At 70.9% G+C, this 57,271-nt stretch carries 45 protein-coding genes and 1 pseudogene (1 of these 46 running past the window's edge); 18 read left to right on the plus strand and 28 right to left on the minus strand.

All coding sequences use genetic code 11. The features are described from left to right. Positions 1–411: 411 nt before the first annotated feature. From ACIBAE_RS14110 to ACIBAE_RS14130, 5 genes are all read right to left on the minus strand, one after another. Positions 412–582 carry a hypothetical protein gene (locus ACIBAE_RS14110; protein ID WP_399284863.1) on the minus strand — a complete coding sequence of 57 codons (171 nt, stop codon included), beginning with the start codon at positions 580–582 and terminating at the stop codon, positions 412–414. Between the two features lie 220 nt (positions 583–802). Beyond that, positions 803–2,209 (minus strand): SDR family NAD(P)-dependent oxidoreductase, encoded by a 1,407-nt coding sequence (locus ACIBAE_RS14115; RefSeq protein ID WP_399285050.1) that lies wholly within the window; start codon positions 2,207–2,209, stop codon positions 803–805. A gap of 259 nt (positions 2,210–2,468) precedes the next feature. Continuing rightward, complete coding sequence (locus ACIBAE_RS14120) at positions 2,469–3,248, minus strand: GNAT family N-acetyltransferase (protein ID WP_399284865.1); 780 nt, start codon at positions 3,246–3,248, stop codon at positions 2,469–2,471. Beyond that, on the minus strand, positions 3,245–4,165 hold the full coding sequence (locus ACIBAE_RS14125) for an NADP-dependent oxidoreductase (RefSeq protein WP_399284866.1): 921 nt from the start codon (positions 4,163–4,165) through the stop codon (positions 3,245–3,247). Before ACIBAE_RS14125 ends, ACIBAE_RS14120 begins: the two co-directional genes overlap by 4 nt. A 229-nt stretch (positions 4,166–4,394) precedes the next feature. Further along, positions 4,395–6,980, minus strand: coding sequence for a PA14 domain-containing protein (locus ACIBAE_RS14130; RefSeq protein ID WP_399285052.1), 2,586 nt, complete (start codon positions 6,978–6,980; stop codon positions 4,395–4,397). A gap of 234 nt (positions 6,981–7,214) precedes the next feature. On the opposite strand from ACIBAE_RS14130, the gene ACIBAE_RS14135 reads away from it, so the two are divergent. From ACIBAE_RS14135 to ACIBAE_RS14155, 5 genes are all read left to right on the plus strand, one after another. After that, a complete protein-coding gene (locus ACIBAE_RS14135) occupies positions 7,215–8,240 on the plus strand; it encodes a LacI family DNA-binding transcriptional regulator (RefSeq protein ID WP_399284867.1) in 1,026 nt (341 codons plus the stop codon). A gap of 148 nt (positions 8,241–8,388) precedes the next feature. Beyond that, complete coding sequence (locus tag ACIBAE_RS14140) at positions 8,389–9,519, plus strand: ABC transporter substrate-binding protein (RefSeq protein WP_399284868.1); 1,131 nt, start codon at positions 8,389–8,391, stop codon at positions 9,517–9,519. 1 nt (position 9,520) lies between these two features. Continuing rightward, the gene (locus tag ACIBAE_RS14145; RefSeq protein WP_399284870.1) at positions 9,521–11,131 is read left to right on the plus strand and encodes a sugar ABC transporter ATP-binding protein; all 1,611 of its coding nucleotides are present in this window, start codon (positions 9,521–9,523) and stop codon (positions 11,129–11,131) included. Continuing rightward, positions 11,124–12,086, plus strand: coding sequence for an ABC transporter permease (locus tag ACIBAE_RS14150; protein ID WP_399284872.1), 963 nt, complete (start codon positions 11,124–11,126; stop codon positions 12,084–12,086). Before ACIBAE_RS14145 ends, ACIBAE_RS14150 begins: the two co-directional genes overlap by 8 nt. A gap of 44 nt (positions 12,087–12,130) precedes the next feature. After that, positions 12,131–13,111: an ABC transporter permease gene (locus ACIBAE_RS14155; protein ID WP_399285054.1), complete on the plus strand. Its 981-nt coding sequence runs from the start codon at positions 12,131–12,133 to the stop codon at positions 13,109–13,111. 120 nt (positions 13,112–13,231) lie between these two features. On the opposite strand, the gene glgC is transcribed toward ACIBAE_RS14155, so the two are convergent. The 3 genes and pseudogenes from glgC to ACIBAE_RS14170 form a co-directional block, all read right to left on the minus strand. Beyond that, on the minus strand, positions 13,232–14,449 hold the full coding sequence (gene glgC, locus ACIBAE_RS14160) for a glucose-1-phosphate adenylyltransferase (RefSeq protein WP_399284873.1): 1,218 nt from the start codon (positions 14,447–14,449) through the stop codon (positions 13,232–13,234). A gap of 9 nt (positions 14,450–14,458) precedes the next feature. Beyond that, positions 14,459–15,646, minus strand: coding sequence for a glycogen synthase (gene glgA, locus ACIBAE_RS14165; RefSeq protein WP_399284875.1), 1,188 nt, complete (start codon positions 15,644–15,646; stop codon positions 14,459–14,461). Between the two features lie 133 nt (positions 15,647–15,779). After that, positions 15,780–16,469 (minus strand): annotated as a pseudogene (locus tag ACIBAE_RS14170) ((2Fe-2S)-binding protein); the annotation flags it as partial. Positions 16,470–16,819: 350 nt separating this feature from the next. Here ACIBAE_RS14170 and ACIBAE_RS14175 point away from each other — a divergent pair. Then, positions 16,820–17,962, plus strand: coding sequence for a DMT family transporter (locus tag ACIBAE_RS14175; protein WP_399284876.1), 1,143 nt, complete (start codon positions 16,820–16,822; stop codon positions 17,960–17,962). Here the strand turns inward: ACIBAE_RS14175 and ACIBAE_RS14180 are convergent. Continuing rightward, a complete protein-coding gene (locus tag ACIBAE_RS14180) occupies positions 17,843–19,126 on the minus strand; it encodes a transglycosylase family protein (protein WP_399284877.1) in 1,284 nt (427 codons plus the stop codon). The two genes, ACIBAE_RS14175 and ACIBAE_RS14180, sit on opposite strands and share 120 nt — an antisense overlap. Positions 19,127–19,370: 244 nt before the next feature. Between ACIBAE_RS14180 and ACIBAE_RS14185 the strand changes: the two genes are divergently transcribed. Then, complete coding sequence (locus ACIBAE_RS14185) at positions 19,371–21,986, plus strand: glycoside hydrolase family 3 C-terminal domain-containing protein (protein ID WP_399284878.1); 2,616 nt, start codon at positions 19,371–19,373, stop codon at positions 21,984–21,986. 16 nt (positions 21,987–22,002) lie between these two features. Continuing rightward, on the plus strand, positions 22,003–23,124 hold the full coding sequence (locus ACIBAE_RS14190; protein WP_399284880.1) for a LacI family DNA-binding transcriptional regulator: 1,122 nt from the start codon (positions 22,003–22,005) through the stop codon (positions 23,122–23,124). Between the two features lie 154 nt (positions 23,125–23,278). Here ACIBAE_RS14190 and ACIBAE_RS14195 read toward each other — a convergent pair whose 3' ends face one another. Further along, positions 23,279–24,619: an ROK family protein gene (locus ACIBAE_RS14195; protein ID WP_399284882.1), complete on the minus strand. Its 1,341-nt coding sequence runs from the start codon at positions 24,617–24,619 to the stop codon at positions 23,279–23,281. Between the two features lie 142 nt (positions 24,620–24,761). Here ACIBAE_RS14195 and ACIBAE_RS14200 point away from each other — a divergent pair, with 142 nt between their 5' ends. From ACIBAE_RS14200 to ACIBAE_RS14215, 4 genes are read left to right on the plus strand one after another with little or no spacing between them, the layout of a single operon-like run. Beyond that, complete coding sequence (locus tag ACIBAE_RS14200) at positions 24,762–26,069, plus strand: ABC transporter substrate-binding protein (RefSeq protein ID WP_399284884.1); 1,308 nt, start codon at positions 24,762–24,764, stop codon at positions 26,067–26,069. Between the two features lie 10 nt (positions 26,070–26,079). Further along, complete coding sequence (locus ACIBAE_RS14205) at positions 26,080–27,087, plus strand: carbohydrate ABC transporter permease (RefSeq protein ID WP_399284886.1); 1,008 nt, start codon at positions 26,080–26,082, stop codon at positions 27,085–27,087. After that, entirely contained in the window at positions 27,080–27,949 is an 870-nt protein-coding gene (locus tag ACIBAE_RS14210; RefSeq protein ID WP_399284888.1) for a carbohydrate ABC transporter permease, read from the plus strand. The genes ACIBAE_RS14205 and ACIBAE_RS14210 overlap by 8 nt, the downstream gene beginning before the upstream one ends. 20 nt (positions 27,950–27,969) lie before the next feature. After that, complete coding sequence (locus ACIBAE_RS14215; protein ID WP_399285056.1) at positions 27,970–29,325, plus strand: GH1 family beta-glucosidase; 1,356 nt, start codon at positions 27,970–27,972, stop codon at positions 29,323–29,325. Positions 29,326–29,450: 125 nt separating this feature from the next. Here the strand turns inward: ACIBAE_RS14215 and ACIBAE_RS14220 are convergent, their stop codons facing one another. The 8 genes from ACIBAE_RS14220 to ACIBAE_RS14255 form a co-directional block, all read right to left on the minus strand. After that, on the minus strand, positions 29,451–30,347 hold the full coding sequence (locus ACIBAE_RS14220) for a PfkB family carbohydrate kinase (protein ID WP_399285058.1): 897 nt from the start codon (positions 30,345–30,347) through the stop codon (positions 29,451–29,453). A gap of 38 nt (positions 30,348–30,385) precedes the next feature. Further along, the gene (locus ACIBAE_RS14225) at positions 30,386–31,375 is read right to left on the minus strand and encodes a zinc-dependent alcohol dehydrogenase family protein (protein ID WP_399284890.1); all 990 of its coding nucleotides are present in this window, start codon (positions 31,373–31,375) and stop codon (positions 30,386–30,388) included. Then, entirely contained in the window at positions 31,375–32,265 is an 891-nt protein-coding gene (locus ACIBAE_RS14230; RefSeq protein WP_399284892.1) for a carbohydrate ABC transporter permease, read from the minus strand. The genes ACIBAE_RS14225 and ACIBAE_RS14230 overlap by 1 nt, the downstream gene beginning before the upstream one ends. Then, a complete protein-coding gene (locus tag ACIBAE_RS14235) occupies positions 32,262–33,248 on the minus strand; it encodes a carbohydrate ABC transporter permease (RefSeq protein WP_399284894.1) in 987 nt (328 codons plus the stop codon). The genes ACIBAE_RS14230 and ACIBAE_RS14235 overlap by 4 nt, the downstream gene beginning before the upstream one ends. After that, the gene (locus ACIBAE_RS14240; RefSeq protein ID WP_399284896.1) at positions 33,245–34,606 is read right to left on the minus strand and encodes an ABC transporter substrate-binding protein; all 1,362 of its coding nucleotides are present in this window, start codon (positions 34,604–34,606) and stop codon (positions 33,245–33,247) included. Before ACIBAE_RS14240 ends, ACIBAE_RS14235 begins: the two co-directional genes overlap by 4 nt. Positions 34,607–34,721: 115 nt before the next feature. Further along, complete coding sequence (locus ACIBAE_RS14245) at positions 34,722–35,483, minus strand: DeoR/GlpR family DNA-binding transcription regulator (protein WP_399284898.1); 762 nt, start codon at positions 35,481–35,483, stop codon at positions 34,722–34,724. A gap of 369 nt (positions 35,484–35,852) precedes the next feature. Further along, a complete protein-coding gene (locus ACIBAE_RS14250; RefSeq protein ID WP_399284900.1) occupies positions 35,853–37,604 on the minus strand; it encodes a discoidin domain-containing protein in 1,752 nt (583 codons plus the stop codon). Positions 37,605–37,735: 131 nt separating this feature from the next. Further along, positions 37,736–38,842, minus strand: a complete 1,107-nt coding sequence (locus ACIBAE_RS14255; RefSeq protein WP_399284902.1) for a DUF1996 domain-containing protein — start codon at positions 38,840–38,842, stop codon at positions 37,736–37,738. Positions 38,843–39,376: 534 nt separating this feature from the next. On the opposite strand from ACIBAE_RS14255, the gene gndA reads away from it, so the two are divergent. Next, positions 39,377–40,819 (plus strand): NADP-dependent phosphogluconate dehydrogenase, encoded by a 1,443-nt coding sequence (gndA, locus tag ACIBAE_RS14260; RefSeq protein ID WP_399284904.1) that lies wholly within the window; start codon positions 39,377–39,379, stop codon positions 40,817–40,819. A gap of 558 nt (positions 40,820–41,377) precedes the next feature. Here the strand turns inward: gndA and ACIBAE_RS14265 are convergent. The 3 genes from ACIBAE_RS14265 to panD form a co-directional block, all read right to left on the minus strand. Then, positions 41,378–42,004, minus strand: coding sequence for an aspartate/glutamate racemase family protein (locus tag ACIBAE_RS14265; protein WP_399284906.1), 627 nt, complete (start codon positions 42,002–42,004; stop codon positions 41,378–41,380). A gap of 108 nt (positions 42,005–42,112) precedes the next feature. Further along, positions 42,113–42,454, minus strand: a complete 342-nt coding sequence (locus ACIBAE_RS14270; RefSeq protein ID WP_399284907.1) for a GNAT family N-acetyltransferase — start codon at positions 42,452–42,454, stop codon at positions 42,113–42,115. Positions 42,455–42,492: 38 nt separating this feature from the next. Continuing rightward, complete coding sequence (panD, locus tag ACIBAE_RS14275) at positions 42,493–42,912, minus strand: aspartate 1-decarboxylase (protein WP_399285060.1); 420 nt, start codon at positions 42,910–42,912, stop codon at positions 42,493–42,495. A gap of 484 nt (positions 42,913–43,396) precedes the next feature. Between panD and ACIBAE_RS14280 the strand changes: the two genes are divergently transcribed. From ACIBAE_RS14280 to ACIBAE_RS14295, 4 genes are all read left to right on the plus strand, one after another. Continuing rightward, positions 43,397–44,380: an ABC transporter permease gene (locus ACIBAE_RS14280; RefSeq protein ID WP_399284908.1), complete on the plus strand. Its 984-nt coding sequence runs from the start codon at positions 43,397–43,399 to the stop codon at positions 44,378–44,380. Positions 44,381–44,441: 61 nt separating this feature from the next. Further along, on the plus strand, positions 44,442–45,335 hold the full coding sequence (locus tag ACIBAE_RS14285; protein ID WP_399285062.1) for an ABC transporter permease: 894 nt from the start codon (positions 44,442–44,444) through the stop codon (positions 45,333–45,335). Continuing rightward, positions 45,332–47,416 carry a dipeptide ABC transporter ATP-binding protein gene (locus ACIBAE_RS14290; RefSeq protein ID WP_399284909.1) on the plus strand — a complete coding sequence of 695 codons (2,085 nt, stop codon included), beginning with the start codon at positions 45,332–45,334 and terminating at the stop codon, positions 47,414–47,416. Before ACIBAE_RS14285 ends, ACIBAE_RS14290 begins: the two co-directional genes overlap by 4 nt. 199 nt (positions 47,417–47,615) lie before the next feature. Continuing rightward, the gene (locus ACIBAE_RS14295; protein WP_399284910.1) at positions 47,616–49,298 is read left to right on the plus strand and encodes an ABC transporter family substrate-binding protein; all 1,683 of its coding nucleotides are present in this window, start codon (positions 47,616–47,618) and stop codon (positions 49,296–49,298) included. 300 nt (positions 49,299–49,598) lie between these two features. Here the strand turns inward: ACIBAE_RS14295 and ACIBAE_RS14300 are convergent, their stop codons facing one another. The 7 genes from ACIBAE_RS14300 to ACIBAE_RS14330 are packed head-to-tail and all read right to left on the minus strand — an operon-like array spanning position 49,599 to position 55,604. Further along, positions 49,599–50,135, minus strand: a complete 537-nt coding sequence (locus tag ACIBAE_RS14300) for a LuxR C-terminal-related transcriptional regulator (RefSeq protein WP_399284912.1) — start codon at positions 50,133–50,135, stop codon at positions 49,599–49,601. Between the two features lie 10 nt (positions 50,136–50,145). Further along, complete coding sequence (locus ACIBAE_RS14305; RefSeq protein ID WP_399284913.1) at positions 50,146–51,129, minus strand: ABC transporter substrate-binding protein; 984 nt, start codon at positions 51,127–51,129, stop codon at positions 50,146–50,148. A gap of 36 nt (positions 51,130–51,165) precedes the next feature. After that, the gene (locus tag ACIBAE_RS14310; RefSeq protein ID WP_399284914.1) at positions 51,166–51,930 is read right to left on the minus strand and encodes an amino acid ABC transporter ATP-binding protein; all 765 of its coding nucleotides are present in this window, start codon (positions 51,928–51,930) and stop codon (positions 51,166–51,168) included. Then, on the minus strand, positions 51,930–52,973 hold the full coding sequence (locus tag ACIBAE_RS14315) for an amino acid ABC transporter permease (protein ID WP_399284915.1): 1,044 nt from the start codon (positions 52,971–52,973) through the stop codon (positions 51,930–51,932). The genes ACIBAE_RS14310 and ACIBAE_RS14315 overlap by 1 nt, the downstream gene beginning before the upstream one ends. Before the next feature lie 14 nt (positions 52,974–52,987). Next, entirely contained in the window at positions 52,988–53,947 is a 960-nt protein-coding gene (locus ACIBAE_RS14320) for an ABC transporter substrate-binding protein (protein WP_399284917.1), read from the minus strand. Beyond that, entirely contained in the window at positions 53,944–54,480 is a 537-nt protein-coding gene (locus ACIBAE_RS14325) for a GNAT family N-acetyltransferase (RefSeq protein WP_399284919.1), read from the minus strand. The genes ACIBAE_RS14320 and ACIBAE_RS14325 overlap by 4 nt, the downstream gene beginning before the upstream one ends. Then, positions 54,477–55,604 carry an LLM class flavin-dependent oxidoreductase gene (locus tag ACIBAE_RS14330; RefSeq protein ID WP_399284921.1) on the minus strand — a complete coding sequence of 376 codons (1,128 nt, stop codon included), beginning with the start codon at positions 55,602–55,604 and terminating at the stop codon, positions 54,477–54,479. The genes ACIBAE_RS14325 and ACIBAE_RS14330 overlap by 4 nt, the downstream gene beginning before the upstream one ends. A gap of 678 nt (positions 55,605–56,282) precedes the next feature. On the opposite strand from ACIBAE_RS14330, the gene ACIBAE_RS14335 reads away from it, so the two are divergent. Beyond that, positions 56,283–57,271, plus strand: partial view of an amino acid ABC transporter permease gene (locus ACIBAE_RS14335; protein WP_399285064.1) — the 5' portion only. 58 nt of this gene lie beyond the right edge of the window; the window shows 989 of its 1,047 coding nt (coding positions 1–989); its start codon is at positions 56,283–56,285; the stop codon falls past the right edge of the window.

The raw sequence follows: 57,271 nt of genomic DNA on the forward strand, positions 1-57,271 counted from the left end.
GGCCCCGCAAGCGGGACCGGGGACGGCGGACCGGGGACCCGGGCGCGGTCCGGCGACGGCAGGGGCTCGGCGGGCGCCGTGAACGCGGTCGAGCCGCGTGGAGGTGTGCGGTGTCCGCGCTGGTCAGCGGGAGCGCGCCGACCGGGGCGCGGCCGACCGGGGCGGCACGACCCGGCCGGCCCGGCCCCCGCCCGGCGCCGCGCCTCCCCGTCCGCGCGCACTACGCCGCCGGTGTCCCGCGCCCGGCCGGGGCGGCACGCCATGAAGCCGTGTCCGGCACGGAAGCGTCCGGCACGAAAACGTCCCGCACGAAAGCGTCCGGCACGAAAGCGTCCGGCACGAAAGCGTCCCGCACCCCCAGGACAGCAGGGGTACGGGACGTCCCGAACGGCACCGGTCGGTCGGTGCCGTTCAGTCGATACCGGGCAGGATGTGCGGCTCCGCCAGGTCGTCTTCGTAGCCGGCCAGCCTGATGGGGGCCGACCTGGCCCACACTTCGAGGTTGCCGAGCTTGTCGGGCCTGCGGGTCCGCTCGCCGTGGTCCGCAGGTCGTTGTTCGTGGGTCGTCAGATCTTGGGTCACCGCGCACTCCTCTGTGTCGCGCAACACTGGACAGGGCAGTTCCGTCGCGGTGGCGCCGTTACTCGGGCGGGACCGCGGCCGTGGTAGGGGCCCTGTCCCCGCACGGCCGTGGGGATGGTGTATCCCCTGCTTGGCCGTCCGTGCGCACCAGAGTAACCAGATGAGCGTCGACCCGCTCGATAGGGCCGACCTCCGGGTGATATTCCGGCCATCCGGCCGATTACCAGTTGGCGGGCTTGTAGTCCTTGAGGAAGCAGCCGTAGAGGTCCTCGCCGCTCTCACCGCGCACGATCGGATCGTATACGCGCGCCGCGCCGTCGATCAGGTCGAGCGGGGCGTGGAAGCCCTCGTCGGCCAGGCGCATCTTGTCCGGATGGGGGCGCTCGTCGGTGATCCAGCCGGTGTCGACGGCCGTCATCAGGATGCGGTCGGACTCGAACATCTCCTGGGCGCTGGTGCGCGTGAGCATGTTCAGCGCGGCCTTGGCCATGTTGGTGTGCGGATGCCCCGCGCCCTTGTAGCCCCGGCCGAAGACGCCCTCCATGGCGGAGACGTTCACCACGTAGGCGCGCTCGGCCCCGGCCCCGGCCGCGGCCATCGCCGCGCGGAGCCGGCTGATCAGGATGAACGGGGCGGTGGAGTTGCAGAGCTGTACTTCCAGCAGCTCGACCGGGTCGACCTCGGAGACCGTCTGCACCCAGCTGTTGGTGTCGTGCAGGTCGGGTACGAGACCGCCCGCGTCGATCGCCGTGCCCGCTTCGATCCTGGCGAGCGAGGCCGAACCGCCGAGCAGGGCGAGGCCGGTGACGTCCGAGGCGCTCAGCGCCTCGGCTCCGACGGCCGGAAGGACGGCCTGGGCGCCGCTGCCGAAGGCTCCGATGACCTGCGAGGAGGGCAGTTCACCGGCGGGCAGGGGCGCGCTCTCGGCCGCGAGGAGTTCGCTGTAAGCCCCCGGGGAGCGGCGTACCGTCTGCGCGGCGTTGTTGATCAGGATGTCCAGCGGCCCCTCGGCGGCGACGGAGTCGGCGAGCGCGACGACCTGCGCCGGGTCCCGCAGATCGATGCCGACGATCTTGAGGCGGTGGATCCACTCGTCGCTGTCCTCCATCGCCTTGAAGCGGCGGATGGCGTCACCGGGGAAGCGGGTGGTGATGGTGGTGTGCGCGCCGTCGCGCAGCAGCCGCAGCGCGATGTACATACCGATCTTGGCGCGGCCGCCGGTGAGCAGCGCGCGCCGGCCCGTGAGATCCGTACGAGCGTCCCTGCGGGCGCGGTTCTCGGCCGCGCACGCCTGGCAGAGCTGGTGGTAGAAGGCGTCGACCTCGACGTAGCGGCTCTTGCAGATGTAGCAGGAGCGGGGGCGCTGGAGTATGCCCGCGATCTCCCCGGCGGCCGAGGAGGACGGCAGCAGGCCCTGCGTCTCGTCGTCGATGCGCTCGGCGGAGCCGGTGGCGGTGGCCTCGGTGACGGCCTTGTCGTGGGCGGTCTTGGCGGCCCTGCGGTCCTGGCGGCGGCGCTGCTTCACGGTCCGGTAGACACCGGCGGTGGCCCGCCGGACCGTGATGGCGTCGGGGTGGTCGACGTCGAGCTTGTCGAGTTCGCCGAGCACGCCGAGGACGACGGCCATGCGCTCGGGGTCGATGCCGGGACCGTACGCCTGGCCGTCCTCGTTCACCTGGCCGTTCTCGTACGACGGGCTCTCGCCGTACGACGGGCTGTCGCCGTACGCCGGGCTGTCGTCTGTCACCGTCATCGTGTTGCCGTTCCTCGATCACTCGTACGCCGGGGTCCCCCGGCGGGCTTGACCCGCTGCTGCGGCCATCCCCACGGATCAGGGCAGCTCAGGAGCATACCGACACGCTCGGGGTCAACAAAATGCCAATATCTTATACGGTCCCGCCGGGCCGGTTCGCCGCCTCGGGAAGGCGGACGCCCAGGAAGGACGTCACACGGCGCTGCCGGAAGCCCAGCGACTCGTAGAGCCTGATGGCGCTGGTGTTGTCGGCGGCGGCGTGCAGGAACGGCGTATCGCCTCGGGCGCGGATACCGTCGGCGACGGCCAGGACGAGCCGCGCGGCCAGCCCCTGGCCCCGGAACTCGGGGGCGGTGCAGACGGCGCTGATCTCGGTGTGGCCCGGCGGGCGCATCCGTTCCCCGGCCATCGCGACCAGCGCACCGCCGCGGCGGATGCCGAGGTACGTGCCCATCTCGATCGTGCGCGGGAAGAACGGTCCGGGCCGGGTGCGTTCGACCAGGTCGAGCATCTCCGGCACATCGGCGGGGGTGAGGCGCACCGCCTCCTCGTCCGGTTTCGCGGCCAGCCCGGCGTCGACGAACTGGAGGCCCTCGGCGCGGAAGGTGATCTCCCAGTCGTCGGGCGGCGGAACGCGGTATCCGGCGAGCGCGAAGGATCCGCCGGGTCCGAGGAGGGCGGCGGCGTCGGCCCAGTCCGCGTCGGTCGGGTCGTCGGGCAGGGCCAGCCACGGTGACACGTCGGTCGGGTAGCGCAGCAGCCGGCCTCTCCGCTCGGCGAAGTGGGCGTGCGGCCCGGTCAGCGCGGAGCGGGCGGGGTTGTCGAGCGGGTGCGCCGCCGTGGGGGCGCCGAGCGGGGTCGCCGCCTGGGGGCGGGCCGCCGTGTCGAGCGGCAGCGGGTCTCGCAGGCTCATGCGCCGACCTCGATCACGGTCTTTCCGAGGGCGTGCCCTTCCTCCACCGCGCGCAGGGCCTCGGCCGCCCGCTCCAGCGGGAACGTCCGGGTCACGTACGGGTTCAGCGCGCCGCTCACGACGAGCCGTGCGACGTCGTCGAGGACGGCTGCCGTGCGCAGCCGTACGACCGCCGCACCGCCGAGTTTCACCACCCTGCCCCGGTCGCCCGCGCTGATCAGTTTCGTGCGGTCGGCCAGGAGCGTGGCGGCGGCTTCGAGGTCGGCGCCGCCGACGAGGTCGAGGACGGCGTCGACGCCGTCGGGCGCGGCGGCCCGTACCCGCTCCGCCAGACCGGGACCCGGGGGTACGTGGGTCACGCCGAGGGACTCGACGAACTCCCTCTTGCCCGTGCTCGCCGTGCCGATGACCCGCAGGCCCGTGGCGCGGGCGATCTGGGCGGCCGCGACGCCGACTCCGCCGCCCGCGCCGATGATCAGCAGGGTGGCGCCGGCCGGCAGAGCGGCCTGGCGTACGGCGTCGTACGCGGTCGCCGCCGCGACGGGCAGCGCGGCCGCGTCGGTGAAGGAGACCGCGTCCGGCTTGTGCGCGGTGACGGCGGCGGGCAGCAGGGTGTACTCCGCGTACCCGCCGGTGAGGGTCGAGCCGAAGACGGCGTCCCCGACGGCGAAGCCCTCGACCCCGGGGCCGGTCTTCTCGACCGTCCCGGCGGCCTCGTTGCCGAACACGGCCGGCAGCTCGGTGGGTGCGGCGCCCGGCCGGAGGTAGCCGTCGCGCAGCTTCCAGTCGACGGGGTTGACGCCGGCCGCGCGGACGGCGATGAGCAGTTGGCCGGGGCCGGGCTCCGGCGCGGGCTGTTCGACGAAGGACTCGGTGTCCGGACCGCCGTGCCGGGTGTAGACGTACGCCTTGGGCATGGGACTCCTCGATCTGGCCGGTGCATCGGTCGCCGCCCCGGGCGACAGCAGATGAAAGGCGGATCTTCGGGCTCCTATTCCCGGGGTCACACGGCGTTCATCGAGCGGCAACGATCCGTCGCCGGGGCCGGACCCGGGGAACGCGCGAGTCCCCGGTCCGCCCGGGGAGGGGCGGACCGGGGACATCGGCCGGATCAGGACTCCCGGCCGGGTGCGCGCCGGGTGCGCGTCAGAAGCTCGCGCACGCCATCGAGGCCGGATCCGAGGCATCGCGGATCAGCGCGTCGTGCGCCGCCTTCAGCCGCCGCACGTCGGGTTTGACGATCCTGCGGTCGTAGGTGACCAGACCGTTCAACTCGCCTTCCACATCGGTGATCTGGGTGTAGACGGCGCCGTTTCCACCCCGGCAGGCGAGCGCCCGGACGGTGTCGAGCAGCCCGAGGTAATCGTCGGTGTACGCGGCCTGGTCGACCGCCACGTAGGTCATCTGCACGCTCCAGGCGTGGCCGGGTATCGCGAGCCCGAGTCCGCCGTACTCGCCGCTGACCAGGGCCCGTTCACCGTCCGGCTCGGGCAGCAGCGGACTCGGATAGCCGTGTGCGTCGGCGATGTCGCCGTTGCCGCCGTCCACCGCGCCGCAGCAGTTCAGGCCGCTCATGTTGTTCACCAGCCGGGTCGGGTCCCAGGACTTGGCCTGATCGGCGATCCGGGCCTGGTCGTACTGGCCCCAGCCCTCGTTGAAGGTCACCCACATGACCACCGAGGGGCTGTTGCGGTGCTCGTCGATGATCTCCTTCATCTCGCGCTCGTACTCGGCGCGGGCGGCGGCGTCCGGTTCGACGGTGTTCATGGCCGGCATGTCCTGCCAGACGAGCAGGCCGAGCCGGTCCGCCCAGAAGAACCACCGGTCGGGTTCGACCTTGATGTGCTTGCGGACGGAGTTGTAGCCGAGCTTCTTGTGCTCCTTGAGGTCGTAGGCGAGCGCCTCGTCGGTCGGGGCGGTGTGCAGGCCGTCGGGCCAGAAGCCCTGGTCGAGGGTGGCCATCATGAAGACGGGCTTGCCGTTGAGCACCGTGCGCGGCTTTCCGTCGATGGTCTCGACGGCGATGGAGCGCATGCCGAAGTAGCTGCCGACCTTGTCCTTTCCGGCCGTCACCTCCAGCCGGTACAGGTGCGGATCGTCCGGCGACCACAGGTGCGGGTCGCGGACGGGCACGCTGAGCGGGGCGGAGCCGCTGCCGGTGGCCGTGCCGACCTTGCGCTTGCCGTCGTACGCGGTGGCCGTGACGGGCACCCCGTCCCGCAGCCCGGGTACCTCGACGGCGAGCTTCCCGCCCGGCACGTCGGGGGTGAGCGTGAGGGAGTCCGCGTGGTCGGGCGCGACCGGTTCCATCCAGACCGTCTGCCAGATGCCGGACGACGGGGTGTACCAGATGCCGCTGGGGTCCAGGCGCTGCTTGCCGACCGGCGGGTTCTCGCCGTCCTCGGCGTCGGTCGGGTCGTAGACGCCGACGATCAGTTCCTGGGTGCGGCCGGGCTTCAGGGCGTCGGTGACGTCGGCGCTGAACCGGTCGTAACCGCCCTCGTGTTCGGTGACCTTGGTGCCGTTGACGTACACCTCGGCCCGCCAGTCGACGGCGTCGAAGTTGAGCTTGAGCCGCTTGCCGTCGCCGCCGCGGTCGCCGACGTGCCAGTCGGCGGGCACGGTGAAGGCGCGGCGGTACCACATCCGGTCCTCGTGCCGTTCGAGACCGGAGAGCTGGGACTCCACCGGGTAGGGAACGAGGATCTTCTCGCCGAGTGTGGTGCCGACCGGCGGCTTGTCGCCCGCCTTCGCGGCGGCGAACTGCCAGGAGCCGTTGAGGTTCCGCCAGGCGTCGCGGGTCAGCTGCGGCCGGGGGTACTCGGGGTGCGCGTCGGTCGCGCTGACATCGTCGGCCCAGGGGGTGCGCAGTTCGTACGTGGAGTCGTTGGGGCCGCTGGACCAGAAGGGACCGACCGCCTTGCCGTCCTGGCCGGTCAGGCCGCCCGCGCCGTCGTAGCGGACATCGGCGAGACCGGCGGCTCCGCCGCCCTTCTTGCCGACGACGGGCTCCTTCAGTGCGACGGTGAGGCTGCGTGCGTCGGTCCGGTCGCGCTTGACCGCGCCCAGGGGCCACGCGGCGCCGCCGATGACGGCTTCGAGGTGGCCGGCGACATCGGCCGGCGGGGGCGCGAGCTTCTGGGCGAAGTCGAGCTTGAGGCTACGGCCGTCCTTCAGGACGGTGGCGGCGATGGCGCCGTCGTACGCGAAGCCGTCGGGCAGCCGGAAGGCGGACTGCGGGACCGGCTTCTCGGCGGCGCCCGGCTCGGTCCACCGGAGATGGAGGTTGGAGCCTCCCTCGTGCTCGAAGAACTCGATCTTCAGGTCGTAGGCCGTGCCCGCGGTCAGTTCGACCGGCTGGGAGGTCTGTTCCTTCTCCCAGTCGTCGACCCAGTGGTCGATGACCGGTTTGCCGTCGATCCAGAGCCGGAACCCGTTGTCGCCGATCATCGAGAAGGTGTGCGCACCGGTGGTCTCCGGCACGACCTTCCCGGTCCACCGCACGCTGACGTCGTCGGCCTGCCCGGTGGCGGCGGCGAGCCGCGCCTCCAGGGAGCCGAAGTCGATGGACGGGTCGAATCCGGTGGCCTTCAGCTGGTCGAAGTCGAAGGCGCCGGGGGCGGACTGGGTGTAGTACTCGCCTTTGAGGCCGTGGGCCCCGGCCGGTTCGTCCACGGCCGAGGCGGCCGGGGCGGCGGTGAGCCCGGCGACTCCCAGGACGGCGGCGAGCATGAGGGCCAGCTTTTTTCGGATACGCACAAATCCTCCGGGCTGCTGTGGGGTGGCGGCTCGTCGCGGCAATCTGTACAACGTTGGAAGGAACGGCAGTTGGCATGACAGCATGCCGTTCCGCTTGCTGTCCAGGGTCATGACAGAGCCCGGTCCGGCACCGATCCGGGACCGTGTATAACGTTGTACAAATGGGACAGGGGGCGGGCTCTCGGGCCGGCTCCGGAGGGGAGTGCGGTGACCGTCAGCCTCAAGGACGTCGCGGAACGCGCGGGCGTCTCGATCAAGACCGTTTCGAACGTGGTCAACAACTACCGGCATGTCACACCGGCGATGCGGACGCGGGTCCAGCAGGCGATCGACGAGCTGGGGTACCGGCCGAATCTGACGGCCCGCCATCTGCGCAAGGGCCGTACGGGCATCATCGCGCTGGCCGTGCCCGAGCTGGGCAACCCGTACTTCGCGGAGCTGGCGGGCGCGGTGATCGATGTGGCCGCCGAGCACGAGTACACCGTGCTGCTGGACCACACCGGGGGCCGTCGCGAGCGGGAGATCCTGGTCAGCCAGGGTTTCCGGGCGCGGGTCATCGACGGGCTGATCCTGAGCCCGATCGAGCTGGAGACGGAGGATCTGCGGGGCCGCGACCACGACGCGCCGCTGGTGCTGCTGGGCGAGCGGGAGTACGACCTGCCGTACGACCACATCGCGATCGACAACGTCGCGGCGGCCCGGGCGGCGGTGCGGCATCTGCTGGATCTGGGCCGGTCGCGGATCGCCTTCCTCGGCGCCCGTACCGATCGCGTCAACGAGCCCTCCCACCTGCGCCTGCGCGGCTGGCGGGCGGAGCTGACGGCGGCCGGGCTGGCGGCGCCGGACTCCCTGGTCGCACCGACGGGCGGCTGGGACCACGCGGACGGCGCGGCCGCGATGAGCCGCCTGCTGGACTCCGGCGCCGCCCCGGACGCGGTCTTCGCGTACAACGACCTGATCGCCATCGGCGCGATGCGGGTGCTCTCCGAGCGGGGGCTGCGGGTGCCCGAGGACGTCGCGGTGGTGGGCTTCGACGACATCACCGAGGGCCGCTACGGCAGCGTGACCCTGACCACGATCTCGCCCGACAAACAGACCATCGCGCGCCTCGCCGTGCAGTCGGTCGTGGAACGGCTGCTGGGCACGGCGGAGACGGCCGGGACCGGCGGTGCGCGTGAACTCCGCGCGGATTTCCGGCTGGTGGAGCGGGAGTCCACGATCGGCAGGTGCTGACCCCGACGGTGCGAGCCGTTCTGGCCAGAGCCCTTTACAGGATTCGTACAACGATGTAAAAACCGTTCCGAACGACCGCAGCAGACCGTACGAGCCGATCTCCCGTGAGCGCCCTGGGCGCCGGGGCCGCGCCAAGATGGGGTTCCGCATGAAGTCTTCAGCACGCCGCCGCACCATCGCCGTCCGCCGTACCACCGCCGCCCGCCGCACCACCACCACCACGACCGTGCTCGCCGCGAGCCTGGTCGCCGCGCTCGCCCTCGCCGGATGCGCGAAGTCCGAGGACGCCGCCTCCGGCGACAAGGGCGCCTCCGCCGGGGATGACGCGGGCCAGGTCGTCGCCTCCCCCAGCGCCGGGAACGACAAGACCTGCACCGTCGAGCAGTTCGGCGGCAAGAAGATCGACCTCTCCTCCGCGACCGTCGGTTTCTCGCAGTCCGAGAAGGAGGCCAACCCCTTCCGGATCGCCGAGACCGCGTCCCTCAAGGCGGAGGCGGAGAAGCGGGGCGTCAAGCTCCTCACCGCCAACGCGCAGTCGCAGTTCTCCAAGCAGATCAGCGACGTCCAGGACCTGATCGCCAAGGGCGCCGACCTGCTGGTGATCGCGCCGCTCAACTCCGACGGCTGGGGGCCGGTGCTGCGTACGGCGGCGAAGCGGAAGATCCCGATCGTCACCGTCGACCGGAAGATCAACGCGACCGCCTGCAAGGACTATGTGAGCTTCATCGGCTCGGACTTCATCGAGCAGGGCAAGCGCGCGGCGGACCAGATGATCGAGGCGACCGGCGGCAAGGGCGAGGTGGCCATCCTGCTCGGCTCGGCCGGCAACAACGTCACGACCGAGCGCACCAAGGGCTTCAAGGACCAGCTCCAGGCCAAGGCCCCCGGGCTGAAGGTGGTCTTCGAGCAGACCGGTGAGTTCGCCCGGGAGAAGGGCCAGAGCGTCACCGAACAGCTCATCCAGTCGAAGCCCGGCATCACCGGCGTCTACGCCGAGAACGACGAGATGGGGCTCGGCGCCGTCAACGCCCTGAAGGGCGCGGGCAAGAAGGCCGGCGCCGTCAAAATCGTGACGGTCGACGGCACCCGCAACGCCGTGCAGGGGATCGTGGACGGCTGGATCTCCGGGGTCATCGAGTCGAACCCGCGCTTCGGCCCGCTCGCCTTCCAGACCCTGGACAGCTTCACCCAGGGCAAGGAGGTCTCCCAGGACATCGTCATCCAGGACAGCGCCTACACCGGGTCGAACGCCGAGTCCGACCTGGGCAAGGCCTACTGACGTGCTGTCCGCCACCGGACTGACGAAGTCCTTCCCGGGCGCCCGGGCGCTGGACGGTGTGGACTTCGCGGTCGGCCCCGGTGAGGTGCACGCCCTCATCGGGGAGAACGGCGCCGGGAAGTCCACCCTCATCAAGCTGCTCACCGGGGTGTACCGGCCCGACGAGGGAGAGATCGTCCACGCCGGGCGGCCCGTCCGCTTCAGCACCCCGCTGGAGGCACAGCACGCCGGGATCTCCACCATCTACCAGGAGGTCAATCTCGTCCCGCTGATGAGCGTGGCCCGCAACCTCTTCCTGGGACGCGAACCCCGGGGCCGGCTCGGCCTGATCGACTTCCGCCGGATGCACCGCGAGGCGGCGGACGCGCTCCGCACGCTGGGGCTGCGGGTCGACGTGAAGCGTCCGCTGCGTTCGCTGGGCGTGGGCGCGCAGCAGATGGTGGCTCTCGCGCGGGCCGTGTCGGTGGACGCGCGCGTGGTCATCATGGACGAGCCGACGTCGTCGCTCGAACCGCGCGAGGTGCGCACCCTGTTCGGCGTGATCCGGATGCTCAAGGAGCGCGGGATCGCGGTGGTCTATGTCAGCCACCGGCTCGACGAGCTGTACGAGGTCTGCGACACGGTCACGGTGCTCCGTGACGGCAAGCGGGTCCACACGGGCCCGATCGCCGAGTTGGAACGGCTGCGGCTGGTGTCGCTGATGCTCGGCCGGGAGATGGGCGAGGTACGCGGCGAAGGGCTCACCAAGTTCACCGGCGAGCACGAGACCGGTGGCGAACCGATCCTGGAAGCAGAGCACTTGACGGTACGTCACGTCCTGCACGACGTGTCGGTGCGGGTGCGGCCCGGCGAGGTGGTGGGGCTCGGCGGGCTGCTCGGCTCGGGTCGCAGCGAGACCGCCAAAGCCATCGCCGGGGCGCTGCCGCCGGACTCGGGCCGGGTGCTGGTGGCCGGCGTTCCGGTACGTACCGGCTCCACGCCCGCCGCGATCAGGGCCGGGATCAGCCTGCTGCCCGAGGACCGCAAGGCCGAGGGCATCGTGCCCGGCCTGTCCGTACGCGAGAACATCGCGCTGGCCGCCCTGCCCGGGCTCTCCCGCTTCGGTCTGGTCGACGACGCCCGGATCGACCGGGTCGTGGACACCTTCATGACACGGCTGCGGATCAAGGCGTCGGGGCCGCACCAGAAGGTCGGCGAGCTGTCCGGGGGCAATCAGCAGAAGGTGCTGCTCGCCCGCTGGCTCGCGATGCGGCCCAAGGTGCTGCTCCTCGACGAGCCGACCCGGGGCATCGATGTCGGCGCCAAGGCCGAGGTGCAGGCCCTGATCGACGAACTGGCCGGTGAGGGGCTCGGGGTGCTGCTGATCTCGTCCGACATGGAGGAACTGATCGAGGGGGCCGACCGGGTCGTGGTCCTGAAGGACGGCGCGGTGGTGGCGGAGCTGACCGGGACCGACGTGACGGAGGACCGGCTGCTGCGCGCGATCGCCGCCGAAGCGGAAGGCCCGGTGGAAGGCCCGGTGAAGGGCACGGAAGGCCCGGTGAAGGGCACCGAAGGCGCTGCGCGAGGCACCGGGGACAGCACTGCGGTGAGCGGGAGCGATCATGACTGACCTGGCGATCGGGCGCGCACCGGCCGACCGGACGCGGCTGCTGAGGCTCCTCCAGGAGTACGGCGTCTACGCCGGCGTCGCCGTACTGCTGCTGGGCAATGCCGCCTTCACCCCGCACTTCCTGTCCGCCGAGAACTTCCGTACGCAGGCCGTACAGGTCGCGCCCGTCCTCATCGTGGCGCTCGGGATGGCGCTGGCCATCGGCAGCGAGGGCGTCGACCTGTCGGTCGGCTCGGTGATGGCGCTGTCGACATCGCTGCTGTCGCTGTATCTCGGCTACGGGCCATGGATCGCGCTCGTCGCGGCCGTCGTCGGCGGAGCCGTCGTCGGCCTCGCCAACGGCTCGCTGATCGCGTTCATCGGTGTCCAGCCCATCGTGGCCACGCTGGCCCTGATGGTCGCGGGGCGCGGCATCGCGCTGGTCCTGCTCCCCCAGCTGAAGGACGTACGGGACCCGGGCATGGCCTCGCTCGGTTCCGGCGATCTGCTCGGTGTCCCGTATCTGGTGCTGATCGCGGCCGCGCTGGCGCTCGCCGTCGGTTTCACCGTACGGCGCACCACCTTCGGCCGGCAGTTGCTCGCGATCGGCGACAGCCGCCCGGCGGCGCGACTGGCGGGCCTCCCGGTGCGCCGGGTGCTGATCCTCGTCTATGTCGGTTCGGGCGTGCTCGCCGCGATCGCGGGCGTGCTGGCCACGGCCCGGCTCCAGGCGAGCGACCCGACCTCGCTCGGCACGCTGATGGAACTGTCCGCGATCACCGCGGTGGTGGTCGGCGGTACACCGCTGAGCGGTGGCCGGATCCGGATCGGCGGGACGGTGGCGGGCGCGGTACTCATCCAACTGCTGACCGCCACGCTCATCAAGCACGATCTGCCGCCGTCCTGGACGCAGATCGCCCAGGCCGTGGTGATCGTGCTCGCGGTCTACGCGGCACGGGAACGGGGGAAGCGGTGACCACGGTGGAGACCGGAGAGACCAGGCGGGCGGAGGCGGCGCCGGTGAAGGACGAACCGCTCGGCGCGAGCCGGGCGGAGCTCTTCAGCGCGCTCGCCCAGCAGCACGGCGCGCTCGTCACGCTCGTCCTGGTGGCGATCGCCGCGTCGGCCGGCTTCGACACCTTCCTGACCGGCGACAACCTGGAGAACATGGCGCTCTCCTCGGCGTTCCTCGCGGTGGTCGCCCTCGGCATGACCTTCGTGATCATCACCGGCGGGATCGATCTCTCGGTGGGGTCGCTGTTCGCACTCGGCGGGGTGCTCGCCGCGTGGGGATCGCGGTACGGCACGGTCGTGGCCCTGCTCCTCCCGCTCGCCGTGTGCGGGCTGATCGGCCTGGTCAACGGGTTGCTGGTCGCGCGGGCGCGGCTCGCGCCGTTCATCGTCACGCTCGCCGCGATGCTGCTGGCACGCGGCGTCCTGCTGTCGGTGACCGACGAGGGCTCGACCACCTATCTGGTGGACGAGAAGTCCGTCTTCGCCGGACTCGGGCAGGACAAGCTGCTCGGTATCGGGCTGCCGGTGTGGATCACGGTGGCGCTCTTCGTGCTGGGCGCGGTCGTCCTGCGCCGCAGCCGGTTCGGCCAGTACGTGTACGCGGTCGGCGGCAACGAGGACGCGGCGGCGCTGATGGGCGCCCCGGTGGCCCGTACGAAGATCGCCGTGTACACGCTGTCCGGGCTCTGCGCGGGGCTCGCCGGTGCGCTCAACGCGGCCTGGCTGGTGTCCGGGGTGACCATCCTCGGCGGCGGGATGGAGCTGGAGGCGATCTCCGCCGTGGTCATCGGCGGGACGCTGCTGACGGGCGGTTTCGGCTTCATCAGCGGTTCCCTGGTGGGGGTGCTGCTGCTGAAGGTCATCCAGAACGTGATCAATCAGATCGGCTCGCTCGACTCGGCGTACCAGCAGGTCGTCAGCGGCGCGTTCCTCGCGGTGGTGGTCATCGCCCAGACCTGGCTGGGACGGCGGCGCCGGATGCTCTGACCGTGAACTCCGCATGCTCCGACCGTGAACTCCACGACGCCGCGACGCCGCTGGTCCACGACTCCGCGACTCCGCACGGGGCGCCCGGTACCGCCGGGCGCCCCGTGGCCGTACGCCTCCTCAGACCACCAGCCGGCCCTTGCCGAGCGCGATGATCCCGTTCGGGGACACGGTGTACAGCTCCTGGTCCCGGCCGGGGTTGACGCCGACGGTCGCGCCGGCCGGTACGTCCACGTTCTTGTCGAGGATCGAGCCGCGCACCACCGCCCCGCGCCCGATCGTCACGTTGTCGTGCAGGACGGATCCCTGCACCACCGCGCCCTCGGCGACCACCACCCCCGGGGAGAGGACGGACCGGGTCACCTGGCCCCGGATGACGCAGCCGGGGCTGACGATCGACTCGCTCGCGATGCCGCCGGACACGAAGCGCGCGGGCGGCAGCTGGCCGGGGTGGGTGTAGATGGGCCACTTCCGGTTGTCGAGACTGAACGCCGGGTGGCGCGAGATCAGATCCATGTGGGCGTCGTAGTACGAGTCGAGGGTGCCCACATCGCGCCAGTAGCCGTGCTCGCGCGGCGTCTCGCCGGGTACCCGGTTGTCGCTGAAGTCGTAGACCTGGGCCATGCCCTGCTCGGTGAGCATCGGCAGGATGGAGCCTCCCATGTCGTGCACCGAGTCCTCGTTCTCGGCGTCCCGGTGCAGCGCGTCGACCAGGACCTTGGTGGTGAACAGGTAGTTGCCCATCGAGGCGAAGACCTTCCCGGGGTCGTCCGGCAGCCCCGGCGGGGCGGCCGGCTTCTCCAGGAACCCTTCGACCTGCACGCCGTCCGACGCGGGGGTGATGACCCCGAACGACGACGCCTCCGCGCGCGGCACCCTGATCCCGGCGACGGTGACACCCGCGCCGTTCTCGATGTGCTGCTGGAGCATCTGGCGCGGGTCCATCCGGTACACATGGTCGGCGCCGAACACCGCGATGTAGTCGGGCTGTTCGTCGTGGACGAGGTTGAGGGACTGGAGGATGGCGTCCGCGCTGCCCAGGTACCAGCGCGGCCCGAGCCGCTGCTGGGCGGGGACGGGCGTGATGTAGTTCCCGAGAAGGCTGGACATGCGCCAGGTGGTGGTCACATGGCGGTCCAGCGAGTGCGACTTGTACTGCGTCAGCACGCAGTTGCGCAAAATGTCACCGTTCACCAGATTGGACAGGACGAAGTCGACGAGGCGGTACGTACCGCCGAACGTCACAGCAGGTTTGGCCCGGTCCGCGGTGAGCGGCATCAGGCGCTTGCCCTCTCCACCCGCCAGTACGATTCCGAGCACCGAAGGTCCACCGCGCATGGCCGCTCCTTATGAGGTCGTGAGAAGCTCCTGGTACACCTCGTACGTACGGCGGGCCACGTGGTCCCAGCCGAACTCCCGCACCGCACGTTCCCGGCCCGCCACCCCCATCCGGGCCGCCGACTCCGGGTCGTCGAGCACCCGGTTGAGCGCTTCGGTGAGGCCCGACTCGAAGGCGTCCGGGGCGTGTTCGTCGTACGGTACGAGCAGCCCCGTACTCCCGTCGTCGACGACCTCGGGGATACCACCGACCGCCGAGGCGACGACCGCGGTCCCGCAGGCCATCGCCTCCAGATTGACGATACCGAGCGGCTCGTACACCGACGGGCAGACGAACACCGCCGCGTGGGTGAGGAGTTGGACGACCTCGGGGCGCGGCAGCATCTCGGGGATCCAGTGCACGCCGTCCCGGGTCCGCCGCAGCTCGTCGACCAGCTCGCGGAACTCCCGGCCGATCTCGGGGGTGTCCGGGGCGCCCGCGCACAGCACCAGCTGTGCCTCGGGGTCGAGGGCGCGGGCGGCACGCAGCAGATGGGGCACGCCCTTCTGCCGGGTGATGCGGCCGACGAAGAGCACGAACGGGCGGTCGGGATCGAGACCGATCCGCTCCAGGACAGCGGTGGCGGGATCGGGCCGGTAGAGGCGGGTGTCGATGCCGTTGTGCACGACCCGCACCCGGTCCGGATCGAGGGAGGGGTAGCAGGCGAGGATGTCGGCGCGCATCCCCCGGGAGACGGCGATGACCGCGTCGGCGGACTCGATCGCCGTGCGCTCGGCCCAGCTGGAGAGCGCGTATCCGCCGCCGAGCTGCTCGGCCTTCCAGGGGCGCAGCGGTTCCAGGGAGTGCGCGGTCATCACATGCGGGACGCCGTACAGCAACTTGGCGACGTGCCCGGCGAGATTGGCGTACCAGGTGTGCGAGTGGACCAGCTCACGGCCGTCGAGCGCGGCGGCCATCGCCAGGTCGACCGAGAAGGTGCGCAGGGCGTCATTGGCGCCGTCGAGCCCGGCGGCGGCCAGATGGCGGAAGACTCCCCCGGCCGGGCCGGCGGCGCCGTCCGCACCGCCGCTCCCGCCCCAGCAGTGCACGTCCAGGTCGGTCAGGGACCGCAGCTCGCGGGCCAGGAACTCGACATGGACGCCCGCGCCGCCGTAGACGTCCGGTGGGTACTCCCGGGTCAGCAGCCCTACCTTCACGCCCTACCTCCGTCGTCGCCGGCGTCGTCCGGTGATCTCAGCCCTGTCATGGTCACCCGGAAACCGTCCGTGCGGAAGACCGCTGCGGCGACGGCGGTGAAGAAGGACGGTACGGCCGGTCGGCGGAGCGCAGCGGCGGCCGGTCGAAGACGCAGTCCCCGCAGAGACCGCCCGCCGGGCAGCGGTAGTAGAGACAGCAGCTGCGCCGCCGGTACGCCCCGGCCACCCGATCGCCCGTGCCGCGCAGATCGGGGTCGTCGAACAGCTCGGCGGCGAGCGCCCCGGCCCGCTCCGCCACCTCCGGCCTGCCGTTCCGCTCGCCCCAGGCGCTCAGCTCGCGTACGGCCCCGGCGAGCGCGGAGCCCGCGTTGCCCCACAGCAGCCGGGGCGAGATCCTGCCGTCGCGGCGCAGGGCCTCGGCGAGCGGGACGAGATGGCCGTACCGCACCACCTCGCGTACGGTCCGCGCGGTGCCGGGCAGCGCCCTCGGCCCGGCCAGCCAGAGGTCCTCGGGTGAGGTCAGGTCGGGGTCCCAGTGCAGCCGTTCCGGGTCCAGATCGGGGACGGCGCCGGTGAGGACGGCGCTGCCGAGCGCGATCGACCAGAGCCGGGCCGCGAGCCCCAGCTGCGCGACGGAGGCGGCGATCCTGCGGTCGGGGGCGCGCAGCCGGGCCGCGACCTTGTCGACCCGGGCCGTCAGCGGAGCGGTGTCGCCCGCGTACACCCGCGCGAGCGGGACATGCGCGCCGGGCGGCGCGGGGGGCCGCGGGGCGATCCGGAGTGCGAAGAAACCGCCCACGGCGCCGACCTCCGCCGGCCTCAGCCGGCCGTCCCCGCCGCTGGACCAGCCGTACCCGCCGTCCTGACCGTGCCCAACGCCCCGACCGCCCCGACCGTCCCCTCCGTCCCCGCCGTCCCGGCCGTCCCCGCCGTCGCCGTCCACCGTGTGCCCCTCCTCCGTCACCGCCCGTGCGTTCTCGTCGGCGTTGCGACGGATCCCGGCGGACTCGCCCGTACCAGGATCACCGTAGTCAACGCACGGGTTCTCCTCGCTGACCTGGGCGACCATCCGTGGGAGTAGTACGGCCCCGCTTCGTACCGCGACGGCAGTACGCCCGATCGACCACACCAGGACGACGACGAAATCCGCCCGAACGAGAGATCGTGGAAGACATGAGTCCACTCGCGCTGTCCGTGCTGCTGTCCCTGGTCTCGGCGGTCGCCTACGCGGCGGGAGCGATCCTGCAGGAGCGCGTCGCGGTGGCCACCCCCGCGCGCCCGTACGCGCCCCTGCACCACGGCGTGTGGTGGATCGCGGTGGCCCTGAACGGCCTCGGCGCCCTGCTGCACGTGGGTGCGCTCGCGTTCGGTCCGCTCAGCCTGGTGCAGCCGCTCGGCGCGCTCACCATCGTCTTCGCGCTGCCCATGGCGGCGCTGTTCGTGGGCCGCAGGGCCGGGCGCACCGCCTGGCGCGGTGCGGTCATGGCGACCGTGGGGCTGGCGGGGCTGCTCTCGCTCACCCAGGGCACCGATTCGCACGCGCTGGACGGCGGGGAGCGGCTGGTCCTCGCCCTGGCCACCTTCGGCGGGGTGGGGCTGCTCTACCTGGTCGCGCAGTTGGTGGGCCGCCCGGTCGTACGGAGCGTGCTGCTGGCCGGTTCGGCCGGTGTGGCGTTCGGGATCGCCTCGGTCTTCACCAAGACCGTCACCGTCGACCGGACCTCGGAGAGCGCCGCCGTACAGGTGCCGACGCTGCTGGTCATCGCGGTGCTCGCGGCCGGCGGTCTGCTGCTCTCCCAGGCGTCCTACCGGGGCGCGGGACTCGCCGCCCCACTGGCCACGGTCACGGTCGTCAACCCGGTGATCGCCGCGGCCGTGGGGCTCACGCTGTTCGGGGAGAGCTTCCGGTACGGCGCGCTGGGCACCGCGCTCGCGCTCGTCTCCGGGTTCGTCGCGGCGGGCGGGCTGATCCTGCTCACCACGGACCGGATGAGCACCGCACGGCAGGAGCGGTCCGGCTCCGGCGCCGGCGCCGAGCCGGGGGCCGGTTGGGGTACGGGGTCGTCGCGGGCACGGTCGGGGCGCTCGCGGTCAGGGACGTCGCGGTCGCGGTCATCGAGCGAGTCGTCCGAGGACGAGGGGCCGCCTTCCGGCGTGCGCGCGGGGTTCCCGGTGCCCGCCGTCGCCGCCGCGCCCTCAGATCTTGATGCCGCCCGCCCGGAGATAGGCGAGGGGGTCGATGTCGGAACCGTAGGCCGGCCCCGTACGCATCTCGAAGTGGAGGTGCGGCCCGGTGCTGTTGCCGGTGGATCCTGACCTGGCGATCCGCTGGCCGCCGCTGACCTGCTGGCCCTCGCGCACGTTGAGCGCGGAGAGGTGCGCGTACTGGCTGTACTTGCCGTCCGCGTGACGTATGACGATCTGGTAGCCGTACGCCCCCGCCCAGCCGGCCGAGACCACATGGCCCGCGGCGACGGCCTTCACCGAGGTGCCGGTGGGCACGGGGAAGTCGACCCCCGTGTGGTAGCCGCTGGCCCAGGATCCCGCCTGGTGGTACTGCGTGCCGGTGCCGGCGCTCGCGACCGGGAGGGTCAGTCCGTCCGCCTTCGGCTTGCCCGCGTGGGCGGTCGTGGCGGCCTGCTTCGGCTTCGCCGCCTGCTGGTGCTTCTCCGCCTGCTGCGGCTTCTCCGCCTGCTGCGGCTTCTCGGCCTGCTGCGGCTTCTCCGCCGGGGCGGGCTTCGCCGTCTCACCGGCCGGCGCGCTGCCCTTCGGGGGCGACGGGACGTGCAGGACGAGCTTCTGGCCCGGGAAGATCAGATCGGGGTCGCTGCCGATGAGCCGGCGGTTCTCCTCGTACAGCCGCTGCCAGCCGCCCTTGACGGACTCGTCGACGGCGATCGCGGAGAGGGAGTCGCCGCGGGCCACCGTGTAGCCCTGGCGCTGCGTCGGCACGGTCGTGGGCGACGCGGTCTTCTTCGCTTCGCTCTGCTTCGGTCCGGTCTTCGGCCGGGTCTGCTGGGCCTGCGCCCCGACGCCGCCCTGGGCCTGCGGCGCGCTGCCGCTCCCCGGGGCCTTGGCCGGGGCGATGTCGGGTGCGTCCCCGCCCCGGGCCAGTCCGGCGCGGTCCGAGCAGGTGGGCCAGGCGCCGGGGCCCTGTCCCTTGAGGACCTTCTCCGCCACGGCGACCTGCTGGTCCTTGGTGGCGCGGTCGGCGCGCGAGGCGTACTGTTCGCCGCCGTAGGCGTCCCAGGTGGACTGGGTGAACTGGAGCCCGCCGTAGTAGCCGTTACCGGTGTTGATCTGCCAGTTGCCGGTCGACTCGCAGGCCGCGACCTTCTCCCAGACGTCCACCGACGCGCCGTGCGCCGTTCCGGCGGCGATGAGCGGCAGCGCGATGCCGGCTCCGCCCACCGTCACGGTCAGCGAGGCGCGGTTGATGCGGCTCGGCTGGTATCTGCGGTGCCGACCGGATGCGGCCATGATGGGCTCCCCCACTGACAGGTAGGACACGTCGCAAGCGGCCAACGTACGGGCTGGGCACAGACCATGACAAGGCCTCGACTACCGGCTGACCGCTTCTCGGCACTCAGCGTGCCACCCCGGAGCCCCGCGCGTCCGCCCGAGTCCCGAAATCGCCGCCATTGACAGGGCCGACGCCCTCCGGGGAGGCTGTGCCGTGCAAGCGGGAGAGCGCTCTCCGAAAGGGCGGGCGAAGGGGGCAGGCATGACCGACGCAGGCATGACCCGGGCGGGCGCGGACGACGCCGGCACCGGCGGCGCGGGACCGGACGACGCGGATACCGGCGCGGGCGCGGGTGTGACCGAGGAAGAGATCGGCCATCTGCTGGAGAAACTGGACCTCGGGCAGAAGGTGCGCCTGCTGACCGGCGCGAGCAACTGGCGCACCCACGCGGAGCCCGCCATCGGGCTGCGTGCCGTCACCCTGTCCGACGGACCGGCCGGAGTACGCGGCGACGCCTGGGACGAACGGGACACCTCACTCGTCCTGCCCTCCCCGACCGCGCTGGCGGCGGCCTGGGACGAGGAGCTGGTCACCGAACTGGGCGGGCTGCTCGCCGCGGAGGCACGGCGCAAGGGCGTCGACGTCCTGCTCGCGCCCACCCTCAATCTGCACCGCTCCCCGCTGGGCGGCCGGCATTTCGAGTGCTTCTCGGAGGACCCGCTGCTGACCGGGCGTACGGGCGCCGCCCTCATCCGGGGCATCCAGGCGGGCGGGGTGGCCGCCACCGCGAAGCACTTCGTGGCCAATGACGCGGAGACCGACCGGCTCAGGGTCGATGTGCGGGTGGACGAGCGCACCCTGCGCGAGGTGTACCTCGCGCCGTTCGAGGCGGCCGTCGAGACCGGCGCCTGGGTGGTGATGTCCGCGTACAACCAGGTCAACGGCGTCACGATGAGCGCGGCTCCGCTGCTGGAGCGGCCACTCAAGAGCGAGTGGGGCTTCGACGGCCTCGTCGTCTCCGACTGGGGAGGGGTGCGCTCGCTGCTCGACACCGCCCGTGCCGGGCAGGACCTGGCGATGCCGGGGCCCGAGGGCCCCTGGTCCGCCGGACTGCTCGCCGCCGTGGAGGAGGGGCTGGTCCCCGTGGAGCTGATCGACGACAAGGTACGCAGACTGCTGCGGCTGGCCGGCCGGGTGGGGGCGCTGGGGGCCACCCGGCGCAGCGCCACGGGCGCACTCCCCGCGCCCCGGCGGCCCGCCGGGGCGCCGCTCGCAGGATCCGCGGACTCCCCGCCGGACCCGCGCGAGCTGCTGCGCAGGGCCGTCGCGGCCGGGACGGTGCTGCTCCGCAACGACGGGGATCTGCTGCCGCTGGCCCCCGCCCGGCTGCGGTCGGTCGCGGTCATCGGTCCGCACGCGCGAGCGGTCCGGACGCAGGGCGGCGGCAGCGCGGAGGTGTTTCCCGCCTCCGTGGTCTCCCCGCTGGACGGCATCACGGCGGCTCTGGAGGGGACCGCGCGGGTCGTCCACACCCCCGGCCTGCCGCCGAGCGCCCTGCCCCGGCCGCTGGATCCGGCGTGGTCGCGCGATCCGCGCGGCGGCGAACCGGGCGTTCTGGTGCGGGTGCTGGACGCGGAGGGGAACGAACTCCACGCGGAGCGGCGGCTGTCCGGCCGGATCGTGGAGCCCGCCCGGGTGGCGGGCGCGCGGACCGTGGAGATCCGTGCGCTCATCCGGCCCGAGGAGACGGGAAGTTGGACCCTCGCGGTCGGCGGCTGGGGGCCCATCTCGCTGTCCGTCGCCGGGGTGACGGTCCTGACCGGCACCTTCCCGCTGGACTCCGACGATCCGACCCGGGTCCATGTGGCCCCGCCCTACCGGTCCGCACGGGCGGACCTGGTCGCGGGGCGGGAGGTGGAGGTGGTCGCCCGGCGCGGCCTCGACCCCGACACCGGCATCGCCACGATCCTGGCCGCCGCCCCGCCCGCCGGTGACGCGGCGACCGCGCTGTCCCGGGCCGTCGCGGCGGCCCGCGAGGCCGACGTGGCCGTGGTGGTCGTGGGCACCACCGAGGAGAGCGAGTCGGAGGGCCGCGACCGTACGGCGCTGGCGCTGCCGGACGGACAGGACGATCTCGTACGGGCCGTCGTCCGGGCCAATCCGCGCACGGTGGTGATCGTGAACGCGGGCGGCCCGGTCACCCTCCCCTGGCAGGCCCGCGTACCGGCCCTGCTGCTCGCCTGGTTCCCCGGCCAGGAGGCCGGGCACGGGCTGGCCGACATCCTCTTCGGCCGCGCCGAGCCCGGCGGCCGGCTGCCCACCACCTGGGCCGTCGCCCAGCGGGACGTCCCCGTGCTCTCCACCCGGCCGGAGCAGGGTCGACTCCGTTACGCCGAGGGCCCGTACATCGGCTACCGCGCCTGGCTGCGGTCCGCCGCCGCCCCGGCCCACTGGTTCGGCCACGGCCTCGGCTACACGAGCTGGTCGTACGAGGCGATCGAGGGGCCCGCCACGGTGACCGGCGCCGAGCCCTTCGAGGTGCGGATACGGCTGCGGAACACCGGCGGCCGCCGGGGCCGCGAGGTCGTCCAGCTCTATCTGTCCGGCCCCGGGCCGGCCGTCGGGGCGGACCGCCGGCTGGTCGGCTACGCGGCGGTCCGCGCCGACCCGGGCGAGGAAGCCGTCGCGGTCGTGCGGGTGGACGGCCGGGCGTTCGCGCGGTGGTCGGCCGAGCGGCACGGCTGGGAGAGCGGACCGGGCGATTTCACTCTGCTCGGAGGCCGTTCGGCCGGGGACCTGCCGCTCGCCTCTTCTGTCACTCTGCTCACGGCATCACCGCCCTCACCAGCGGTTACCACGGAGAGCGCTCTCCGCTGATGCTATAAATGAGGGCATGACGGAAGACCTGCGACCGGCCGGCGCACCCACCCTGGAGGATGTGGCCCGGGCGGCCGGTGTCTCCCGTGCGACGGTCTCACGTGTGATCAACGGTGTCCGCAACGTCGACCCGGTGATACAGGAGTCCGTACGGAAGGCGGTGGCCGCCACCGGCTACACGCCGAACCGCGCGGCCCGTTCGCTGGTCACCCGCCGCGCCGACGCGATCGCCCTGGTGGTCTCGGGCGCCGGGGACGACCCGGCGCCGGAGGACCAGGCCGCCCCCGGCGGGGCGGCGGGCGCGGCCGGTCACCACCGTGAGGAGCCCGACGGCGGGAGCCGTTCCTTCACCGCGCAGGTGTTCTCCGACCCGTTCTTCGGCCGGGTGGTGACCGGAGTCGTCAACTACCTCCGGCCGCGCGGGATGTACCCGGTGCTGATGTTCGCCGAGACGGCCCGCGCCCGCGACGAGGTCGTCTCGTACCTGCGCCAGGGCAACATCGACGGCGCCCTGGTCGTCTCCACCCACGCCGAGGATCCACTGCCCTCCCTGATCACCGAGGCGGGACTGCCGGCCGTGCTGTACGCGCGCCCGGCCCGGCCGGCCCGGATCAGCTACGTGGACCTCGCCCACCAGGACGGCGCCCGGCTGGCCGCCGAACACCTGCTGGCGCGCGGCTGCCGCAGGATCGCCACGATCACCGGCCCGCTGGACGTACCGGCGGGCCAGGAACGGCTCGCGGGTTTCCGCGACACGATGGCGCGGCGCGGCCATCCGTACATCTCCATCGCGGAGGGCCGGTTCACCCAGGAGAGCGGTGAGGCCGCGATGGAGCGGCTGCTCGTCGAACACCCTGATCTGGACGGGGTGTTCGCCGCCAACGACCTGATGGCGGTGGGCGCCTGCCATGTCCTGCGCGAGCACGGCAGGCGGGTGCCCGAGGACGTCGCGGTGATCGGCTTCGACGACAGCAGCGCGGCCGCCGCCTGCCGTCCGCCGCTGACCACGGTGCGGCAGCCGGTGGAGGACATGGCGGCGGAGATGGGCCGCCTGCTGCTGGACCGCCTGGCCCGTCCCGACCGCGCGGTCACCTCAGTGATCTTCGAACCCTCCCTGGTCATCCGCGGCTCGGCCTGATCCGGCCACGCGCACGCCCGGACCGGCCACGGCGGCGACCACGGCGGTGACGCCCGGAGCGATCCGGGCCGGTCGGCGGGAACGTCCGGCGGGGGCTCCACGGGCAAGGGTTCCACGGCCGAGGGTTCCACAGGCGAGGGCCTCGGGCGGGCCCCTACCCCGGGGCGTCACCCGCCGTGGCCGGCGCGCGGCGCCAGCGGTTGGGGTCGGGGAGGCCGGTGAGGTCCGGTGAGGTGCCGGAGGCGGGCGGGCGGGGGCGGCTGCCGCCGCGCGCGAGGAAGGCCGCCAGCGGGAGGGTCGCGGCGCCCACGGTGACCGCGTCGGGGCCGAGTTCGCCCAGCTCGATGCTGGTGCGCGCCGCCGCGTGGTGGAGCGCGTACGCCTCCGCGTGGCGGCGGATCGCGGGCAGCAGATGCGGACCGATGAGCAGGCCGGCCCAGCCGCCGAGCAGGACCCGCTCGGGCAGGAAGAGGTTGATCAGATCGGCGACGGCCGCGCCGAGGCACTCGGCGGTGTCGTCCAGCAGGGAGACCGCGACCGGGTCGGGCAGGATTCCCTCGGAGCTCGGGAAGGCGGCTTCCAGCAGGGCGGCGAGCGCGGTCTCGTCGTCCGCGTCGTCCGGGAGCGGGCCGCCCGCCTCGTACCAGCGCTCGCGCATCGCCTCCGCTCCGGCGTACGCCTCCAGACAGCCGATGGAGCCGCACCGGCAGCGGCGCCCGCGCATCTGCACGGTGGTGTGGCCCCATTCGAGGGCGCTGCCACGGCCGCTCTCGTCGACCAGGGCGCCACCGTGGATGACGCTCGCCCCGACGCCGGAGCCGATCAGCGCGATGGCGGCGACGCCGGCGCCCCGGCCGCCGCCGAACCACATCTCGGCCTGCCCGAGGGTCTTGGCGCCGTTGTCGATGAACAGCGGCACGTCGGGCGGCACGTCGACGGCCGCGCGCAGGAGCTTCTCGAAGGGCACCGCGCTCCAGCCGATGGTCTGGCCGTGGACGACAGCGCCGTCCGGACCGTCGCGTTCGATGATGCCGGGGACCCCGATACCGATGCCGAGGAGCCGGCCCGGGTCGGCGTCGGCGTCGCGCAGTACGTCGGCGACGCCGGTGCGCACATGCGTGACGATGCGTTCGACATCGTAACCGTGCTGGGCCAGCAGCCGGTCCGTGCGGGCGAGTTCGGTGAGGGAGAGGTCGAAGAGCTCGACACGGACGCGGGTTTCCCCGATGTCGATGCCGATGAGCAGACCGCCGCCGGGGGCGACGCGCAGCAGGGTACGGGGCCGGCCGCCGTCGGAGTCGACCACGCCGGCCTCCTCCAGGATGCCTTCGGCGACGAGTTCGGCGACGACGTTGCTGATGGAACCTGAACTCAGGCCGGTGGCCGGTCCGAGCTCCTGGCGGCTCAGCGGACCGTCGAAATACAACCGTTGTAGAACCCGGGCTCGGTTGCCCCGCCGCAGGTCACGCACGGTACGTCTGTTGCGTTCTGCCATGATGCTCCTTCCGTCGACGCAACATACCCCGGCCCCAGACCTTGACGCGACCTTCTCTCACCTCTTAAATCACGTCATAAATTAAGTCATGGAGGCCGTTCGAGTCTCGAACGCTGCCACCCCCGGAAAGGGGCCATCTCACATGCGCAGAATCAGAGCCGCAGCAGCACTCACCATCGTCAGCTCCCTCGCGGCCGTCACCGGTTGCGGCGGCGGATCCTCCGACAGCGGGAGCAACGAGTCACCGAAGACCCTCACGTACTGGGCGTCCAACCAGGGGTCCAGCATCGAGGCGGACAAGGAGATCCTCACGCCCGAACTCGCCAAGTTCGAGAAGCAGACCGGCATCAAGGTCAAGCTCGAAGTCGTCCCGTGGTCGGATCTGCTCAACCGGATCCTGGCCGCCACCACGTCCGGTCAGGGCCCCGACGTGCTGAACATCGGCAACACCTGGTCGGCCTCGCTGCAGGCCACCGGCGCTCTGCTGCCGTGGGACAAGAAGAACTTCGACGCGATCGGCGGCCGGGACCGCTTCGTCGACTCGGCGATCGCCGCGGCCGGCGCGGAGGGTCAGGACCCCTCCGCCGTGCCGCTGTACTCGCTGGCGTACGCGCTGTACTACAACAAGCAGATGTTCGCCGACGCGGGGATCTCGAAGCCGCCGGCCACCTGGGACGAGCTGATCGCGGACGGCCAGAAGATCTCCAAGGACGGCAAGTGGGGACTGGGGGCCGAGGGCGGCAACCTGTCGAACAACATCCACCAGGTCTTCGTGCTCGGCAAGCAGCACGGCGCGGACTTCTTCGACGCGTCGGGCAAGCCGACCTTCACCTCCGACGGTGCGGTCGCCGCCGTGAAGCAGTACGTCGACTTCATGGCCAAGGACAAGATCATCGCTCCGGGCAACGCGGAGTACGCCCAGAACCAGTCCCTCCAGGACTTCTCCAAGGGCAAGACGGCCATGGTCCTGTGGCAGGCCGCCGCCTCGACCTTCGCGTCCCAGGGCATGAAGCCCGAGGACTGGGGCGTCGCGCCCGTTCCGGTCGCGTCCGGCACGCCGGGCACCGGTGAGAACACCAATTCCATGGTCGCCGGGATCAACATGGCGGTGTTCAAGAACACCAAGAACATCGACGGCGCCAAGAAGTTCGTGAAGTTCATGACGAGCGACGAGGAGCAGAAGCTCCTCAACAAGACCTTCGGCTCGATCCCGCCGGTCAAGGCCGCCCAGGAGGACGCGGCGTTCTCCGCGCCCGACCTGAAGGTCCTGCGCGACACGCTCGCCACCAGTGCCGCCCCGCTCCCCCAGGTCCCCACCGAGTCCCAGTTCGAGACGACCGTCGGTACGGCCGTCAAGGACCTGTGGGCCGATGCCGCCGCCGGGCGTCCGGTGACGACCGAATCCGTCAGGGCCCGCCTGAACAAGGCCCAGCAGCAGATGCAGCAGTGAGGCTCCCCCGATGACCGCCACCGTGACACCCGACAGTGGGCGCGAGGCGGGCAGTGGGGGGAAGCAGGGCAAGGGGGATGCGCGCAGGAAGCTGCCGCGCATCCCCGACCGCGTCCGCCAAGGCGGTCTGCCTTATCTTCTGCTCCTGCCGGCCGTCGTGCTGGAACTGCTCGTCCACCTGATCCCGATGATCATCGGGATCGTGATGAGCTTCCGTCAGCTCACCCAGTTCTACATCCGGAACTGGAGCCAGGCCCCCTGGACGGGACTGGACAATTTCAAGGTCGCCGTCGACTTCGACGCCCCGATCGGCCAGGCACTGCTCCACTCGTTCCTGGTGACCTGCGCGTTCACCGTGATCTCCGTCGGGCTGTCCTGGCTGTTCGGTGTCGCGGCGGCGATCCTGCTGCAGGAGAACTTCCGCGGCCGGAGCATCCTGCGGACGATCTTCCTCGTTCCGTACGCCCTGCCCGTGTACGCGGCCGTCATCACCTGGGCGTTCATGTTCCAGCACGACAACGGCATGATCAATCACGTGCTGCACGACCAGCTGGGCCTCACCGACGAGCCGTCGTTCTGGCTGATCGGCGACAACAGCTTCGTCGCCCTGGTCGTCGTCTCCCTCTGGAAGTCCTGGCCGTTCGCGTTCCTGATGCTCATGGCCGCCCTGCAGAACATCCCGCGTGAGCTGTACGAGGCCGCCTCGATCGACGGAGCGGGCATCTGGCAGCAGATCCGCAAGATCACGCTGCCGTCGCTGCGCCCGGTCAACCAGGTCCTGGTGCTCGTCCTGTTCCTCTGGACGTTCAACGACTTCAACACGCCGTACGTGCTCTTCGGCAAGTCGGCGCCGGAAGCGGCCGACCTGATCTCGATCCACATCTACCAGTCGTCCTTCGTGACCTGGAACTTCGGTTCGGGATCCGCGATGTCCGTCCTGCTGCTGCTCTTCCTGCTGCTGGTCACGGCGGTCTATCTGCTGGTCACCTCCCGGGGAAGGAAGGGTTCCGATGTCTAGCACCTCCGGCGCCAGGTCTCCCAGCGCTCCGCCGCAGTCCTTCCTCTGGACCCGCAGGGTCGTCCTGACCCTGCTGGCGGCCTTCGCGCTGCTGCCGCTGTACGTCATGGTCAGCAGCTCGCTGAAGCCGCTCCAGGACGTCTCGGCCAAGTTCCAGTGGATCCCGACGAACCTCACGGTGCGCCCGTACTTCGACATCTGGAAGACGGTCCCGCTCGCCAAGTACTTCGTGAACTCGCTGATCGTGGCGGGTTCCGCGACGCTGCTCTCCGTGCTGATCGCGGTGTTCGCCGCGTACACGGTGAGCCGCTACACCTTCCGCGGCAAGCGGGTCTTCACCGTCACGGTGCTGTCCACGCAGATGTTCCCCGGCATCCTCTTTCTGCTCCCGCTGTTCCTGATCTTCGTGAACATCGGCAACAGCACGGGCATCGAGCTGTACGGCTCGCGCATCGGCCTGATCCTCACCTATCTGACGTTCTCGCTCCCGTTCTCCATCTGGATGCTGATCGGGTACTTCGACTCCATCCCGAAGGACCTGGACGAAGCCGCCAAGGTGGACGGCTGCGGGCCGCTCGGCGCGCTCTTCCGGGTGGTCGTACCGGCCGCGGTGCCCGGCATCATCGCCGTCGCCGTCTACGCGTTCATGACCGCCTGGGGCGAGGTCCTCTTCGCCTCCGTCATGACGAACGACACCACCCGCACCCTGGCCGTCGGTCTGCAGGGCTACGCCACCCAGAACGACGTCTACTGGAACCAGATCATGGCCGCCTCCCTGGTCGTCAGCGTGCCCGTGGTCGTCGGGTTCCTTCTCCTCCAGCGCTACCTCGTCGCCGGCCTGACCGCGGGCGCCGTCAAGTGACCACTTCAGAAAGGCAGTCCGTGAACGACCTCAACGCCCTTCCGGCCGATTTCACCTGGGGCGTCGCCACCGCCGCGTACCAGATCGAAGGAGCCGTGGCAGAGGACGGCCGCACCCCCTCGATCTGGGACACGTTCTCCCACACGCCGGGCACCATCGACAACGGCGACAACGGCGACGTGGCCTGCGACCACTACCACCGCTACCCCGAGGACATCGGGCTGATGAAGCGGCTGGGCGTCGGCGCCTACCGCTTCTCGCTGGCCTGGCCCCGGATCGTGCCCGGCGGCGACGGCCCGGTGAACAAGGCGGGACTCGCCTTCTACGACCGGCTGGTGGACGGTCTGCTGGAGGCCGGGATCACCCCGTTCGCCACCCTCTACCACTGGGACCTGCCGCAGATCCTGCAGGACCGGGGCGGCTGGCCGGCCCGGGACACCGCCGAGCACTTCGCCGCGTACGCCTCCGTCGTCGCCGAGCGCCTCGGTGACCGCGTGAAGGACTGGGCGACGCTCAACGAGCCGCTGTGCTCGTCGTGGATCGGCCACCTCGAAGGCACGATGGCGCCGGGGCTGACCGACCTCACGGCCGCCGTCCGCACCTCGTACCACCTGCACCTCGGCCACGGCCTGGCCACGCAGGCGATCCGCGCGGCCTCCTCGGACGCCCGGGTCGGCATCGTCAACAACCTCAGCACGATCGAGGCGGCCAGCGACAGCGACGCGGACCGCGCGGCCGCCGTCCGCGCCGACGGCCACACCAACCGGTGGTGGCTGGACCCGGTCCTCGGCCGTGGTTACCCGCAGGACATGGTCGACCTGTACGGCGTGGAGCTGCCCGTACGTCCCGGCGACATGGAGACCATCGCGGCGCCGCTCGACTGGATGGGGCTGAACTACTACTTCCGCCAGATCGTCCAGGACGACCCGACCGGCACCGCCCCGTTCGCCCGGCAGGTCGGCGTACCGGACGCGCGCCACACCCACATGGGCTGGGAGGTGCACGCCGACGGTCTGGAGCAGCTGCTGCTCCGGCTGACCGAGGAGTACGGCGTCCGGCGCATCTTCGTCACGGAGAACGGCTCGGCCTACCCGGACGTCGTACGGCCGGACGGCAGCGTCGACGACCCCGAGCGGGTCCGCTACCTGGAGGAGCACCTGGCGGCCTGCGCGCGGGCCGTGGAGAAGGGCGCTCCGCTCGCCGGGTACTTCGCCTGGTCGCTGCTGGACAACTTCGAGTGGGCGTACGGCTACGACAAGCGCTTCGGCCTGGTCCACGTGGACTACGAGACGCAGCGCCGTACGGTCAAGACCAGTGGGCACCGTTACGCGGAGATCATCCGCGCGGCGGGCGCCAGGGGTACCGCGGGCGCCTGACGTCCGGGTCCGGGACCCACCGGAACTGCCGCGGCCACCGCCCTTTCGGGGAAGGGCGGTGGCCGCGGCCTGTGGGGGGTGCGCAAGGGGGTCGGCGGGATCCGTACGGACCGCCGGGCCGGTCCTCAGATACGGGCCGGCAGCGAGGGTTCCGTACCGGTCTGGGCGCACACCGAGGCGGCCACCCGCGCGGCGAAGCCCAGCATCTCCTCCAGCCGCTCGCGCCGCAGCCGGTCCACGCCGCCTTCGCGGCGCGCGCCGCTGGTGGAGAGCCAGTTGAGGACACCGGCCATGAAGGCGTCGCCCGCGCCGATCGTGTTGACCACGTCGACGGGCACCGCCGGCACGGACACCGGCTCGGCGGAGCGGGTGTAGGCCGTGGCTCCCCGGGAGCCGCGGGTGAGGACCACCAGTCGGCCCTCCTCGGCGAGCCGGCGGCAGGTCGCGTCGGGGTCGGTGTCCGGCCAGAGCCGGACCAGGTCCTCGTCGCTGGCCTTGATCACGTGTGCCAGGGAGCACAGCTCCCGCAGCCGGTGCGCGCTCCGCTCGGGGTCGAGCGTGCGGTCCTCACGCACATTGGGGTCCACCACCAGCAGCGAGGACTCGGCCGCCGCGCGGGCGGTCGCGGCCACCGCCGTGGCCGCCGGTTCGACGACCGCGGCGAGTCCTCCCACGTACACCGCGGCGAAGCGGTCCACGTCGGCGGCGCGTTCGGTCAGCCGGAAGGTGGCGGTGTCCTGGAGGTGGAAGTGGTAGCCGGTGGTGTCCGGGCCCGGGTCGGCCACCGCGAGCGCCGTGGGGAGCTGTGGGCGCGCGCAGAGCCCGAGTTCGGTACCGGCCAGGGTGAGGCGCGCTTCGATCGCACGGGCGAAGCCGTCGCAGCCGAGCGCGCCGGCGAACCAGCTGGGGGTACCCAGCCGGGCCAGCCCGGCGGCGACGTTGGCGGGGGCGCCGCCGGGCTGCGCGCGGTGGATCTCCGGATCGTCCGCCGAGGGGACGAGATCGATCAGCGCCTCCCCCATCACGAGGACGGGGTCGTGGCCGATGCCCGGAGCAGTGCTCACGGCTCCACCACGATCTTGCGGCCCTGGCCCGCCTTGAACTGGTCGAGGGCCTGCGGGTACTGCTCCAGCGGCAGCCGGTCGCTGATGAAGACCGCCGGGTCGAGGACTCCGGTGGCGAAGAGCGCGGCGGCCCGCTCGAAGCTGTGCAGCACCGCCATCGAGCCGGTGATGGTGATCTCCTGGTTGTAGATCTTGTACGGCTCGATGACGGCGGTCGTCGCGTAGTCGGCCACACCGAACTGGAGGAAGGTGCCGCCCTTGGCGACCCGGCCGAGGCCGTCCTGGATGGCCCGGGCGTTGCCGGTGGCGTCGATGACGACGTCCCAGCCGCCGGGCCGGTCGAGCTCGTCCGCCGTGGCGGCGGAGTTCGAGCAGCCCAGCTTGACGGCGGTGGCCAGCCGGTCCGCGTTGACGTCCAGGACGTCGACGCCGGCGGCGCCGGTGCGCTTGGCGAGCTCCAGCATCATCAGGCCCATCGTGCCGGAGCCGTAGATCAGCACCTCGGCGCCGAGGGTGGAGCTGAGGACGTCGTAGCCGCGGATCGCGCAGGACAGCGGCTCGATGAGTGCCGCGTCCTTCGCGTCGATGTGGCCGGGCAGCCTGACGCAGTTGGCGACGGGCGCCACGGCGAACTCGGCGGCCCCGCCCGGCTCGGTGACCCCGATGGCGGCCCAGCGCTCGCAGAGGTTCCCCCGCCCGATCCGGCAGTACTTGCATTCGTGGCAGTGCAGCGACGGGTCGACGGCGACCCGGTCACCCACGGACAGTTCGGTGACCTTCGCGCCGATGCCCACGACCTCGCCGGCGAACTCGTGACCGGGCACGATCGGCAGGGTGGGCGCGAACTCGCCCTGCAGGATGTGCAGATCGGTGCCGCAGAGTCCGACCGAGGCGACCTTGACGACCACGTCCCGGGGGCCGGGGGTGGGGTCGGGAACCGTCGTGACGGTGACCTTGCCGGGGGCTTCGACGATCGCTGCCCTCATTATTTAACAGCTCCAAGAGAAAGGCCCTGGACCAGCTTGTCCTGGGCGGCGAAACCGGCGGCGAGCACCGGCAGGGAGACGACGACGGACGCCGCGCACAGCTGGGCGAGGAAGAGGCCCTGGCTGGTGACGAAGCCCGTGAGGAAGACGGGGGCGGTCTGGGCCGTCACCCCGGTCAGCACCCGGGCGAAGAGCAGCTCGTTCCAGCTGAAGATGAAGCAGATCAGCGCGGTGGCGGCGATGCCCGGGGCGGCCACCGGCGCCACCACCCGGGCCAGGACGGTCGGCAGCCGGGCGCCGTCGACCTGGGCGGCCTCGATGATGGAGACCGGCACGTCGGCGAGGAAGGACTGCATCATCCAGACCGCGATCGGCAGATTCATCGAGGTGTAGAGGATGACGAGCAGCCAGATGTTGTCCAGCATGCCGGCGTTCTTCGCGAACAGGTACACGGGGAGCAGCCCGGCGACGACGGGCAGCATCTTCGTGGAGAGGAAGAAGAACATCACGTCCGTCCACTTCTCCACGCGCTTGATGGAGAGCGCGTACGCGGCGGGGAGCGCCAGGACGAGCACGAAGAGCGTGGAGAACAGCGACGCCGTCACGGAGTTGATCAGCGGCGGCCAGGGGCTGGCACCGCCGCCTTCGCCGAAGAACACCCGGTAGCTGTCGAGGGTGAGCGGCGCGGTGAGGGACGGCGGGTTGGTCGCCGCGTCCGTCTCCGAGTGGAAGGAGGTGAGCAGCATCCAGAGGGCCGGCACGCAGAAGGCGATGCCGGCGATCCAGGCCAGCAGGCCGAGTGCGGCGGAGCGGCGCCTGGCCTTGCGGGCGGCCGGTGCGTACCGGACGTGACCGGCGGGCGCGGCGGGGGCGGTGAGGGTGGTACTCATGCGCGGTTCGCCTCCTCACTGAAGAGGGACGAGACGACGCGCAGGGCGAAGGTCGCGATCACGATGGTGCCGATCACGACGACGACTCCGGCGGCGGAGGCCAGTCCGTACTCGTGAGCCTGGTAGAAGGTCTGGTAGATGGTGTACGGCAGGTTCGCGGTGCCGAGCCCACCCGAGGTGAGGGTGAACACGGCGTCGAAGTTCTGCACGATGTAGATCGAGCCGAGCAGGATGCCGAGCTCCAGATAGCGGCGCAGATGCGGCAGCGTGAGGAAGCGGAACTGCTGCCAGGCGCTCGCCCCGTCCAGATTCGCGGCCTCCAGGATCTCGGCGGGCCGGCTCTGGAGTCCGGCCAGCAGGATGAGCATCATGAAGGGTGTCCACTGCCAGACGAGGGACGCCTCGACCGCCAGCAGCGGCATGTCGGAGATCCAGTCGGGCTGCGCGGGGGCGGAGTCGCCGAAGAGTCCGGCGAACCACGCCCACGCGCCGTTGAACAGGCCGTACTCGGGGTTGTAGAGGAGGTGCTTCCACATCAGCGCGGCCGAGACGGGGACCAGCAGGAACGGCGTGATGAGCAGGGTGCGGACGAAGCCGCGGCCCATGAACTTGCGGTCCAGCAGCAGGGCCAGCAGCAGGCCGAGGATCACGCTGGCGATGACGACGGTCGCGGTCAGCAGGACCGTGGTGATCACCGAGTCGCGCAGGGACGCGTCGGTGAACACCGAGCCGTAGTTGGACAGTCCGGCGAAGGCGCGCTTGTCGGGGGCGAGCGAGTTCCAGTCGAAGAGCGAGATGAACAGCGTGGCCACGAAGGGCAGCTGGGTCACCGCGATCAGGAAGACCAGGGCGGGCAGCAGGGGGGCTCGGGTGGCCCAGGCGCGGGCCCGGCCCGAGGGCCCCCGGCCCGTGCGGCGCGGCGCCGGGGAGTGCGGCGCGCCGACGGCCGGGGAGTGGGGGGGGTTGGTGACGGAGGTACTCACTTCTGCTCCTTGCCAACCTTTTCGGCGAGCGCCTGCGAGGTCTTCAGGGCCTCGGCGACCGACTGCCGGCCGGCGATGGCGGCGCTGATCTCCTGCGAGACCTTGGTGCCCAGGTCCGTGAACTCCGGGATGTCGACGAACTGGATGCCGACGGTCGGGCGGGGCTGGGTGCCGGGGTTACGCGGGTTGGCGCTGGAGATGGCCTGCTGGGTGACGTCGGCGAAGGCGGACGCGTCCTTGAGGTAGTCGGGGTTGGCGTAGGTCGAGGCGCGCTTGCCCGCGGGCACGTTGGCCCAGCCGACCTTCTCGCCGACGAGCTTCTCGTACTTCTCGCTGGACGCCCAGGAGATGAACTTCCACGCGCTGTCGGTCTTGGTGGAGGCCTTCTGCATACCCCAGGCCCAGGTGTACAGCCAGCCGGAGCTGTCCGTCTTGTCGACCGGCGCCGGTACGTAGCCGATCTTGCCCGCGACCGGGGAACCCTTGGCCTCCAGCGAGCCGGCGCCGGCGGTGGCGTCGTACCACATGGCGGTCTTGGACTGCGTCATGTTGTTGAGGCACTCGGCGTAGCCGGACTGCGGGGCGCCCGACTCACCGTGCTTGCGGATGAGATCGACGTAGAACTGGGTGGCCTTGGTGAACTCGGGGGAGGTGAGCTGCGCCTTCCAGTCCTTGTCGAACCAGGTGCCGCCCATGGTGTTGACGACGGTGGTCAGCGGGGCGATGACCTCGCCCCAGCCGGGCAGTCCGCGCAGGCAGATGCCCTTCATGCCCTTCTGCGCGCCGTCCGCCTTGGCGGCGAGGTCGGCGACCTCCTGCCAGGTGGGCTTCTCCGGCATCGTCAGGTTCTTCGCCTCGAAGACGTCCTTGCGGTACATCAGGAAGGACGACTCGCCGTAGAAGGGCTCGGCGTAGAGCTTGCCGTCCTCCGCGGTGAGGGACTCCTGGAGCGGCTTCAGGATGTCGTCCTGATTGAACTCCTTGTCCTTGGTGGCGTACTCGTCGAGCGGGTGCAGCCAGCCGTTCTTCGCGTAGAAGGGCACTTCGAAGTTGCTGATGGTGGCGACGTCGTACTGGCCGGCCTGGTTGGAGAAGTCCTGCGTGATCTTGTCGCGGACGTCGTTCTCCGGCAGGGTGGTGAAGTTGACCTTGATCCCGGTCTCCTTCGTGAAGTTCGCCGCGGTGAGCTTCTGGAGCTCGACCATCTGCGGGTTGTTCACCATCAGCACGTTGAGGGTGTCGTCCCCCCCGGCGGAGGAGGCGCCGCCGGCGCCGCTGCACCCGGCGAGGAGCGCTGTCAGGGCGGCGGCCGCGCCGACCTGTACGCGGGTGCCACGTCGTCGTTGCTGGAGGGACATGTGTTTCTCCTGATCGGTCGTTGTGCGGAACGAGTGTTCTGGGACGTGTCTGCCCCGCCTCCCGGCTGTTAGGCGGGGGCTGTCGGGCCGGCACGCGGGGATCTGAGGAACGGTCTCAGACGCGGATGACCTGCGGTCCGAGGAGTGAATAACGCTGCGCCTCGGCGGAGGGCAGTCCCGCGTCGGTGACGATCGATTCGAAATCGCCGACCTCGGCGAAGCGGCAGAAGCTCACCGCGCCGAACTTGGTGTGGATCCCGGCGAAGACCCGCCGCCGCGCGCTGCGCATCGCCTGGGCCTTCACCTCGCTGACGGCCGGATCGGGGGTGGTCAGGCCGTACTCGCGGGAGATTCCGTTGGCTCCGACGTACGCCAGGTCGATGACGAACTCGGAGAGCATGCGGGTGGTCCAGTGGTCGACCGTGGCCATCGTGGAGCTGCGCACCCGGCCGCCGAGCAGCAGCACGGAGATCTTCTCCGCGTCGGCGAGTGCGGTGGCGACGGCCAGGGAGGCGGTGACGACGGTCAGGGCCCGGTCCCGGGGCAGGGCCTCGGCGACGAGCTGCGGGGTGAAGCCCTCGTCGACGAAGACCGTTTCCGCGTCGCCGAGGAGATCGGCGGCGGCTGCCGCGATCCGTGACTTCTGGGGTACGAGTCGGGTGGTCCGTACCGCGAGGGTGGTCTCGAACCCGGCGCTCTCCACCGGGTAGGCGCCGCCGTGGGTGCGCCGTACGAGTCCGTGCTCCTCCAGGGCGTGCAGGTCACGCCGGACGGTCTCCTTGGCGACCTGGAGTTTCGCGGCCAGCGCGGTGACCTCCACCGACCCGCGGCGGCGGGCGATCTCCAGGATTTCTCGTCGGCGTTCGTCGGTGTCCACGACACACTTCCCTGCTCGGTTCAGCACCCGTTCGGGCTCATGCGTCGTTTTTACAAGCAAGCGGGCTGCCCCACCAGGCCCTTCGCACCATCGACTGTGCCCGTTTCTGCCCGTTCGCCCGGGGAAGCCCTCGCAGTTCAGTGGCGTGATCCCGCTCACTGTTGCGCGCGTCACTGCCCGACTGCTGCCCGACCGGAGCCCGTTCGGAGCCCGAGGCGGCTGTCCGGTTCTCCGTAAGGGGCACCGGCCGGAGCCGTTTCGCCGCAAAAAGAAGTCCGCGGCGGGCCACGGGTTTATCCGTGACCCGCCGCGGAACGGCGCCCCGCGCCGCCGGCGGGGAGTGGAGACGGCGCGGGGCGTCCTACGAACTCAGCTGTAGACGCCGAACTCGTAGAGCGAGTAGCCGTAGCCGGTGCCCCGTGCGGTCGCGTTGATCCTCACGTAGCGGGCGTTCCCGGTGACGTCGTAGTCGTCGATCCCGCCGTTGCCGTCGGTGACGGTGCGCAGGGTGGTCCAGTTCTGGCCGTTGTCGGAGGTCTGGAGGGTGTAGTTCTTGGCGTACGCGGCCTCCCAGGCGAGCTGCACATGGCGGAACGCCTTCGTCTGGCCGAGGTCGACCTGGATCCACTGGGGGTCGCTCCAGTCGCTCGCCCAGCGGGTGCTCAGCGAGCCGTCCACGGCGTTCGCGGCGGGGCAGGGGCAGCCGCCGGTGCTGTCGGGCTGGTACGAGGACGCCGTGGCGGGCCTGCCCTGGGCGAGGTTGGTCCCGCCGACCGGCGGCGGCACCACCCTGAACGACTTCGTCTCGATGCCGACGTTTCCGTTGCCGTCGGTGGCCTTGACGTAGACCTTCCACACACCGAGCGGCTCGGGCGCGGTCAGTTTGAAGGTGCCGTTGCCCTGGGCGGTGAAGGGGACGCTGGCCAACTGGCTTGAGTTGTCCACATACTTGCTGCCGTACAGCAGCTCGTACGAGATCGGGTCGCCGTTCGGGTCGGTGACCGCCGCGTGGACGGTGAGCTCCTTGCCCGACGGGACCGAGGACGCCCCGTCGACCGACATCGAGGAGATCACGGGCGGGGTGTTGTCCCGGGAGGTGTCGGCGCCGTACGCCTTCTTGACGGCGTAGTACGAGAGCCTCTTCTGGCCGGCGGGCAGCAGGTTGAACCAAACGCCGCCGAAGTCGTATTCGGTGCCGTAGTGGAAGAGGGTCGCCCCCAGCGCCACGCCCCGGTGGCCGGTGACGCAGCCCCAGGCGTTGGTGTAGCCGGCCGCCTTCGCGGTGTCGGCGGGCTCGTCGGGCACCCCGTTCGCGTCGTTCGGCACCTCCCACTCGCCGGCCGGGCCGCCCTCGGTGACGATGTAGGGCTTGGTGTAACCGCCGGACTCCCAGGTCTGCTTGATGTTGCAGACGTCGCCGTACGAGTTGACCGCGTACAGGTCGAGGTCGGGCGCGTTGCGCTTGTAGTACGGCCAGGCGCCGGTCCAGGCGTCGGTCGAGGTCACCGGGTGGTTGGGGTCGACGGCGTGGATCTTCTTGGCGATTTCGTTGACGAAGGTGGTGTAGGCGTTGCGCTGCTGCTCCAGCGCGTCCCCGCTGTAGCAGTTCTGGAGGCCCAGGACCGATTCGTTGCCGACGTTCCACATCAGTACGCCCGGGTTGTCCTTGTAGGTGTCGACCCACTTGGGGAACTCGGCGAGCATGTCGTTCTTGTACTGCGTGTCCGTGAGGTAGTTGGTGCAGCCCCCGCTTCCGGGTCCGCCGCCCGGCTGGAGCCAGAAGCCGGCGATGACCTTGATGCCGTTCGCGGCGGCGGCGTCGAAGAGCGGCTTGCTGGAGGCGTCGGTGCCCCAGGTCCGTACGGTGTTGGCGCCCATCGACTTGACGTCGGGCAGGTAGCGCGCGGCGTCCGTGGGGGCGGGGCCCCAGGTCAGGCCCTTGACCTGATAGGGGGCGCCGTCGACGGTCAGCTGCCAGTTGCCCTGGGATCCGGTGACCTTGACGACGCTGCCCGCGGCCTGCGCGGCCGGAGCCGGCAGGGCCACGGCGCCGGCGGCGAGGAGGGCGGTGACGGCGAGGGCGGAGGCTCCGCGCCGCTTTCTGATGGCTGGTCGGTCCATGGGGTGCTGTCTCCTAGAGGGTGGGAGAGCGCTCTCCCTCAGGGGTGCGCGGCATCCGGAGCTTCCAGGATGTCCGGAGTCACCGGGGCGCCCGGGGCGCCCATGAGCACCCCTGAGGGAGAGCGGGACGGTCAGGGCAGTTCGTAGTTCTCGTTGAGCGCGGCGCCGGCGGCGGGGTTGCTCTGGTCGTAGCCGCGGGCGTCGCACTGCAGGCCCTCGACGACGCAGTGCTGCACGAGAGCCTTCAGCGTCGCGTCGTCCCAGGCGTTGAAGAAGTCGTAGTGGAAGGTGTGTCCCACTCCGCTCGCCAGCCTGACCTGCGACATGTCCCCGTTGACGGGCCAGGCCATCTTGAATTCGATCATCGGCAGGGCCACCGGGTGTGTCTGCGGGCAGACGTCCTGGTTGGCGCCCGAGGCGATCGGATAGGCCATGTGACTCGTGTGGTCAGGAGTGTCCAGATACTTTCCGTCCCAGCAACTCGGGGCCTGGAAACGGAGGTTGAGCTGGACGTCCTGTCCGGTCGGGCAGGACGCCGGGAATTCGGCGTTGCCGTAGCTGTTGCCGCACTCCCAGCCCTCCACCCAGCCCCGGTGGTTGCGGAACTCGGCCGCGGACTGCATCGGGTTGCCGACCACGAAACGCAGCCCCTTGGGGAACGGGCGTACGGACCGGTAGTCGGTGACACCCGACTTGTAGTAGATGGTCTGCGGACCGACCGGGCGGATCTCCTGGTCGCCCTTGTACAGCGTCGGCATCCAGTAGGCGGACTTGTCGCCCGGGGCCTTGCACGCGGTGCCGCCGCCGTCCAGTGAGCCGGTGGTGCTCGCGGCGTTCGTCGTGGTGTTGCCCATGAAGGTGTGGTTGTGCGAAGCCCCGGGCTGGCCGGGGAAGACGATCGGGTCGTCCGGCTTCGCGTGCGAGACCGAGCAGTTCGCCTGGAACTCGTGGAAGTAGCGGTGCGGGGGAATCTCGGCGGACGGCACCACCCCGGTCACCGGCGGGTTCGCCGGAATGTATCCGTCCCCGTCCGGGTCGTCGCCGGAGACCCGGGGGGCGGCCGGGGCCATGTTGTGCCCCATGTGCGCCGCCTGGGCCGCTCGGGCCGGCTGCTGCGCCGCCTGGGCGGCGGTGGTGGTGGCATCAGGGATCGCCGTGAGCCCGAACGCCACCAGGGCGAGGGCGGTGGCGACGAGTAACGCGGACACCACCGCTGTACTGCGGAATCTTTCGGCCATGCGGACCTCCATGCCGCTCTTCGTCCGCACACGTCGGGTGTGCGGTGGGGGGAGAGTGGAGCTGGACGGTGCACCGCGGAGAGTCGCGCCCTTGGTCGGCTCCGTCAGTGGCGAGGAGCCGGAATCAGTGTGGGAGAGCGCTCTCCAAAGCGGTGCCAGTGTTACGCCGCCGCTGAGAGGGTGTCAATACTTCGTGAACGATCCCTGCCGCGCGCGCTGTTGCCGTTCGCCCCCGAGCTCACCCGGCCCCGCCCGGCCCGCCCCCCGGCGGAGTGGCCCGGCGGTCCATCCGGCCCCCTCCCTCTCGCGTTCGCGCGGCGAACACGGGACGATGCGTCAGGCCGGCCGGACACGCGCGACCCTCCGGGCGGCTCGACGAGTGAAGAACCGACGACCGAGCACAGAGACAACTGAGCACAGACGAGTGAAGAACGGCCGTGTTCGCGGCACCTGCCCCCACCGCCGGGTCCGCTCCCGCGGCGGACCGGCAGGGTCCGGCACGGCCCATCCGACGGATATCCAGGAGCGCATCGCATGAGTGGAACCGCCCAGATCGGCGTCACGGGGCTCGCGGTCATGGGCCGCAACCTCGCCCGGAACTTCGCCCGCAACGGCCTCACGGTCGCCGTGCACAACCGCACGGCGTCGAAGACCCGTTCCCTGGTGGACGAGTTCGGCGACGAAGGCACCTTCGTCGCCGCGGAGTCGGCGCGGGACTTCGTCGCGGCGCTGGAACGCCCGCGCCGCCTGGTCATCATGGTGAAGGCAGGAGATCCGACCGATGCCGTGATCAAGGAGTTCGCCCCGCTGCTGGAGGAGGGCGACGTCATCATCGACGGCGGCAACGCGCACTTCGCCGACACCCGCCGCCGTGAGAAGGAACTGCGCGAGCAGGGCATCCACTTCGTCGGCACGGGTATCTCCGGCGGCGAGGAGGGAGCGCTGCACGGGCCGAGCATCATGCCGGGCGGCTCCACCGAGTCGTACGCCTCGCTCGGCCCACTGCTGGAGAAGATCGCCGCGAAGGCCCCGGACGGTACGCCCACCGTGGCGCACATCGGCCCGGACGGCGCCGGCCACTTCGTGAAGATGGTGCACAACGGCATCGAGTACGCCGATATGCAGCTGATCGCCGAGGCCTACCACCTGCTGCGGTCCGTCGCGGGCTTCTCCCCCGCCCGGATCGCCGAGACGTTCCGGACGTGGAACACCGGCCGGCTCGACTCGTACCTGATCGACATCACGGCCGAGGTGCTGGCCCATACGGATGAGGCGACCGGCAAGCCGTTCGTGGACATCGTCACCGACCAGGCCGAGCAGAAGGGCACCGGGCGCTGGACCGTACAGATCGCCCTCGATCTGGGCGTCCCCGTCTCGGGTATCGCCGAGGCGGTCTTCGCCCGCTCACTGTCCGGACACGCCGCGCTGCGCGAGGCGTCGGCGTCCCTGCCCGGCCCGCAGGCCGAACCGCTGAGCGAGGCGGACGCGGCGCGCTTCGCGGACCAGGTCGAGCAGGCCCTGTACGCGTCCAAGATCGTGTCGTACACGCAGGGCTTCCACCAGATCCAGGCGGGCAGCGAGGAGTACGGCTGGGACATCGACCTCGGTTCCGTCGCCTCGATCTGGCGCGCCGGCTGCATCATCCGCGCCGCGTTCCTGGACCGGATCCGTGAGGCGTACGACACGCGGAGCGACCTGCCGAGTCTTCTCTCCGACAAGCAGTTCGCCGAGGAGATCGGCGCGGCGCAGGACGACTGGCGCGCGGTGATCGCCACGGCGGTGCGCCAAGGCGTCCCGACCCCGGGCTTCGCGGCGGCGCTGACGTACTACGACGCGCTGCGCGCCCGGCGCCTGCCGGCCGCGCTCACCCAGGGCCAGCGCGACTTCTTCGGCGCGCACACCTACCGGCGCACCGACCGCGAGGGAACGTTCCACACCCTCTGGGGCGGCGACCGGTCCGAGGTGTCCGCGGGCTGACGGCCGGCACGGACAGCACGGACGCCACGGACAGCGGGCGCTGATCACAGCGCCCGCGGGCGGCGGGACAGCGGCTCAGGACGCCGCCCCGCCGCCCGCGGGCGCTCGTCGCTGTTCGTCGCTGTTCCTCGACTCCCCGACGTCCTCGACGTCCTCGACGTCCCCGACGTCCTCGACGTTCCGATGTCAGGCACCACGCGGCGGACGGTCATCCGAGGCGGCGGCTCTGACCGAGCGGTCCGGGCGCGGGCATCGGATCCGGTACGGGGTCGGGCCCCGGCGGGCTCGGGACCGGGTCCGGCGCCGGGTTCGGCGGCGGCGAGGGGCGCGGCGGGGGCGTCGGCTTCGGCGGCGGCGAGGGGACAGGCGTGGGGCCGGGCAGCGGACCGGGCGTGGGTCCCGGCGGCCCGGGCGGCGGCGTGGGCGACGGCGGTACGGGGTCGGGGTACGGACTGGTCATGCCTGCCTCCAGGAAGTGCGGAGTCGTGCGTTCCCAATGTCTCCCGGTGCGCGTGCCCTCGCGCGCCGGGTCCACGCGTGTTCCGCGCGGGCCGTCCGTCAGCGGGCGGCGGCGCGGGCGGCGGCGTTCAGCCCCGGGCGGGGGCTGGAGAGCACCGGGATCGCGGTGCTCGTGCGCCGCTCCGCTCCGGCCATCGAGGCCTGGGCCAGCACGATCACATCCGCCCGGGTGACGGCGTCGACGGCGCCGGCCACCGCGTCCAGATAACCGTCGCGGTCACCGGCCTCGAACCGCTCCCAGGCGGCCTCGACGAGCACCGTACGCAGGTCGACCGGGCGGCCCGCCGCCTCCTCGCGGATCAGCGCGGCTGTCGGTTCCAGTGTGCTCTCCAGAGCGGCGACCACCACGACCCGGCCGGACGCCGCGGCCACCGCGGCCATCGGCCGGTCGACGCGCAGCACGGGTACGCCGAGGCCGGGGCCGGTCTTCTCGGCGACTGCGCCGAGGGTCGAGCAGGTGCAGAGTACGGCCGTCGCGCCGTCGGTGACGGCGGCGGCGAGCACCGATTCGACCTCGGCCGCCACGGCCTCGGGCCCTTCGGCCCTGGCCCGGCCGAGCAGGTCCTCGTCGATCAGGTGACGGAGGGCGAGTCCGGGGTGCTCGGCGTCCCGCAGGGCGTCGAAGACGGGGACATGGACCGGGGAGGTGTGCAGCAGCGCCAGCATGATCGCGATGCTAACGGCGGAAGCGGACGGGGGCCGCTCGCCGGACCGGCGGTGCGGTCACCGGCACGCGGTCGCCGGGCCGGCGCCGTCGCCAGCTTCGGGTAGTTATCAGCTTCGGGTACTCGCCGCCAGTCGTTCCTCGGCGGTCCTGACCAGGCCGGCCGGGGGCAGGGGCGCCTCGTCGGGATGGCGGCGGGCCCACCGGGCGGCGTACGGGCAGAGCGGGACGACGGGGGCACCCGCGCACCCCGCCATCGCGTAGAACTCCCGCACCAGCGCGCTCGCGATGCCCTTGCCCTCGTGCCCCTCCTCCACCACCGTGTGCACCACGACCAGCGCGGCGGGGGTGTCGCCCAGGGGGAAGTAGCCGATGGCCCCGACGACCGTCCCGTCCTCGTACGCCTCAAAGAGGCCCGCCGGCCGGTTGTCGCGGATCTCGATGTCTGCCACGGCGGTGGCCTCCTCCGGGTCGGTACGGTCGGGCGGGGTCAGCCCGCGACCGCGTGCGGGCCGCGCACGGTACGGCTGCCCGGCACCGGCGCCGACGCGTCCGTGCCGAGGGCCACGATGCGGTTGTCCGTATCGACGTGCACGATCTTCGGCGTGAGGGCGCGCGCCTCGGCGTCGTCGACCTGCGCGTAGCTGATGAGGATCACCAGATCGCCGGGGTGCACGAGATGCGCCGCGGCGCCGTTGATCCCGATGACACCGGAGCCGCGCTCGCCCTCGATGACGTACGTCTCCAGCCGGGCGCCGTTGTCGATGTCGACGATGTGGACCAGCTCCCCCGGGAGCAGGTCGGCGGCCTCCATCAGCTCGGCGTCCACGGTGACCGAGCCGACGTAGTGGAGGTCCGCCTGGGTCACGGTGGCCCGATGGATCTTCGACTTGAACATGGTGCGCATCATCGGGGTATTCCTCATTTCGGGCTCCCTGCCCGCGTTGTCGCAGGTCAAGTGCAGTCTTCTCAGCTTACAACGAGTCGCATGTCCGTCGCCTTCCCCCAGGCCTTCGAGGACTGATTCCGACCAATCGCACTTTTCGGGGATTCGCCGGCCGTCCCGGCCCGGACGAAGGACCGAGGGCGCTCGTTCCAGCCCGGCGAGCCACGTCCCGACGTCGCGTTCGAAGGACGGGCCGGCAACGGCTTCCAGGGGAGCCACGCGATCGAGCCTCCACGACCCCGGCGGTTCACCGATTGCTACGGCGGCATTTCAAGATCATGACGAGACCGGCCAACGCTGGTGCCGGCTCCGCGGTACGGACAAGACTGGCGCTCGCACATCTGTGCGCATGTTCCATCCTCCAGAAAGCTCCGCCACGCATGCATACGACCCGTCCACCCGGCGCTCCAGAGGCGCATCTCCCGCCCGTGGTGAGGAGGTTCCGCGCGTGGTGCGCTATGTGACACGCAAGGCTGCGGGCTGGCTGTTGATGATCGTGGTCGCAACCAACGCGACCTACTTTCTGGCCAGTTGGTTCCTGGACCCGCGGTCGAACTTCAAGGAGCTGCGGCCGGTACGCAGCGAGGTCCAGATCGACCGGGCTCTCGCGCCGTACAACCTGGACCCGCGGGTGCCGGTGGTGCACCGATGGTGGGACTGGTTCACCTCGGTGTCCCTCCACTTCGACTGGGGGAAGTCTCCCACCGGAGTCTCCGTCAACGGGGAGATCGGCTACCGGTCGCTCATCAGCGCGGAGTTGGTCGTCATCGCGACGATCCTGTCCGTCGTGGTCGGCGTCACGCTGGGTGTGTATACCGCGTCGCGGCAGTACGGCTGGGCCGACCGGGTCTCACAGGCCGTGTCCATCGCGGTGTTCAACATACCGACGTCCGTCGCCGCGCTCGCCGTGGTCTTCGTCGCCATCTGGCTGAACCAGCACGCCGGGCTGCACTTCCTCTACGTCGCCGGAGAGAACTCACCGAACGTCGAAGGGCTGCTCCCGACGATCGGTGACCGCTTCCTGCACCTGATCCTGCCGACCCTGACGCTGACGCTGATGGGCTATGTCGGCTATCACCTGACGCAGCGCGCGCTGCTGCTCGACACGATCAACGCCGACTTCGTGCGCACCGCCCAGGCCACCGGACTCACCCGGACCCAGGCCATCCGCAGGCACGCCCTGCGGACCGCGCTCATCCCGACCGCGACATCCGTGGCGTTCAGTGTCCCCGCCATCTTCACCGGGGCCATCATCACCGAGACGATCTTCGGCTGGAACGGAATGGGCCGTTACTTCATACAGACCATCAGCAAGAACGACGTGCACGGCACGGTCGCGACAGCCGCCTTCGCCGCGGCCTTGACCGCGGTCGGCGCGATCCTCGCGGACATCGCCACGGTCTTCCTCGATCCGAGAGTGAGAGTGAACTGACGTGGCCACGGATGTGCCGACGGGCACCTCGTCCCGTGCGGCGGGAGACCACGCGCCGGAAGTGGCGCTCGCCGCGCGGAAGGACGGGCGGCACCTCGGCCTCGGCCGGCTCTATCTGCGGCGCTTCCTGCGCAACCGCCTCGCCGTCGTCGGCGTGGTGATCCTGGTACTGCTGGTGCTGTTCAGCGCGTTCGGCGGCCTGTTCACTTCCTACGCCCACTCCGACGCCGACTTCGCCGCGCTCACCCAGCCGCCGAGCGCCACACACTGGTTCGGCACCAACCAGGGCGGGAACGACATCTACGCCTCCGCCGTGCACGGACTCCAGCGCTCCCTGGCGATCGCCGTGAGTGTCTCCGTCCTGACCATCGTCGTCGCCGCGGTCATCGGCTCCGGTGCCGCGTACTTCGGGGGCCGGGTCGAGAAGGTGACCCTCGCCGTCATCCACTTCCTGCTGATCGTCCCCTCGTTCCTCATCCTGGCCCTGGTCTCCCACCGCCTCGCCGGCGACTGGAGGGTCCTCGTCATCGTGCTGACGGTGTTCGGCTGGATGTCCACCGCGCGGGTGATCTGGTCCGTCTCGACCTCACTGCGCGAACGGGACTACGTGACGGCGGCCGAGTTCATGGGCGTCAGCCCGGCGCGCATCATCCTGCGCCACATCATTCCCAACCTCGGCTCGCTGCTGATCGTCAACCTGACGCTCGGTGTCGTCGCGACCGTACTCAGTGAGACCGCCCTGTCCTTCCTCGGGTTCGGTGTCCAGACCCCGGACGTCTCCCTCGGCACGATGCTCGCGGACGGTGCGAGCACCATCACGAGCGCCCCCTGGCTCTTCGCGTTTCCGGCGGGCCTGGTCGTCCTGCTCACCGTATCGATGTCCTTCGTCGGCGACGGACTGCGCGACGCCCTCGATCCCACGTCCACCACCGGTGCGGCAGGAGGCCGACGATGACACTCGCGACGATCCTCTCCGATCCCCCACCGCCCACCGACACCACCCCCGTGCTCTCGGTCCGGGACCTGCGGATCTCCTTCCCCTCCGAGGCCGGACCCGTCGAGGCGGTGCGCGGTATCGGCTTCGACCTCCTGCCGGGCCGGACCCTCGGCATCGTCGGCGAGTCCGGCTCGGGCAAATCAGCCACGGCGATGGGCATCATGGGCCTGCTGCCGCCCTCCGCCGACCTGCGGGGACAGGTGCTGCTCGGCGGACGCGACCTGATCGGCCTCGGCGACAAGGCGCTTTCCGAGGTACGGGGCAACTCCATCGGTATGGTCTTCCAGGACCCGCTCTCCGCGCTCACACCCATCTTCTCGGTAGGCAGACTGCTCTCCGACACCCTGCGGGTCCACCAGGACCTGACGAAGCGCGCGGCCTGGGACCAGGCCGTCGAACTGCTCGATCTCGTCGGCATTCCCGACCCGCGCAACCGGGCCAGGTCCTTCCCGCACGAGTTCTCCGGCGGCATGCGCCAGCGCGTCGTCATCGCCATGGCGATCGCCAACAAACCGTCCGTTCTCGTCGCCGACGAACCCACCACCGCCCTCGACGTCACCGTGCAGGCCCAGATTCTCGACGTCCTGCGACTCGCGCAGGACGAGACCGGTGCCGGCCTCGTCCTCATCACCCACGATCTCGGGGTCGTCGCCGGCTACGCGGACGACATCGCCGTCATGTACGCGGGCCGGTTCGTGGAGCGGGCGGGCGTCGGGGAACTGTTCCGTCGGCCGACGATGCCGTACACCGCGAGGCTGCTCGCGGCCGTGCCGAGCGTGGACGGCGGGGTCCACCGGCCTCTGGTCCCGATCGGCGGGGAACCGCCGAACCTCGTGGGCCTCCCGGTCGGCTGCCCCTTCGCGAGCCGCTGCGCCGTCGCTCTCGACGCGTGCCGCACCGACGAACCCGAGCTGCGTGACATCACCGGGCACGGGCACGTGGCCTGCCTGCGCGCCGACGAGATAGCCGACGGCTCGCTGGATCCCGCCGGTGACGTCGCGCCCGTCGACCAGCGGACCGACTCCGACCGGGCGGGGGTCGGCGATGTGGTGCTCCGTGTCGAGGACCTCGTCAAGACCTTCCCGGTCACCAAGGGCGCCCTCCTCAAGCGCCGGGTCGGCACACTGCACGCCGTCAACCGGGTGAGCTTCGAGCTGCGTGCCGGTGAGACTCTGGGTCTGGTGGGCGAGTCGGGCAGCGGCAAGACCACGACGCTGCTGGAGATCCTCCGGCTCAGGCGGCCCGAAGGCGGTCGGATCGAGATCGCCGGCACCGATGTCGGCACGGTCGGTTCCGCCGCGCGGCTCCGCGAGCTGCGGCAGGACGTGCAGATCGTCATGCAGGACCCGCTGGGGGCGCTGGACCCGCGGCTTCCCGTCTTCCAGCTGCTCGCCGAGCCCTTGCGGGCCATCGGGCGGGATCGTGAGTCGATCCGCTCCCGTGTCCGGGAACTGCTGGCACTGGTCGGTCTGGACACCTCGGTGAGCGACCGTTTCCCGGCCGCTCTCTCCGGCGGTCAGCGTCAGCGGGTCGGCATCGCCCGTGCCCTGGCGACCGAGCCGAAGCTGCTCGCTCTCGACGAACCGCTCTCGGCCCTGGATGTGTCGGTGCAGGCCGGGGTGATCAAGCTGCTGGCGCGGCTCAAACGCGAACTCGGCCTCGCCTACCTCGTGGTCGCCCATGACCTCGCCGTCGTCCGGTACATCTCCGATCGCGTCGCGGTGATGTATCTGGGACACATCGTCGAGGCCGGGGACACCGAGACGATCTTCTCCGATCCGAGGCACCCGTACACCCGGGCGCTGCTGTCGGCGATTCCCGTGCCCGATCCGCGGCGGGAACGCACCCGCGAACGCGTCGTCCTGGAGGGTGAGCAGCCGAGCGCCGCCCGTCTGCCGGCGGGCTGTGTCTTCGTCGACCGCTGCCCGCTGTACCGGGTGGCCGACGAGGACGTGCGTCAGCGCTGCCGCACGGAACGTCCCACGCCGACCCACGTGGCCGGGCGTCCCCACCACCAGTACGCCTGTCACGCCGTCTGAGCACCCACCCCGACATTCCGGGACCACCGGTCGCGGGGGGGGGGGGCCCCCCCCCCCCCCCCCCCCCGGGCGCCCCCCCCCCCCCCCCCCCCCCCCCCGCGCGGGCCCCCCGGGGGGGGGGCGGGGCCCCCCCCCCCGCCCCGCGACCGGGGTCCTCCCTCCACGTTCACCCCACCGAACCAGAAGGAACCGTTCCGCCATGCGCGCAAGACTGGCCCTGCCCCTCGCTCTCATCGCCGCCATCTCCGTCACCGCCACCGCCTGCCAGTCCTCCTCCGGGAAGGCCGCGGCGGACCCGGACAAGAAGGACGGCCCCGCGGCGGCATCGGCCGCGGCCGATTACAACCCCCAGCCGTACGAGAAGATCCGGGACGGCGGCACCTACACCACCGTCGGGACCTTCGATGACCAGGGCAACCCGTTCAACGTCAATGCCACGTTGACCGCGGCCCGGGTCTGGGCCTGGTACAACGCTGCCGCCATCACCTACTCGCCCACCGGCGAGGTGCAGTACAACCCGGACTACTACAGCGACGTGAAGGTCTCCGTCGAGGGCGGCAACCAGAAGGTCACGCTGACGATCGACCCGAAGGCCACCTTCAACGACGGCACACCGATCGACTGGACCGCGATCAAGGCCACGTGGCAGGCCAACAACGGTTCGGACAAGGCCTATGACGCCTCGTCCACGGACGGCTACGACCAGGTCACCTCGGTCGAGCGGGGCAAGGACGCCAAGCAGGCCGTCATCAACTTCAAGGGCGTCAACGCCTCCTGGTCGACTCTGTTCACCACGTTCCTGCACCCCAAGGCCGCCACCGTCGAGAACTTCAACAAGGCATACGTCAAGAAGGCCCACCCGGAGTGGGGCGCGGGTCCGTACACGGTCGGCAAGTGGGACGCCCACTCGGGCAACATCACCTTCGTCCGCAACCCGAAGTGGTGGGGCAAGAAGGGCAAGCTCGACAAGCGTGTCTACGTCAACCTGGAGTCGACCGCGGCGGTCAACGCCTTCAAGAACGGTCAGCTCGATTACACCTCCGCCGTCGACGCGGAGAGCCTCAAGCAGGTCAAGGGCCTCAAGGGCACGGAGATCCGCAGCGGCGGCAGCCCCTTCGAGTACTCGCTCTACTTCAACACGAAGTCCTCGGTACTCTCGGACAAGGCCGTCCGCAAGGCCGTTCAGGAGGCCATCGACCGCGCGCAGATCGCGAAGATCCAGTTCCAGGGCCTCGACTACAAGGAGCCGCTGCCCGGTTCGGCGGTGCTGTACAGCTTCCAGAAGGGCTACGAGGACAACGTCTCGGCCGTCCTGAAGTACGCGCCGGACGACGCCAGGAAGACGCTCGACGCGGCGGGCTGGATGCCCGGGGAGGACGGCATCCGCGTCAAGGACGGCAAGCGGCTCGACGTCGGGTACACGCTCCTCGGTGACGACCCGCTGGACAAGGCCACCGCCGGCGCCTTCGCCGCGATGCTGAAGCCCGCCGGAATCCACCTCGTCATCAAGAAGGCCGACGAAGCGGACTTCTCCAACATCCTCAGCGAGCGCAGGTTCGACCTCTTCCTGTCGGGGAACCGCTCGATGGACCCGTTCGGCGCCCGCTACCTGTGCGACTTCTACTGCTCGGACCGCAGCTCCAACATCACCGGTTCGGGTACGCCGGCTCTGGACGCGGAGATCCGCGCCACCACCGGGATCGCCGACCTCGACGCGCAGGCGGCGGCGGTCAACAAGGTCGAGCAGAAGGCGCTCCAGGAGTACGCCATCCTGCCGCTGTTCAGCGGCCCCTCCACCTACGCCGTGAAGAAGGGCCTTGCCAACGTCGGCGCGACCATCTTCTACAGCCCGCTCCCGGAGACGGTCGGCTGGCAGAAGTGACCCACGCGAACGGGGCGCCGGCCCTCGGCGGCCCCGGCGCGTGTGCGCCCCCCGGGGTCGTCACGGATCCGTGACGACCCCGGGGCACGGCGCGTGCCCGGTGCGGCTCCGACCCGTACCGGGCACGTGTACGGCCGTGCCTCCTACGGAACGCGCGACGGGCCGGCCCTCGCCCGCTTTCCCGCCGAGCGGGCCACGGTGACCAGCGCGCCCTTCCCCGGTCGGAGACCGACGTCCGTGCGGCGCGGCTCACGCATCGAGCGGCTCACGCATCACCGCCGCCTCGTTCTTCGAGGTACGTCAGGGGTTGTTCAGATAGGCGAGGACGGCGAGGACGCGACGGTTGCTGTTGTCGTCATCGGTGATGCCGAGTTTGCCGAACAGAGAGGTTGTGTACTTGCTGATGGCACTGTCGCTGAGGAAGAGCCGCCGGCCGATGGCCTGATTGGACAGTCCTTCGGCCATGAGGCCGAGCACGGAGTGTTCGCGTTCGGTCAGCCGTCCGAGTCGCCGGTTCGAGGGCCCACTGGACAGCAGCCCGGCGATGACGGCCGGGTCCATGGCGGTCCCGCCTCCGGCGACGCGTTCCAGGGCGTCGATGAACTGATCCGCGTCGAACACGCTCTCCTTGAGGAAATAGCCGATGCCACCGGCACCGTCGGCCAGGAACTCGCGGGCATCAAGCTGTTCGACCAGCGGCGTCACCGTGCACGGCGCCCGCCCGAGCCCGTACCGGCCTGCGGCAGGCTCGCTGTCCGGCACCGGGCCGGTGCCGGACAGCGGGCCGCCGGGGTCGTGCGTGGACAGGTCGCGGCCCCGGACGTACGGCCTCCGCACCCCGGGGCGGCTACTTGTTGGTCTTCGGCAGGCCGGGCGGGTTGATCTCCGACGTGGTCACGGCCTCGTTGGACAGGCCCCAGCGCTCCAGCACCTTCGCGTACGTGCCGTTCTCGATGACCTCGTCGAGGGCCTCGGCGAGCGGCCCGACCAAGCCGCTGTCCTTCTTGGTGGTGGCCGCGATGAGCCCCTGGAGGGTGGCGCCGGCACCGGAGTAGGTGCCGACGACCTCGGTCTTCCGCGCCGTGGCGACGCGGTAGGCGGCGGTCGGATTGGGGCCGAGGTAGAGGTCGATCCGGCCCGAGGCGACCGCCAGGTTGGTGTCACTCGGGTTCTGGTAGTACTTGATGTCCACCGGTTCGCGGCCGGCCTCCTCGTTCTCCTTGCTCCACTCGACCAGCAGCTTCTCCTGGTTGGTGCCGGTGTCCACGGCGACGGTCCTGCCCGCGACGTCCTCGGGTCCGGTGATCTTCAGGCCACTGCCCTTCTTCGCCTCGAAGGCCAGGTCGTCCTTGCGGTAGCCGGCGAAGTCGTACTTCTCCTTGCGCTCCTCGGTGACGGTGATGTTGCTGAAGCCGACGTCGTACTTGCCACTGTCCAGGCCCACGAAGATGTTCTCCCAGGAGACCGTGTTGATCTTGACCTCGAGGCCGAGGACATCGGCCACCAGATAGGCGATGTCCGGCTCGACGCCGATGATGGTCTTGTTGTCCGTGGCGTAGAAGGTCAGCGGCGCCGAGGAGCCGGACGAGCCGACGATCTCCAGGGTGCCTCTCCTACGGATCCCCGCGGGCACCTTGGCCGCTATGGAGTCGACCTTGCCGGTGGTGACGCGCTTCTGGTCCGGACTCAGGTTGATCTTCGTGCGGGTGCCGGTCGTGGCCGCGACGTCGATCGTGCCGCCGTCCGAGGGGTTGCCGCAGGCGGCGAGGACGAGGGCCCCGGCGAGTCCGAGCGCGGATACGGCGAGGTGACGGGCGAGGCGAGTGGACATGGTGGTTCTCCTTGGCTTTACGGGAATGAGGGGCGGTCAGAGGACCTTGGAGAGGAACGCGCGGGTGCGCTCGTGCCGCGGGTCGTTCAGTACGGCCGCGGGTGGCCCGTGTTCCACGACGACTCCGCCGTCCATGAACACCACGGTGTCGGCGACCTCACGGGCGAACCCGATCTCGTGCGTCACGACGATCATGGTGGTCCCCGTGCGGGCCAAGTCCTTGATCACATCGAGGACCTCGCCGACCAGTTCCGGGTCGAGCGCGGAGGTGGGCTCGTCGAAGAGCAGCACTTTGGGTTCGAGGGCCAGCGCGCGGGCGATGGCCACGCGCTGCTGCTGACCGCCGGACAACTGCCGAGGGTAGGCGTCGGCCTTGTCGGCGAGACCGACCCGCTCCAGGAGACGCCTGGCCGCCTCCGCCGCGTCCTTGCGCGGGCGGCGCAGCGCGGAGACGGGGGCCTCGACGAGGTTCTCCAGCACGGTCAGGTGAGGGAAGAGGTTGAAGTTCTGGAAGACGAACCCGATATGGGTGCGCTGCTTCAGAACGTCCTTCTCCTTCAGCTCGTGCAGTTTGGCACCGGACCGGCGGTAGCCGATGAGTTCACCGTCGATGCTGATCCAGCCACGGTTCACCTTCTCCAGGTGGTTGATGGTGCGCAGCAGGGTGGACTTCCCGGAGCCGGACGGGCCGAGGATCACGGTCACCTCGCCCTGGCGGACCTGGAGGTCCACCCCCCGCAGCACCTCCAGCGGCCCGAAGCTCTTGTGGACGCCGTGGACGTCCACCATCACGTCGCTCATCAGTTGTCTCCCAGGGGCCCTGGGTGTCCCAGGGGTATGACGGGCTGGTCGCGCCGCATGGCGGCGGAGCGCAGATTTCGTGCGAAACGCCGGGCGCGCTGGATCGGGGTGGGCGGTGGGGTGCGATTGGCTCCCCGGGCGAAATGGCGCTCCACGTAGTACTGCGCGACCGACAGCAGCGAGGTCAGCAGTACGTACCAGGCGGTGGCGACCAGCAGCAGCGGGATCACCCTGCCGTTGCGGCCGTAGATCACCTGCACCTGGTAGAAGAGCTCGCCGATCGCCATGACATAGACCACCGAGGTGCCCTTGAGCAGGCCGATGATCTCGTTGCCGGCCGTGGGCAGGATCGCGCGCATGGCCTGCGGCAGCACGATCCGCCGGATCTGCCGCAGCCGGGGGATGCCCAGCGCGGCGGCGGCCTCAAGCTGGCCGTGGTCGACCGAGATGACGCCGCCGCGGACGATCTCGGCGGCGTACGCGGCCTGGTGCAGCGACAGTCCGATGAGGGCGGCTCCGATGGTGCCGATCAGGCTGTTGCTGTCGACGGACCAGAAGACCGGCCCGAAGGGAATTCCGACGCCGAACTCCTCGTACAGGGCGCTCAGGTTGAACCAGAACACCAGCTGGACGATCATCGGGATGGACCGGAAGATCCAGATGTAGGACCAGGCCACCGTCTGGAGCACCGGGCTCCGCGAGAGCCGCATGAAGGCCAGCACCGTGCCGATCAGGAAGCCCAGCACCGTGGCGTAGGCGGTGAGTTGGAGCGTCACCCCCACCGCCTGGACGATCGTCTCGGAGAAGACGTAGTCGCGGAAGACGCCCCACTCCCAGACCGGGTTGGTGGCCAGTCCGTGCGCGAACTGGGCGACCAGCACCGTCACGGCGACGACCGCCACCCACCGGGTGTAGTGGCGCGCGGGGACGACCTGGAGGGAGGCGGGATCGTCGGGTGCCGGGTCCGGGCCCCGGGCCGGGTCGTCGGGGCCGGTGTCCGGTGGGGCCGCGCCGCGCGGCGCGGAATCGGTGGCGAGTCCCATCGTCGTTTTCCTGCTCATGACTGGTGCTCGGGCGGGTTGATCCGCGACGCGTCGATCGCGGAGGCGGTGGTGCCCCACTTCTGGAGGATCCGGGCGTACGTGCCGTCCTTGATCAGCTCGTTGACGGCGGCCTGGAACGCGGGGGTGAGCGGGGAGTCCTTCGTGAAGGCGAAGCCCACGTCGAGACGGTGGAACTCGCCCAGGAACGTGGTCCGGGAGGCGGGCTGCGCCGCCTGGTACCGCAGGCCGTTGATGGTGGACATCACCACGTCGATCCGGCCCTGCTGGAGTGCGGTGACGGTGGCCCCGTTCTCCGAGAAGACCTTCACGTCGTACGGTTTTTCACCGGCCTCGGCGCACACCCCCTTCTGCGCGGCGAGGGTGGTCGCGAAGGTGGTGCCGGCCCCGGTGCCGATGGTCAGCCCGCACAACTGGGTGAGTCCGGTGACCTTCGTCCCCAGCGCGGTGTTGCCCTGCCGCACCGCGAAGCCCTGGCCGTCGTTGATGTAGGTCACGAAGTCGATGGTCTTCAGGCGCTCCGCGGTGACGCCGAAGTTGCCGGTTCCGACGTCGTACTTGCCGCTTCCGAGGGCGGGCAGGATCGTCTCGAAGGAGGCGTCCTGGCGCCGCAGCCGGATGCCGAGAACCTTGGCGACCGCGTCCGCGATGTCGATGTCCTGGCCCACGGGCTTCTTCGTCTCCGCCCCCTGCGGGTAGTACGCCCCCGGCGGGGCTCCCACCGCGCTGCCGACCCGCAGGGTGCCCGACGCCCGCACACCGGCGGGCAGCAGGGCGGCGACGGAGGCCACCTTCCGTACGGCGGCGACCGGGTCGCCGGTCGGCGCGGGAGAGGCTCCGGCGCCCGCCCCGGCCCCGCCCGCGTCATCGGGACCCGCGCAGGCGGTCAGTGCCAGAAGGGGCAGCAGCGCGGCGGCGGCGAGGCGTGATCGGGTTCGCGTTCCGGGGAGGCTCACGGGGCGGATGCCTTTGCGGTGGGAGCGTTGCCGGCGAGGTGCTTCTCGAAGGGCAGGGGGCCGATGGTTTCCGGATCGGCGCCGGTGTCGAACAGCGGTGTGTAACCGCCGGCCAGGTACAGGGCGCGGGCCTCGGGCTGGCGCGGGCCGGTGGTCAGGTGGATCCGCAGGTAGCCCCGCGCGGCCGCCTCCCGTTCCAGCTCGTCGACGACCCGGCGGGCCAGGCCACGCCGACGGTGGGCGGAGTGCGTCCAGATCCGCTTCAGCTCGGCCGTGGTCTCGTCGTACCGGCGGAAGGCGCCGCCCGCGACCGGCTCGCCGTTCTCCAGCAGCAGGAGCAGCACGCCGCCGTACGGTTCGGCGAACTCCTCGTCGGGGTAGCGGGCGAGCTCGGCGTGGGCGTCCTTGCCGTAGCGGGCGGAGTACTCGTCGCCGAGTTCGCGCAGCAGCGGTGCCACGCGCGGGTCGGAGACCGGGACCTGAACGATCGTCAGGTCGGTGACAGGGGAAGGGGTGTGTGCGACGGAGGTCATCCGCGCACCGCCGTGAGCGCCTGCGGACCGGCCTCCGCCCTTTCGGCGTCGCGCTTGGCGACCTCCTCGCGGACGATCGGGATGACGTACCGGCCGAAGTCGATCGCGTCGCCCAGCAGGTCGTAGCCCCGGGCGGAGAGGATGTCCACGCCGAGGTCGTGGTAATCGAGGAGAGCCTGGGCGACCGTTTCCGGAGTGCCGACCAGGGCGTTGGAGTTGCCCGCCCCGCCGGTGGCGGCGGCGGTCGGGGTCCACAGCGCGCGGTCGTAGCGCTCCCCCGCTTCGGCGATGGCGATCAACCGCTGCGATCCGGTGTTCTCCGGGGCACCGCCGCGGCGGTGGCGTACGAGTCCCTCCTCCCGCCGGGCGCGGATGGCGCCGACCGTTCTGTGGGCCTTCTCCCAGGCCAGTTCTTCGGTCGGGGCGATGATCGGGCGGAACGCCACCTGGATGCGGGGGACATCGGTGCGGCCCGCGGCCTTCGCGGCCGCCCTCACCGCCTCGATCTGCTCGGCGGTCTTCTCCAGGGGCTCACCCCACAGGCAGTAGATATCGGCCTCGGCTCCCCCGGCCTCGTACGCCGCCGGGGAGGACCCGCCGAAGGAGACCCCGGGCCGGGGCTGCTGAACGGGGAAGACATCGCTGACGAAGTCGTGGAAGCGGTAGTGCTCGCCCTCGTGGTCGAAGGGCTCATGCGTGGTCCAGATCTTCTTGACGATGCGGATGTATTCGCGGGTGCGGGCGTAGCGCTGGTCCTTCGTGAGGGTGTCGCCCTCACGGCCCTGCTCGTGGTCGTTGCCGCCGGTGATGAAGTGCACGGTCAGCCGCCCCTCGCTGATCTGGTCCAGCGTGGCGAAGGTCTTGGCGGCGAAGGTGGGGTACGAGACGTTGGGCCGGTGGGCGAGCAGGATCCGCAGGGATTCCAGCCTGGCGGCGATGTATGCGGCGGCCGGCGCGGGATCGGGCGATCCGGCCCCGTACGCGAACAGCACCCGGTCCCAGCCGTTGTCCTCATGTGCCCGGGCGAGCCGCAGTGTGTATTCCTTGTCGAAGGCGGCGCCGGAGCGCGGGGTCGTTTCGGAGCCGTCGTTGGTGGCGGCGATGCCGAGGAACTCCACAGGCATGGGAAATGACCTTTCCTCAAGTTCTCGAAAACGGTGGGCCGCACGCGGGCAGGGCGCGGCCGCCCTCACGACAACGGCCTCAGGTGACCGTGTCTCAGGGCGAGGGGAACGCGGGACGAATCAGGAAGGATGACGCCGGGGCAGGGGCCTCGGGCGGAACAGTGCGGCGGCAGCGTGCGTCCGGACTCGCGGAACCACCCGTACGCGGGTCAGTGCCCGCGTACGACGGTCATACGAAGAGAGGACTCGGCCCGCGACGGGGTTGACCGAGGGAGGGAAGGGCCGGTCGGACAGCCCGCTGCCGATTCAGACGCAACACGCCGCGGACCACACTCGACCGAAGTCGATGTGGTCACGGGTGACCAGGCGCTGCTCGGTATTCATGCGCCCCATTGAGCAGCACGCCGCGCCTCTCGTCAACCACTGCCCGGATGCCGGACCAACACCGTTCGTGACAGGCCTGGTTGACACACCGGTGCGGTGGCCGCTTACGATCGGCGGCGGACCGGCTTCGCCACGCGTGGGCGCCGCGCTCCGGCCGCGTTGAGGGACGCGGCGCGTGTGATGACGCCGAGGCCCGGCCGCACCGTACCCGCGCGGCAGGTGCGCGGCCCGGCGTACGTGTGCCGCCGGGTGGTCACCGCCGACGCCCGCCACTCCCTCCCCGGAGAGCCTCTGATGGTCTCGCCTTCCGAAGTCACCGCTCCCGACTCCGCTCCCGACTCCGCATCCGACGCCGTATCCGTCTCGTCCGCCGGACGGCTGAAGTCCGGCGGCCTCGCATCCGACGACCTCCCGAAGGTCGTGCCGCGTCGACGCGTCGGCCGCCGGCTGACCGCGGCCGCCGCGCTGCTGGTCTTCGCGGTGGTGGTCAACTCCGTGGTCCACAACCGTGCTTTTCAATGGGACGTGGTGGCTCGGTACTTCACCACCGGCGCGGTGCTCGACGGGCTGCTGCTGACGCTCTGGCTGACCGCCGCGGTGATGGTGCTCGGCTTTCTGCTCGGCACCCCGCTGGCGGTCATGCGGCTGTCCGGAAACCCTGTGCTGCGCACGCTGAGCTGGGGCTATGTGTGGATCTTCCGGTCCACGCCGCTGCTCGTCCAGTTGCTGTTCTGGTTCAACATCGGCGCCCTCTACCCGACGCTCGGCCTGGGCATTCCCTTCGGACCGCGGTTCGTCACCGTCCAGACGGTCAATCTGCTCGGTCCCACCCTCACCGCCGTCGTCGGGCTGACCCTGCACGAGGCCGCCTACGCCGCCGAGGTGGTACGCGGCGGCATCCTCTCCGTGGACACCGGCCAGACCGAGGCGGCCCAGGCGCTCGGCCTCGGCAGACCGCGCACGCTGCGCCGGATCGTCATCCCCCAGGCGATGCGCTCGATCGTTCCGACCGCCGGGAACATGCTGATCGGCACGCTCAAGGGCACCAGCATCGTCAGTGTGCTGGCCGTGCACGACCTGCTGTACTCGGTCCAGCTGGTCTACAACCAGACCTATCAGGTCATCCCGCTGCTGATGGTCGCCACCCTCTGGTACATCGCCGTCACCACCGTGCTCAGCGCGGGACAGTTCTACGTCGAGCGGCACTACGCGCGCGGCACCGCCCGCACGGTGCCGCCCACCCCGCTGCGACGGCTGCGTGTCCGTCCGGCCGTCCTGCGCGC

The sequence above is a fragment of the Streptomyces sp. NPDC051569 genome (assembly GCF_044454085.1).
Lineage (GTDB): Bacteria > Actinomycetota > Actinomycetes > Streptomycetales > Streptomycetaceae > Streptomyces.

What these genes read in the sequence shown, in the direction of transcription:
- ACIBAE_RS14295 (WP_399284910.1), top strand. Translation starts at nt 47,616, where the DNA reads ATGCGCGCAAGACTGGCCCTGCCCCTCGCTCTCATCGCCGCCATCTCC.
- ACIBAE_RS14330 (WP_399284921.1), bottom strand. Translation starts at nt 55,604, where the DNA reads ATGCCTGTGGAGTTCCTCGGCATCGCCGCCACCAACGACGGCTCCGAA.
- ACIBAE_RS14230 (WP_399284892.1), bottom strand. Translation starts at nt 32,265, where the DNA reads ATGAGTACCACCCTCACCGCCCCCGCCGCGCCCGCCGGTCACGTCCGG.
- ACIBAE_RS14130 (WP_399285052.1), bottom strand. Translation starts at nt 6,980, where the DNA reads ATGCTCGCCGCCGTCCTGGGAGTCGCCGGGCTCACCGCCGCCCCGGCC.
- ACIBAE_RS14205 (WP_399284886.1), top strand. Translation starts at nt 26,080, where the DNA reads ATGACCGCCACCGTGACACCCGACAGTGGGCGCGAGGCGGGCAGTGGG.
- ACIBAE_RS14240 (WP_399284896.1), bottom strand. Translation starts at nt 34,606, where the DNA reads ATGTCCCTCCAGCAACGACGACGTGGCACCCGCGTACAGGTCGGCGCG.
- ACIBAE_RS14115 (WP_399285050.1), bottom strand. Translation starts at nt 2,209, where the DNA reads ATGGCCGTCGTCCTCGGCGTGCTCGGCGAACTCGACAAGCTCGACGTC.
- ACIBAE_RS14265 (WP_399284906.1), bottom strand. Translation starts at nt 42,004, where the DNA reads ATGCTGGCGCTGCTGCACACCTCCCCGGTCCATGTCCCCGTCTTCGAC.
- ACIBAE_RS14185 (WP_399284878.1), top strand. Translation starts at nt 19,371, where the DNA reads ATGACCGACGCAGGCATGACCCGGGCGGGCGCGGACGACGCCGGCACC.
- ACIBAE_RS14120 (WP_399284865.1), bottom strand. Translation starts at nt 3,248, where the DNA reads ATGAGCCTGCGAGACCCGCTGCCGCTCGACACGGCGGCCCGCCCCCAG.
- ACIBAE_RS14190 (WP_399284880.1), top strand. Translation starts at nt 22,003, where the DNA reads ATGACGGAAGACCTGCGACCGGCCGGCGCACCCACCCTGGAGGATGTG.
- ACIBAE_RS14225 (WP_399284890.1), bottom strand. Translation starts at nt 31,375, where the DNA reads ATGAGGGCAGCGATCGTCGAAGCCCCCGGCAAGGTCACCGTCACGACG.
- gndA (WP_399284904.1), top strand. Translation starts at nt 39,377, where the DNA reads ATGAGTGGAACCGCCCAGATCGGCGTCACGGGGCTCGCGGTCATGGGC.
- glgC (WP_399284873.1), bottom strand. Translation starts at nt 14,449, where the DNA reads ATGCGCGGTGGACCTTCGGTGCTCGGAATCGTACTGGCGGGTGGAGAG.
- ACIBAE_RS14220 (WP_399285058.1), bottom strand. Translation starts at nt 30,347, where the DNA reads ATGGGGGAGGCGCTGATCGATCTCGTCCCCTCGGCGGACGATCCGGAG.
- ACIBAE_RS14210 (WP_399284888.1), top strand. Translation starts at nt 27,080, where the DNA reads ATGTCTAGCACCTCCGGCGCCAGGTCTCCCAGCGCTCCGCCGCAGTCC.
- ACIBAE_RS14150 (WP_399284872.1), top strand. Translation starts at nt 11,124, where the DNA reads ATGACTGACCTGGCGATCGGGCGCGCACCGGCCGACCGGACGCGGCTG.
- ACIBAE_RS14310 (WP_399284914.1), bottom strand. Translation starts at nt 51,930, where the DNA reads ATGAGCGACGTGATGGTGGACGTCCACGGCGTCCACAAGAGCTTCGGG.
- ACIBAE_RS14305 (WP_399284913.1), bottom strand. Translation starts at nt 51,129, where the DNA reads ATGTCCACTCGCCTCGCCCGTCACCTCGCCGTATCCGCGCTCGGACTC.
- ACIBAE_RS14175 (WP_399284876.1), top strand. Translation starts at nt 16,820, where the DNA reads ATGAGTCCACTCGCGCTGTCCGTGCTGCTGTCCCTGGTCTCGGCGGTC.
- panD (WP_399285060.1), bottom strand. Translation starts at nt 42,912, where the DNA reads ATGATGCGCACCATGTTCAAGTCGAAGATCCATCGGGCCACCGTGACC.
- ACIBAE_RS14125 (WP_399284866.1), bottom strand. Translation starts at nt 4,165, where the DNA reads ATGCCCAAGGCGTACGTCTACACCCGGCACGGCGGTCCGGACACCGAG.
- ACIBAE_RS14140 (WP_399284868.1), top strand. Translation starts at nt 8,389, where the DNA reads ATGAAGTCTTCAGCACGCCGCCGCACCATCGCCGTCCGCCGTACCACC.
- ACIBAE_RS14290 (WP_399284909.1), top strand. Translation starts at nt 45,332, where the DNA reads ATGACACTCGCGACGATCCTCTCCGATCCCCCACCGCCCACCGACACC.
- ACIBAE_RS14255 (WP_399284902.1), bottom strand. Translation starts at nt 38,842, where the DNA reads ATGGCCGAAAGATTCCGCAGTACAGCGGTGGTGTCCGCGTTACTCGTC.
- ACIBAE_RS14325 (WP_399284919.1), bottom strand. Translation starts at nt 54,480, where the DNA reads ATGACCTCCGTCGCACACACCCCTTCCCCTGTCACCGACCTGACGATC.
- ACIBAE_RS14195 (WP_399284882.1), bottom strand. Translation starts at nt 24,619, where the DNA reads ATGGCAGAACGCAACAGACGTACCGTGCGTGACCTGCGGCGGGGCAAC.
- ACIBAE_RS14315 (WP_399284915.1), bottom strand. Translation starts at nt 52,973, where the DNA reads ATGGGACTCGCCACCGATTCCGCGCCGCGCGGCGCGGCCCCACCGGAC.
- ACIBAE_RS14180 (WP_399284877.1), bottom strand. Translation starts at nt 19,126, where the DNA reads ATGGCCGCATCCGGTCGGCACCGCAGATACCAGCCGAGCCGCATCAAC.
- ACIBAE_RS14200 (WP_399284884.1), top strand. Translation starts at nt 24,762, where the DNA reads ATGCGCAGAATCAGAGCCGCAGCAGCACTCACCATCGTCAGCTCCCTC.
- ACIBAE_RS14250 (WP_399284900.1), bottom strand. Translation starts at nt 37,604, where the DNA reads ATGGACCGACCAGCCATCAGAAAGCGGCGCGGAGCCTCCGCCCTCGCC.